36 protein-coding genes and 1 tRNA gene are annotated in these 44050 nt (G+C 53.1%); 20 read left to right on the top strand and 17 right to left on the bottom strand.

The features are described from left to right. Nucleotides 1-1633 (bottom strand): hypothetical protein (locus ACTOVJ_RS07355; protein ID WP_449504674.1); only part of this gene is annotated, 1633 nt, incomplete at its 3' end. 580 nt (nucleotides 1634-2213) lie between these two features. Here ACTOVJ_RS07355 and ACTOVJ_RS07350 point away from each other — a divergent pair. Continuing rightward, nucleotides 2214-2780, top strand: coding sequence for a ClbS/DfsB family four-helix bundle protein (locus tag ACTOVJ_RS07350; RefSeq protein ID WP_449504215.1), 567 nt, complete (start codon nucleotides 2214-2216; stop codon nucleotides 2778-2780). Between the two features lie 393 nt (nucleotides 2781-3173). Here the strand turns inward: ACTOVJ_RS07350 and ACTOVJ_RS07345 are convergent, their stop codons facing one another. Next, entirely contained in the window at nucleotides 3174-4130 is a 957-nt protein-coding gene (locus tag ACTOVJ_RS07345; RefSeq protein WP_449502420.1) for a carbohydrate kinase family protein, read from the bottom strand. Next, entirely contained in the window at nucleotides 4127-5137 is a 1011-nt protein-coding gene (locus ACTOVJ_RS07340) for a LacI family DNA-binding transcriptional regulator (RefSeq protein ID WP_449502421.1), read from the bottom strand. The genes ACTOVJ_RS07345 and ACTOVJ_RS07340 overlap by 4 nt, the downstream gene beginning before the upstream one ends. 152 nt (nucleotides 5138-5289) lie before the next feature. On the opposite strand from ACTOVJ_RS07340, the gene ACTOVJ_RS07335 reads away from it, so the two are divergent. From ACTOVJ_RS07335 to ACTOVJ_RS07305, 7 genes are all read left to right on the top strand, one after another. Beyond that, nucleotides 5290-8304, top strand: a complete 3015-nt coding sequence (locus tag ACTOVJ_RS07335) for an alpha-mannosidase (RefSeq protein WP_449502422.1) — start codon at nucleotides 5290-5292, stop codon at nucleotides 8302-8304. Beyond that, nucleotides 8301-9473, top strand: coding sequence for a glycoside hydrolase 5 family protein (locus ACTOVJ_RS07330; protein WP_449504216.1), 1173 nt, complete (start codon nucleotides 8301-8303; stop codon nucleotides 9471-9473). The genes ACTOVJ_RS07335 and ACTOVJ_RS07330 overlap by 4 nt, the downstream gene beginning before the upstream one ends. Before the next feature lie 24 nt (nucleotides 9474-9497). Continuing rightward, complete coding sequence (locus tag ACTOVJ_RS07325; RefSeq protein ID WP_449504217.1) at nucleotides 9498-10787, top strand: ABC transporter substrate-binding protein; 1290 nt, start codon at nucleotides 9498-9500, stop codon at nucleotides 10785-10787. 28 nt (nucleotides 10788-10815) lie between these two features. After that, on the top strand, nucleotides 10816-11856 hold the full coding sequence (locus tag ACTOVJ_RS07320; RefSeq protein ID WP_449502425.1) for a carbohydrate ABC transporter permease: 1041 nt from the start codon (nucleotides 10816-10818) through the stop codon (nucleotides 11854-11856). Further along, complete coding sequence (locus tag ACTOVJ_RS07315) at nucleotides 11853-12794, top strand: carbohydrate ABC transporter permease (protein WP_449502426.1); 942 nt, start codon at nucleotides 11853-11855, stop codon at nucleotides 12792-12794. Before ACTOVJ_RS07320 ends, ACTOVJ_RS07315 begins: the two co-directional genes overlap by 4 nt. Beyond that, nucleotides 12791-14386: a family 20 glycosylhydrolase gene (locus tag ACTOVJ_RS07310; RefSeq protein ID WP_449504218.1), complete on the top strand. Its 1596-nt coding sequence runs from the start codon at nucleotides 12791-12793 to the stop codon at nucleotides 14384-14386. The genes ACTOVJ_RS07315 and ACTOVJ_RS07310 overlap by 4 nt, the downstream gene beginning before the upstream one ends. 89 nt (nucleotides 14387-14475) lie before the next feature. Then, complete coding sequence (locus ACTOVJ_RS07305; RefSeq protein WP_449504219.1) at nucleotides 14476-17079, top strand: hypothetical protein; 2604 nt, start codon at nucleotides 14476-14478, stop codon at nucleotides 17077-17079. Here the strand turns inward: ACTOVJ_RS07305 and ACTOVJ_RS07300 are convergent, their stop codons facing one another. After that, the gene (locus ACTOVJ_RS07300) at nucleotides 17080-17727 is read right to left on the bottom strand and encodes an ArsR/SmtB family transcription factor (RefSeq protein ID WP_449502429.1); all 648 of its coding nucleotides are present in this window, start codon (nucleotides 17725-17727) and stop codon (nucleotides 17080-17082) included. It lies immediately after the preceding gene. Next, on the bottom strand, nucleotides 17724-19043 hold the full coding sequence (locus ACTOVJ_RS07295; protein ID WP_449504220.1) for an MFS transporter: 1320 nt from the start codon (nucleotides 19041-19043) through the stop codon (nucleotides 17724-17726). The genes ACTOVJ_RS07300 and ACTOVJ_RS07295 overlap by 4 nt, the downstream gene beginning before the upstream one ends. Before the next feature lie 661 nt (nucleotides 19044-19704). On the opposite strand from ACTOVJ_RS07295, the gene ACTOVJ_RS07290 reads away from it, so the two are divergent. The 4 genes from ACTOVJ_RS07290 to ACTOVJ_RS07275 all read left to right on the top strand — a co-directional run bounded on the left by ACTOVJ_RS07290 (nucleotide 19705) and on the right by ACTOVJ_RS07275 (nucleotide 23013). Continuing rightward, nucleotides 19705-20640 (top strand): LuxR C-terminal-related transcriptional regulator, encoded by a 936-nt coding sequence (locus ACTOVJ_RS07290; RefSeq protein WP_449502431.1) that lies wholly within the window; start codon nucleotides 19705-19707, stop codon nucleotides 20638-20640. 379 nt (nucleotides 20641-21019) lie between these two features. Next, on the top strand, nucleotides 21020-21850 hold the full coding sequence (locus tag ACTOVJ_RS07285) for a thioester domain-containing protein (RefSeq protein ID WP_449504673.1): 831 nt from the start codon (nucleotides 21020-21022) through the stop codon (nucleotides 21848-21850). Between the two features lie 96 nt (nucleotides 21851-21946). After that, the gene (locus ACTOVJ_RS07280; protein WP_449504672.1) at nucleotides 21947-22528 is read left to right on the top strand and encodes a hypothetical protein; all 582 of its coding nucleotides are present in this window, start codon (nucleotides 21947-21949) and stop codon (nucleotides 22526-22528) included. A gap of 320 nt (nucleotides 22529-22848) precedes the next feature. Beyond that, a complete protein-coding gene (locus tag ACTOVJ_RS07275) occupies nucleotides 22849-23013 on the top strand; it encodes an LPXTG cell wall anchor domain-containing protein (protein ID WP_449504671.1) in 165 nt (54 codons plus the stop codon). Between the two features lie 230 nt (nucleotides 23014-23243). On the opposite strand, the gene ACTOVJ_RS07270 is transcribed toward ACTOVJ_RS07275, so the two are convergent. The 4 genes from ACTOVJ_RS07270 to ACTOVJ_RS07255 form a co-directional block, all read right to left on the bottom strand. Then, entirely contained in the window at nucleotides 23244-24128 is an 885-nt protein-coding gene (locus ACTOVJ_RS07270) for a class C sortase (RefSeq protein WP_449504670.1), read from the bottom strand. Continuing rightward, nucleotides 24125-24994, bottom strand: a complete 870-nt coding sequence (locus ACTOVJ_RS07265) for a class C sortase (protein ID WP_449503345.1) — start codon at nucleotides 24992-24994, stop codon at nucleotides 24125-24127. Before ACTOVJ_RS07265 ends, ACTOVJ_RS07270 begins: the two co-directional genes overlap by 4 nt. Nucleotides 24995-25076: 82 nt before the next feature. Then, nucleotides 25077-26882, bottom strand: a complete 1806-nt coding sequence (locus ACTOVJ_RS07260; RefSeq protein ID WP_449504669.1) for a SpaH/EbpB family LPXTG-anchored major pilin — start codon at nucleotides 26880-26882, stop codon at nucleotides 25077-25079. 63 nt (nucleotides 26883-26945) lie between these two features. After that, nucleotides 26946-30074 carry a DUF7507 domain-containing protein gene (locus ACTOVJ_RS07255; RefSeq protein ID WP_449504668.1) on the bottom strand — a complete coding sequence of 1043 codons (3129 nt, stop codon included), beginning with the start codon at nucleotides 30072-30074 and terminating at the stop codon, nucleotides 26946-26948. Between the two features lie 357 nt (nucleotides 30075-30431). Between ACTOVJ_RS07255 and ACTOVJ_RS07250 the strand changes: the two genes are divergently transcribed. The 3 genes from ACTOVJ_RS07250 (at nucleotide 30432) to ACTOVJ_RS07240 (ending at nucleotide 34419) form a co-directional block, all read left to right on the top strand. Next, on the top strand, nucleotides 30432-31148 hold the full coding sequence (locus ACTOVJ_RS07250) for a GntR family transcriptional regulator (RefSeq protein ID WP_449504222.1): 717 nt from the start codon (nucleotides 30432-30434) through the stop codon (nucleotides 31146-31148). A gap of 1218 nt (nucleotides 31149-32366) precedes the next feature. Next, a complete protein-coding gene (locus ACTOVJ_RS07245; RefSeq protein ID WP_449502439.1) occupies nucleotides 32367-32630 on the top strand; it encodes a hypothetical protein in 264 nt (87 codons plus the stop codon). 277 nt (nucleotides 32631-32907) lie between these two features. Then, nucleotides 32908-34419 carry a relaxase/mobilization nuclease domain-containing protein gene (locus ACTOVJ_RS07240; protein WP_449504223.1) on the top strand — a complete coding sequence of 504 codons (1512 nt, stop codon included), beginning with the start codon at nucleotides 32908-32910 and terminating at the stop codon, nucleotides 34417-34419. On the opposite strand, the gene ACTOVJ_RS07235 is transcribed toward ACTOVJ_RS07240, so the two are convergent. Continuing rightward, nucleotides 34416-34691, bottom strand: a complete 276-nt coding sequence (locus ACTOVJ_RS07235) for a hypothetical protein (protein ID WP_449504667.1) — start codon at nucleotides 34689-34691, stop codon at nucleotides 34416-34418. The genes ACTOVJ_RS07240 and ACTOVJ_RS07235 overlap by 4 nt on opposite strands. A 398-nt stretch (nucleotides 34692-35089) precedes the next feature. Here ACTOVJ_RS07235 and ACTOVJ_RS07230 point away from each other — a divergent pair, with 398 nt between their 5' ends. Continuing rightward, nucleotides 35090-36583 carry an ATP-binding protein gene (locus tag ACTOVJ_RS07230; protein WP_449502443.1) on the top strand — a complete coding sequence of 498 codons (1494 nt, stop codon included), beginning with the start codon at nucleotides 35090-35092 and terminating at the stop codon, nucleotides 36581-36583. A gap of 248 nt (nucleotides 36584-36831) precedes the next feature. On the opposite strand, the gene ACTOVJ_RS07225 is transcribed toward ACTOVJ_RS07230, so the two are convergent. Then, the gene (locus ACTOVJ_RS07225; protein ID WP_449504224.1) at nucleotides 36832-37242 is read right to left on the bottom strand and encodes a hypothetical protein; all 411 of its coding nucleotides are present in this window, start codon (nucleotides 37240-37242) and stop codon (nucleotides 36832-36834) included. On the opposite strand from ACTOVJ_RS07225, the gene ACTOVJ_RS07220 reads away from it, so the two are divergent. Next, nucleotides 37199-37555 (top strand): helix-turn-helix transcriptional regulator, encoded by a 357-nt coding sequence (locus ACTOVJ_RS07220; RefSeq protein WP_449504675.1) that lies wholly within the window; start codon nucleotides 37199-37201, stop codon nucleotides 37553-37555. The genes ACTOVJ_RS07225 and ACTOVJ_RS07220 overlap by 44 nt on opposite strands. Here ACTOVJ_RS07220 and ACTOVJ_RS07215 read toward each other — a convergent pair. The 6 genes from ACTOVJ_RS07215 to rpsN form a co-directional block, all read right to left on the bottom strand. Then, a tRNA-Met gene (locus tag ACTOVJ_RS07215) sits at nucleotides 37515-37588 on the bottom strand. The genes ACTOVJ_RS07220 and ACTOVJ_RS07215 overlap by 41 nt on opposite strands. Nucleotides 37589-37730: 142 nt before the next feature. Next, nucleotides 37731-39065, bottom strand: a complete 1335-nt coding sequence (gene brnQ, locus ACTOVJ_RS07210; protein ID WP_449502445.1) for a branched-chain amino acid transport system II carrier protein — start codon at nucleotides 39063-39065, stop codon at nucleotides 37731-37733. Nucleotides 39066-39360: 295 nt separating this feature from the next. Beyond that, complete coding sequence (gene rpmG / locus ACTOVJ_RS07205) at nucleotides 39361-39528, bottom strand: 50S ribosomal protein L33 (protein ID WP_278012416.1); 168 nt, start codon at nucleotides 39526-39528, stop codon at nucleotides 39361-39363. 41 nt (nucleotides 39529-39569) lie between these two features. Beyond that, the gene (gene rpmB, locus ACTOVJ_RS07200; protein WP_449504225.1) at nucleotides 39570-39806 is read right to left on the bottom strand and encodes a 50S ribosomal protein L28; all 237 of its coding nucleotides are present in this window, start codon (nucleotides 39804-39806) and stop codon (nucleotides 39570-39572) included. Continuing rightward, nucleotides 39806-40024 (bottom strand): type B 50S ribosomal protein L36, encoded by a 219-nt coding sequence (ykgO, locus tag ACTOVJ_RS07195; RefSeq protein WP_449504666.1) that lies wholly within the window; start codon nucleotides 40022-40024, stop codon nucleotides 39806-39808. The genes rpmB and ykgO overlap by 1 nt, the downstream gene beginning before the upstream one ends. A gap of 30 nt (nucleotides 40025-40054) precedes the next feature. Further along, entirely contained in the window at nucleotides 40055-40360 is a 306-nt protein-coding gene (gene rpsN / locus ACTOVJ_RS07190) for a 30S ribosomal protein S14 (protein WP_449502447.1), read from the bottom strand. 91 nt (nucleotides 40361-40451) lie between these two features. On the opposite strand from rpsN, the gene ACTOVJ_RS07185 reads away from it, so the two are divergent. The 3 genes from ACTOVJ_RS07185 (at nucleotide 40452) to ACTOVJ_RS07175 (ending at nucleotide 43944) form a co-directional block, all read left to right on the top strand. After that, entirely contained in the window at nucleotides 40452-41624 is a 1173-nt protein-coding gene (locus ACTOVJ_RS07185; protein ID WP_449504226.1) for a GTP-binding protein, read from the top strand. Between the two features lie 353 nt (nucleotides 41625-41977). Then, the gene (locus ACTOVJ_RS07180; protein WP_449504227.1) at nucleotides 41978-43693 is read left to right on the top strand and encodes an FAD-dependent oxidoreductase; all 1716 of its coding nucleotides are present in this window, start codon (nucleotides 41978-41980) and stop codon (nucleotides 43691-43693) included. Beyond that, complete coding sequence (locus tag ACTOVJ_RS07175) at nucleotides 43690-43944, top strand: metal-sensitive transcriptional regulator (RefSeq protein WP_449502450.1); 255 nt, start codon at nucleotides 43690-43692, stop codon at nucleotides 43942-43944. Before ACTOVJ_RS07180 ends, ACTOVJ_RS07175 begins: the two co-directional genes overlap by 4 nt. Nucleotides 43945-44050: the final 106 nt, after the last annotated feature.

Below are 44050 nucleotides of genomic sequence, written 5' to 3'. Positions count from 1 at the left end.
GCGGAGTCTTACCGTGATCACCCTTATCCTTATCAGCCGACGTCTGCGACTGACCCTGAACACCAACAGTATCCGCATTCACAGGAGTAATCGGATTCTCGGTAACGGTAGGCGTGTATGTCGCACTCACAGTATTCCCACCCGGGGTCGTGAGCTCAACAGTCACAGGAGTCGCTGTCCCAGCAAAAAGCGGCTCAGGAGTAAAGGTCACAACACCCGTCTTATCAACAGTGTACGTACCTTGACCAGGAACCTTCACAGCACCATCTTTATCCGCACCCTTCAACACAATCGTTGAACCAGTCGGAGCATTCGGGAACATCTCCTGCGGAGTCTTACCGTGATCACCCTTATCCTTATCAGCCGACGTCTGCGACTGACCCTGAACACCAACAGTATCCGCATTCACAGGAGTAATGAAGACGACGTGTGCCACAGCAGAGCTACTATTGTTCGCTGGGTTTGTGTCGTACTGCGTGGTGAGGATCTTGACGTTATTCGTCAAATCGTAAGGAGTATTTTTGCCGCTCTTTGCAACTTTTGCAGTGAAAGTAAAGGTATCTGTTGAGCCCTTCGGCATCACAGGCTTTGGAGTTACCTCGCGATTACCTTTTACAACAGTCACAGTAGAATGATCTTGGCTTAACTGAAGTTCGTAGCCATCCTTCAAAATTTTCTTGAAGTAGATGGAGTTGCCATCACGCAAAGCCTCTTCAACATCTGCCGGCTTCTTGACAACTTTCACTGTTGCCGCATCGACGCCCGCAGGGAACTCGTCAACGAGGTAGTATCCGTAGGAGCCGTTTGTGGTGACATGCGGGCTGTCCTTGAGGGATTTCACGCTAACATTCCACGTTACGGTATCGCCTTCGATAACGTTGACCGGTGTAACCGTCTTTTCAACGCTCAGATCTGCGGGTGAAACGCCCACACCAAACCACGTACCGGATGGTGTAGAGCCAGAGCGCACAGCAGTTTCGCTAGGATCAGCAACAATACCGCGCAGAGTCAATTCAACGGTGATATCTTGAACCCAGCCGCGAATTTCGCCGTTTGCTTGTCCACCGAATCCGTAGTTTTGCCCGCCTTTCAGGAAGCCATCAGCATATGTGCCATTGGGTCCTTTATCGGGGACAAAGAAACGTTTGTCATCAAGCTGGTAATCGCCGGGGGTGAGCCCGCTCTTGTAGAAGTTTGCGTAAGGGCTATCGATCCATTTTGGCACGACGCGCGCAGCTTGAGCGTTATCTTTGGCCACCTCTTTGCCATCAATAGCGCTAATGCGGACATCTTCCCAGGTGTATGTTTGCCAAAGCGCTGGCCAGTTATCTGGGTGATTATTTCCTGATGCTGCTTTTGATCCTGGCCCAACATTCAATTTGTAAATCGGGTTGAGTACAGGGCGGTCGAAGTGAATTGTCAGTGTACGCTTTTGATCGCTTGTGACAACAGTACCGGTACCTTTACTACCGGTAAACATGTTTGAATAAATTTCCCCTGCACGCGTTGGCTCGAGATTCAAGCGAGCACGGAAAGAGTTTCCTTGTGATGTAAGCTCACCCTTGTCACTCAAGGTGTAGGTGACCTTCTCGGTGCCCGTTGGTCCAGGGAAAGGTTTTGTCGCAGTTCCCATTTCCTTTGTTCCAGCCCAATCTGTCCAAAAGACGGCGCTGGATTCGCCAAATTGTTTTTCAGCAGCCTGCGCTACCCCCCCCGGGGAGCAGCCCCATGCTGGACAGGAGTAGTGCTCCAGCAAGGGTAGTGGCGCCAAAAGTTCGGCGCTGTATTCGTGGTTTCATACTTTTCTCCTTGTGTATGCGGCAAAATGCAGAAGGTTCCTACATTTTGGTATTCGATACACTCTGGAGTTTACTCCTTTTTGGAATGGAACAAAACAGGTAATAAAAACTTGAATTAAATTACAGTCACCGACGCCGAGGAGTAGCCTTTTTACTTTGTAAAGTTTGGGAGTAAGTTGCGCCCTGAATGGGGTGTTGTTTGTTGACAACGCACCATTTTCCCCTCTTCCTGGCGGTAGCGAGACCAACGTAGCAACGCCACCATGTGGGAATTCCCTAGTTCGAGTATAGGCGAACTCAAGCGGTTGGTATGTGCAGCACCTGCCCTCGCCCACTGACCGCCACGTTAATACCATTTTTCGCTACCAGTGAACCTCCTCTACTCATTTCGCGCCTCCCGTGTTCCAATGAGGTATGGCTCGATCAAAAACGAAAACGGAACTGTTGGAAGCAGCCACTTCCCGATGGGAGGTGCTGCAGGCCTTGATTGACTCCATGCGTCCAGAGATAGAAAACGCCAGTTTGTTTTTCGGCACTGACTTCAACCGTCCTGAGCCACACTGGGGACGGGACAAGAATCTGCGCGATGTCCTTGCCCACCTATACGCGTGGCAAAAAATGTCGATCGACTTCGTTGACGCCAACAAAAACGGGATCGCCCGGTCATTCCTCCCCGCACCTCACACGTGGCGAACCACACCAGCCCTGAACACACAAATCTGGGAGAACTATCAAAACGTACCGCTGGACGATGTACAGGAGATGCTGACCTCGAGTCATTCCCAGATAATCACGCTCATCGAGAGCTTCACCGATGAGGCACTGTTCACCAAGAAATACTTCCCCTGGACAGGAACCACCTCGTTGGGTTCCTACCTAGTGTCAGCGGCACCTAGCCACTATGACTGGGCCATTAAGAAACTGCGCGCACACAAGAAAGCCAACAGATCAAGCCCGGAACAAATACTTCCTTCACTTTAAATTTTCCGATATAGGCGATGCCCATAGAGAAGATGGTAGGCGAGGTCTGGACAAGGATGAGGTATCAGAGCAGCACCTTTTCAACTAGCTCGCGAAGTTGGCCTCATCCGAATCCATCTGTTGAGACAACTGACACAGAGAGCATTCACGCAGCTTGATCACATTCTCGCCCGAAGAACTCCGCTTCTACAACGCAATCCACAGTTTGCCTCGGTCACTCGAAAAGAGGAGGTCGGACCACCTATTGACCACCCATTAGTGGCCGACCAACTTCTCTTCCTCGATTTAACCTCACTGAGAGCAACACTGAACTCAGAGACAAACGCCCGGCTAATACAGCCGTCTATGACAGTGAGTAAAGGAATAGAGGATTCCATCTCACAGCTGCACTATTCAGTTCAGTTCATCGAGCCTCGGTGGATTAGCACCTGCACGCGAGCACGTGATCGCGGCGACACGAGCCGCAAACTCAGCGATTTCTTGTAGCTCGTCCTTATTCAAAGCGCGCAACACCTCACGGTTACGCCCGCCCGTGAGCCCGCGCGATTCAAGCTGGTAAATCAGTGCTCCCATAAATGAGTCACCCGCCCCGACCGTGTCAATCACCTTGACCTTCTGAGCAGGAACGCGCACAACATCGCCCGCATGGTTCACCGCAATCACGCCTTCCCCTCCACGAGTGACAGCAACTAAGGACGGCCCCGAGGCTGCAAATTCCTTTGCGTACGCGATCGCTGCATCTTCGTCGGGAACTTCGGTCTCGAAAAGGAACCCGAGATCTTCGTCGGAACATTTCACTACGTCGGCCATCTCAATGATCTGGCGCACGCGAGCTCTGGTTGATTCCATGTCGTCGATGAGAGCGGGGCGAATATTGGGATCGTAGGAAATTGTGGCGCCCGTATCTGCCAGATTTTCTGCCTGCGTATCCTCCTGCCCCTTCTTCGCTTGCCTCAGAATTTGGGCAACTTGTCCCGCCCCCGGCTCCATAAACGCCCCGATTGAACCGGTGTGAACGTGATGAACGCGTGTGAGATCGACGGGGGTTCCGCTGAGATCCCACGATAAATCGAAGGTGTAAGTCGAGGATCCGTCCTCGTCAATCATGGCCGACGCCGTCGCGGTCCGTTCAGATTCGGCGCGCTTAACAATCACGTGGTCAGCTCCAAGCCAGTCGAGAAGCACCTGGCCGCGTTCGTCCTGACCAAAACTCGTCAACAAACACGCAGGAATCCCTAAGCGTGAAATGCCAATCGCGACGTTTGCCGGACTCCCGCCAGGCAGCTCTGTGATTTGACCTGCGCGGTTGATGACATCGATCAAGGCTTCGCCAATAATAAGCAGACTCATAACATAATTCCTTCCGTTGAGTCGCGGATAATAATCGAGGGCGCCTCCTGAGTCAGAGATCGTGGCGCTTCCCCGTGAATCACTTCAAGTAACAGCGTGGCTGCCTGGCGTCCGATTTCTGCTGGTTCACGATTCGTCACTGTGATCGATGGACGAACAATTCGACACAAAGGGGAATCCTCACACGAGCAAATCAGCACGTCACGGCCGATATCTTTCCCTGCAGCACGCAGGGCGTTGAAACCACCCACAGCAAGAACCTCATTGTCAAAGATCAGACCGTCAGGAATCGCCAAACCTTCTGCTAAACGTTCAATTGCTTCACGGCCAGATTCCTCAGTAGCTTCTTCCCCGGCAACCACCACGACATCGATTCCATGTGCCTCGCAAAATTCTTCGATCGCAGCGCTTCGCTCTTGGGTATGCAGGAGGGAGGGCATCCCAGAGACGTAGCCAATCGATCGTGCTCCACGCTCAACAAGATGCGCGGCCAGAGTATTAATCATTGCCGACTCGTCACCCACAACGCACGCCGTGCCCTCGATTTCGTTTCCGACAACAACGGCCGGCAGGCCGAGTTTGTCGAGCTCCGCCAGACGTGGATCACCGACGCGCGGATCAACAAGCACAACACCGTCGACGCGTCCTTGAGCGTACCAATTGCGATACGTTGAGAGTTCAGCTTCAGAATCAGGACCCGTGTGGAAAACGAGATCGTATTTCTTGGCAGTCAGTGCCTGCTCAAGCCCGATGATGAAATTAAAAAAGAAGCGTTCGGAGTTATACGAATCTGATTTGCGGGCGATATAAAGCCCGACGGCGTCGGCGGAGCCAAGAGACAGCGACTGAGCTCTCGCATTGGGAACCCATCCGATTCTTTTTGCGGTCGACAAAATACGCTTGCGCGTTTCCGACGATACGCCCGGCCTATCGTTGAGGGCGAACGACACGGCGGTCGTCGAGACACCGGATTCGCGTGCAATGTCGCGGATCGTTGGTCGGTTCATTGTTGCTCTTTTCATGAATTCCCGCTCAGCCCCGTCGCCAACCAGGAAGAAACTTGCTTGCAAAATTCATTCTACTAAAACTTGCACTTAATCGGTTTAGTTATTACTGTGAATTTTACGAGAACAACGAAGCTCTCTGAAGGAAGGCTGACATGGACGTCGGATTGACCCTCACTCGCGTACACCGCACCTTGCACGAACGTATTATGCGTGCCCAGTACACTCCCGTGTCTCAACTTTCGCTTGCCACGTGGCGAGTCCCTGATGAAATTGTCAACGGCGTGTCAGTGATCGGTGAGCCTGTGACAGAGCCAAGTGGGCCGTTCACTCCGATCACTGTAGGTGATACCTGGGGAATGCCGTGGCAGACAGTATGGTTCGATGTCAGCGGAACTACCCCGTCGGCATCGCAAATCCCTCATGGCGACACTGTCGAAGCTGTTCTCGACCTCGGCTGGGATGACCACTCGGCCGGATTCCAAGCTGAAGGTCTCGTCAAGGACGCGCAGGGCAATTCGGTGAAAGCGATCAACCCGCGCAACCAGTGGATCCCGCTTCCACAAACACCCAATACCGATTTCCATTTCCGCATCGAAGCAGCAGCAAACCCACTCTTGCTCGAGGTGCTCCCCTGGCAAGAAACGCACGACGGCGACAAACTCACTGCTTCGCGAACTGAGCACTACCGCATTGCGAAGGCCGACGTCGTCATTCGCCACACTCAGGTAGTCGACCTCGTAACCGACATTTCAGTCATCTATGAAATGCTCGAAGCAAAGGGAGAAGCCGCTTTCACAAACGGCGACTACGAAGCCCTCATGGCACTCAATGATGCTCTCGATCAGCTCGATCTTGGTAATATTCCTGGCACTGCTGCCGCCGCGCGTAAGGTTCTGGCACCGATCATGGCTCGTCCTGCTTTACCCGGGGCACATCATCTGTCGGCAGTCGGGCACGCACACATTGACTCCGCATGGCTATGGCCGATTCGCGAAACGAAGCGCAAGGTTAACCGCACAATTGCCAATGTTGTCCGGCTGATTGAGGATGGCACTGGTTTGGTCTTTGCGCTTCCAGCGGCACAGCACGTCGCGTGGTTACGCGACGAGGATCCTGAGCTTTTTGAACGCGTACAAAAGTGCGTCCGTGAAGGATCGATCGTTCCCGTTGGCTCGATGTGGGTGGAGCCCGACGCAGTGCTCCCCGGCGGCGAAGCAATGGCACGCCAACTAGTGGAAGGCACCGCAGAATTCGAAGATGCTTTCGGCATTCGCTGCAAGGAAATCTGGCTTCCCGATTCCTTTGGTTATTCTGCCGCACTCCCACAGCTTGCCCGCGAGGCGGGTATCGAGCGGTTCTTGACACAGAAGATCTCGTGGAACCAGACCAACGTTTTCCCCTATCACACTCTTCAGTGGGAAGGCATCGACGGGTCACGTATTTACACACACTTCCCTCCTGCTGACACCTACGGCTCAGAAGTCACCGGCGCGCAAATTCGCCACGCTGAACAGAACTTTAAGAACAAGGGCGAGGCTAATAGCTCACTCCTCCCCTTTGGCTATGGCGACGGAGGCGGCGGCCCAACTCGCGAAATGATGGAACGCCTCTCACGGATGGAGGATCTCGCTGGATATCCGCAGGTCGTGAGCGAATCACCACATGCATTCTTTGATCGGGCACAAGCTGAGCTACCTGAACCACCCGTGTGGGTCGGAGAACTTTATCTCGAACTTCATCGTGGAACATTCACGTCACAAATCGCAACCAAGCAAGGCAATCGTCGGAGCGAGGCACTCCTGCGCGAGACAGAGCTGTGGTGCACAATCGCCGCACTTGCTGGAGCTGAGTACCCCTACGCTGAGCTCCGCACTGCATGGCGCAAGGTGCTCTTGTGTCAGTTCCACGATATTCTGCCTGGCACATCGATCGCATGGGTCTACCGCGAAGTTGCCACAATTTACGCCGAGGTCAAGGAGACATGCGAACGCCTCATCGGCGAGGCATTTGATTTCCTCGGCAAAGGACACGAGGGACGTCAGGCGTGGGCAAATGCCACATCGTTTAGTGTCCATGGAGTTGATGCCCTCGGTGCCACTGAAGTTTCCGGCGGAGTCGGCAGCATAAGCGTCTCGGACAAGCGCATTTCCAACGGCGCACTCTCCATTGATTTCAACGATTCGGGCGCAGCCACACAGATCACCGACTCCGCCGGTCATACCTACATTCCCTCAGGGACAAGCGCAGGTGAATTCTGCGTCTTCCAGGACTTCCCCAATACGTGGGATGCCTGGGACATTGACCCGTTCTATAAAGGTTCCCAGAAGAATCTCGAGCTGGTTTTCGATGGAATTCACACTACCGACGCGCAGGCGACGGCTCGTGCACATACGTCTTTCGGGAACTCACAGATGAGCATCGAATGGCGTCTCAGCGCAGGTCAACCCTACGTTGACGTTCATGTGGAAGTGGACTGGCACGAGCGTGAAAAGCTACTCAAGCTCGCCTTCCCGCTTGATGTCCATACAGATCACGCCCAGTTTGAAACACAAATGGGGCACATTACTCGTCCGACCACAACAAACACTTCCTGGGAGAGTGCGAAGTTCGAGGTGAACGCCCACCGTTGGCTTCGTGTGGCAAATTCGGGCACATGCGTGTCGATCGCGAATGATTCCACCTATGGCTGGGACATCACACGTCACGCCACCGGCCAGCGTGGCACGTACTCACTCGTGCGCGCCACGCTGGTGAAATCCGCTGTGTACCCCGATCCTGCACAGGATCAGGGACACTTCGAGTGGAACTTCCGTCTGCGCCCCGGTGCTAGCGTCCTCGACGCCGTCGCCGATGGTCAAGCGATCAATATTCCATTGCGAAAAGCACCTGTCATTGCTGCTCCCTTTACGTGCACAGGTGCGGTTGTGGAGTCAGTCTCGATGGTGCCCGATCAGTCCGGTGATGTCGCGATCCGTCTCTACGAAGCTGAAGGTGCGCCCGGACAGGCACGTATCACATGGCCGGACGCCGAGGTGAAAGCAACCGACCTCCTCTATCGTGACAGTGATAACGCTGCGACAGTTTCGAGTGTCGATGGGGTTCACACCGTTGAACTCTCGCCTTTCCAGATTGTCACATTGCGCGTGAAGGTGGGAGGGACAAAGTGAAGTTCGGCGTCAACTACACTCCCAGGCGCGGCTGGTTCCACTCCTGGCTTGAGTTCGATGCCAGCGCCGTCGCTGAGGATCTCGATGCAATTGCGTCGCTTGGAATTGATCACATTCGGATTTTCCCTCTGTGGCCGATTCTTCAACCTAATCGCACTCTCATCCGCGAGCGCGCGATCGAGGATGTTGCAACGGTTGTTCGTCTGGCACACGAACGCGGGATGGAAACACTGGTGGACGTCCTCAACGGTCACCTTTCGTCCTTTGATTACCTGCCGTCGTGGGTGAGTGCATGGCATCAACGCAATGTATTTGCTGACCCAGACGCTATCTCAGGTGAGCGTGAATTAGTTCGCACCCTCGCAATCCGCCTGTCCCATGAGCCGGGCGCAATGGGCTTGAGCTTAGGAAACGAATTCATCCAGTTCGCTGCCTCCCGCCATCCTTTTCAGCATCAGATCACGACTGCCCAAGCTCACGCATGGCTGTCCGATTTGCTGACCACGGCGAAGGAGAATTGGCCCTGCGGTACACACGTCCACACTCATGACGACGATCTCTGGTTTGATCCCACACAACCATTCGATCCGGCGTCGGCGGTGACGCTCGGCGATCAAACCACCGTCCACTCGTGGGTATTTGGACGCGTCGGCCCGCGGTTCGGCACAGGTGCTCCCGAACTCGACTGGTTCTCTCGTTACTTAACAGAACTCGCTGCTGGTTGGTCCACCGATGTCGAACGACCCGTGTGGTTACAAGAGATCGGATCTCCATCCAATTATGTTCCCACGCAGGAAGCGGCACGCTTCCTCACCGCCAATGTTGATCGTCTCATGGGCGCTCACGGTGGCGGAATCTCCCCTCATCTTCGTGCGATCACCTGGTGGTGTTCACACGATGTCTCCCGCTCACTGGCTGACTTCCCTGAGCTGGAGTACACCCTCGGTCTGTTCGATTCCGATGGCAATCTGAAGCCAATCGGAGCTGCCTATAAATCGGCAATCGAACAGTGGGGTTCCACAGTGCCGGAAGAAGTTGTGCGCCCCACTTTCGAACTCGAGGTTGCGCCGACCCAGCGCGATCTCACGGATGCTCGCGGCGAGTTTTTTGACTCGTGGATGGCGTCCGCACTCAATGGCGATGTTCCGCGCATCGTAATCACACAGTAGAAAACAATCTTCGAAGGAGAAGATATGAAGTACACCAAGATGGCTGCCGTCTTCGCTGCGGCAACTCTGTCTCTCGCAGCCTGCACGGGCGGAACTGCCAACACGTCGTCGAGCGAGAAGCCCGCCGCTGAGGGCAAGATCGCCGGAGAAGTAACATTCCAGACCTGGTCACTCAAGAACGACAAGTTCACCCCGTACTTCGAGAAGATCGTCAAGGACTTCGAGAAGCAGTACCCGGATGTCAAGGTCAAGTGGATCGATCAGCCAGCTGACGGCTATGAGGACAAAGTCCTTCAGCAGGCAGAATCCGGCGAACTTCCCGACGTTGTGAATCTCCCGCCGGAGTACGCTTACTCGCTAGCCAAAGCCGGCCAGCTCATGGATCTGAAGAAGGAATCAAAGGTCATCGGCGACTACGTTGACGGCGGCGTCAGCGCATACACCTATGATGGGCTGGAAGGCTCGTTTGCATTCCCGTGGTACCTGGGCACCGAGCTCAACTACTGGAACACCGAGCTGCTGAAGAAGGGTGGCGTAGACACCCCACCAGCGACATTCGAAGAGAACTGGAAGGTCGCCGGTCAGCTTGCTGAAAAGGGCATCCAGACCATCGCCGATCTCCCCTCACCTAAGGGTTTGCAGATCATGGTGTCCAACGCCGGTGGTCACCTCGACATCCTCAAGGATGGCAAGTTCGTCTTCAATACCCCAGAAGCAGTGAAGATCGTTGAGACCTACGCTGATCTGTACAAGAAGGGCGCAATCACCCCTGAAGCACTTCAGAACGCTGGCACCGCAAACGCTAACGTGAACAACTTCAACAAGGGAACAGTTGCCTGGACTACCGCTGGCCCGAACTACATCGACAAGGATGTGGCAGTCAACGCCCCGACCCTCCTGCCGAAGGTCAAGGTCACCCCTGGTTTCGACAACCCGCCGTTGTTCGTTCAGGGCATCTCGGTTTCCTCGAAGGCAAAGAGCCCAGCTGCTGCTCTGAAGTTTGCTGAGTTCGTCTCCAACACCGAAAACCAGATCGAGTTCGTCAAGCTCGCTGTCGGCTTCTTCCCAGGCACCAAGGCAGCAAACGCTGATCCGTCGAATTTCGCTGAGGCCGCTCAAAACCCGGAGCAGAAAGTTGCAACCGAGCTCGCCGCGAAGCAGATGGACAAGGCCAAGATGACTGGCGATCCTCGTTACACCGAAGAGATGGAAACCTTCGCAAAGCAGCAGATTGCTCTTGCTGTCAAGGGTGAGATCTCTGCGAAGGACGCCCTCGACAAGGCTGTCCAGCACGCACAAGATGCACTGAAGTAAGAAAAGACGCGTTGAAGGGGACGAGCAGATGAGAAGACAAAATTGGTACACACCCTACCTTCTGGTTTTACCAGGAGTGATCTGGGTATTCGTATTCGCCCTGTGGCCTTTCTTGAACACGGTCGCACTCGCCTTCACAGATGCTCGTCCCCTTCAACCGGCCAACTACGTTGGGATGGAGAACTTCCTCAAGCTCTTCTCCGACGAGCGCTTTACCTACGCACTCACCACATCACTGGTCTACGTAGTGGTCTGCGTACCACTACTGACCTTGCTGCCACTGCTACTAGCATTGCTTGTTCATCGTAAGATCCCCGGTATCGGTTTCTTCCGCACTACTTTCTACTTCCCCGTGATCGCCTCAGCCGTGGTTGTGGCTATCGTATGGGAGTTCCTCTTCTCCGGCTCAGGCACCATCAATGAGGCAATGAAATTCTTTGGTCTCGCTGACCGGCCCATTGAGTTCCTTTCTGATCGTTGGTTACTCATTTCGTGTGCCATTGGCCTGACAGTATGGAAAGGTCTGGGCTACTACATGGTGGTCTACTTGGCCGCACTGGGCAGTGTCGGTCGTGAGCTCCATGAAGCAGCTGCTCTCGACGGCGCAGGTCGCTGGCGTCGATTCTGGTCCGTCACTGTTCCAGGCGTACGCGGACCGATGATGTTGGTTTCCGTTCTGATTTGCGTAGCCGCGATGCGTGTCTTTACTGAGCTCTACATTCTCTCAAACGGATCTGGCGGCCCAGGCGGACAAGCGATGTCGATGGTGATGCTCATTCAATCCATGGGCAAAGGCCTGAACGGACAGATCGGCTACGCCTCCGCTATTTCCCTGGTGCTCTTCGCACTCACTCTCATTCCGCTTGCAATCGTCGGCTACACCTCAAACCGCGATCTCATCAAAGATGCACGCACAGCACGCCGTGCGAACAAGCAGGTCAAGAAGAATGCACTTCACGCCCGCCCAGCATCAGAAACTGCACTTCCCGCATCGATGCAACACCTTGCCGTTGCCACTTCGACGTCGGCCCCACGCACCACCGGTAAGCACAAGGAGACCACCAAATGAGCACCGAAATTTCGCAGGCTCCAGAAGCTGTCACAGCAGTCCACGCTGAAACCGCTCAGGTAAAAATTCGCAAGGAACGCCCGTGGCGTGGACACGGCTCGTCGGACATTATGAAGCCGACACTTCCCGGGCTTATCGGGAAATACGCCGCTCTCATCTTTATCTTCGTGATCATGGTGTTCCCGTTCGTGTGGCAGTTGTCGACGTCGTTCAAGGGCGCTACCGAGAATATCTACGATTTCCCCCCAACCTTGTTCCCCGATGCTCCCACCCTGGATAACTACCGCACGGTATTTAACACCATCCCCGTATTTTCCTACGCATGGCATTCATTACTCGTCGGCGTTGGAACAGTAGTCTCGAACGTCATTTTCGCAACACTTGGTGGTTACGCGATGGGATGCTTGAAGTTTCGTGGCAAGTCGATCGTCTTCATTATTTTCTTCTCAACTTTGCTTCTCCCCGGCGAGGTGACGCTGACGTCGCAGTACCTGACCGTCAAGAGCCTGGGGCTGGCCAATACACTGTGGGGCGTGTTCCTGCCCGGTGCGATTTCGGCGATCAATGTGCTCCTCATGGCTGCTGCCTGCCGAATGATTCCTAACGATATCCTCGACGCAGCCACAATGGACGGCGCTACCACCTTCCAGCGCCTTCGCCATATCGTGTGGCCCAACATCCGCGGAATGGTGTCCGTGGTTGCGCTCTTTGCTTTCATTGGCGCATGGGACGACTTCCTGTGGCCGTTAGTGGTACTCTCCGATCCAGCCAACTACACCTTGACTGTGGGTATGCAGTATCTCAATTCAAACTTTGGTGCTAACCCACGCGCGATTGCTGCAGGTACCATGATCGCCCTCGTTCCGATCATTATTCTCTTTGCAGCTCTGCAGAAACAGTTCTTCAAAGGTGTCGAAGAAGGTGGCGTGAAAGCATGAGTATCCCTCCCGCCGGTTCGATCCCCTGGGTCTCCCTTCCCTATCCGAAGTTCGAGCCGGCGGGAGGAGTCTGTCTGCTACGCGCAGATATCGCCTCTGTTGGCACTGCCGACGTCGACGAGGCACGTGAGCCAGGCGTTTACGTCACGTCCAGCACAACCAAAACTCATCGCGAAGTTTCTCGATTGCGCGATGAACTGCGTGCCTGTGGCGTGCGAGTCGTTGACACTGCAGCAGAGTCAGAAGTGACGATCCTACTTGACCTGGTCTCGCCTGATCTGAGTATGGAACAGGATAACCGTGAATCTGTCCGGATCGAAGTGAATCTGAATCAGATTCGGATCTCCGGTTTGACTCCCACCGCACTATTCCGCGGCACACGCCTTGTCCTGCACAATGTTCATGCGCAAGGAGCATTGCCGTGCGGCGTCGCTACTACTCAGCCTCAAGTGCTCGTGCGCGGTTTACACGTGGACGCTGCCCGGAAGTTCTATTCAAGCCAATGGATCGAAAAACGTCTGTATGAGATGTCCTGGGTAGGGCTCAACACTTTCGAATGGCATTTTTCAGAGAACGAAGGCTTCAGAATAGAATCCGAGACATTTAGCCAAGTCGTTTCTGCAGAATATATCTCTCGCGAGGAGGTAGTTCGTCTCCTCGACCTTGCTGATGACCTCCACATTGACATCATCCCTTCCTTGGATATGCCCGGGCACCTACGCCAGGTTCTCGCTCACTTCCCCAATCTTCAGCTTCCACCGGCACAACTCACCCCGCAAAGCGAACCCCTCGCAATTCCTGATACTGGACACGCTCTTGATATCTCACATCCTGAAGCTGTGGAATTTGCGATGAGCCTCATCGACGATTTCGCACCTTTATTCGCCCGTTGTCACAGGTGGAACTTAGGCGGCGACGAATTTGTTGACTTTGCTCGTATCAACAACTACCCCTGTCTTGCCGACGCTGCCCGAGAACGTTTCGGAGAAAACGCAAACGGCTTTGACCTACTCACAGATTTCATTAACCAGATCGCTGCCCACCTGATCGAGCTCGGATTCGAACCGCTGGTGTGGAACGATGGACAGCTTCGTGGGCACGTTGTAAAACTTGATCCACGTGTGACTCTGACATGGTGGACGAATTGGCACAAGGATATGGCTCCGTTACGTACAGCGATCGACGGCGGCTATCGCATCATCAATTTCAACGATTCACTTTTCTACTATGTGCTCGGTGAAAATGCCGGCTATCTCCATCCGACAGCTCAAAAAATCTGGGACGCAAACTGGCATCCTGGTCTCTTCCCCCATCTTCCGCCAGCCGCAGTGAGCGAAGAGATGGCTTTCGAATACTCCGAACCAACCCGCCAAGAACTTCTGACCTACCCCAAGGAACTGCTCGGCTCGATGTACTCGATCTGGTCCGACAAGGCTGATGCTGAAACCGCGAACGACGTTGCACAGCTTGCTTTACCTGGGATCCAGGCGATGGCTGAACGAGCATGGAACGGCGGAAGCACGCTCTCGCTCGATGAATTCACAGCTTTCACCCATCAGATCGGCACACCGCTGCCGCCGCCTCGTCATTGACGTGTCCCAGCGCCTGGCATCCTATTGACACAAACTTTGGTGTTGCACAGAATAATGCGGTCCACACCCAACCCCTTTATCCTTAAAGGGTGAATTTCTTTGCGCCAGTAAACTCCCTCTTGTCTCTCCCCCGACAGTGGTGGCGTTCTTGTGCACTTGCAGTCTTTTCAGTTGTGCTCTTGCTTATGCTGGCAATCTCTCCAGCTTTGGCGCAGCCCCCAACTCCCCCCACCCCATCGACACCGCACAGCACGTCGCCGTCGGCGAACACGCCACCGTCGGCAAACCAATCATCGGCGAGTACACATCAACATGTCCTTGTTCTCCTTACGAGCGGGCTAAGCTGGCAGTACATCAATTCCACCGACACGCCACACCTCGCCCAGTGGGCCGATGCCGGCACAATGTTCAATATGATTCCCCCCGATGTGCACGAGTGGGGATGCCCAGAAGATGTGAGTCTGGCACTGAGCACCGGCACACTGCTCAGCAAAACCTCAATCAACCACGACGCCGGTTGCGCCATTCAACGAATGTTCGACGGTGCTCCCCTGCCCCTATGGCAAGATGCAGATTTCGACGCGATCATCGGCACCCTCGGATCCGCACATAAAATTGGCGCACTTTCACAGGTTCTCCAGGAGCACCATATTGATTCGCGCGCTATTGGAGCACAGGCTGGCGCCCTCTTGGTCACCCCGAACGGGTTAGCTCCCGAAGGTTTCGCATCCGAGCGAGTCAGCAATAAAGTCCTCAGCTCACGCATTGCCGATGCAACGCGGACATTTTCACTCACTGTCGCTGACATCACAGGTGCAAATTTCTCCGCCGACCCAGAACGCTCCCGTATCTCGCCACTCAAGCTCCCCACACTAACAAAAACTGATCTTCAACCGCCCACTGACTTCCCAATTCTCATACCTACCGACTACTACCGTGACATCAGCGCACGCAAGAGTGCCGAACGTGCGGAAGCTGTGATATCGAAAGTGCCCACCGGCACAAAAGTATATTTCCTCTCGTTACAGACATTAGCGGCAACCGAAGTGTTTCAGCCCGGATTCGTTTCCTTCGGCCCCGGCACACCCCAGTCCGACGCCGGTGCGCTCGGCGGACGCGGTCTCGGCTGGTCACCACAGGTTCGCCAGCACGGCAACGTTCACTATTCGTCGATTGTGCCCTCGATCCTCGCTGATTTCGGAATCGATGCACTCGCAGCAAAACCGACACCAAAATCCGCAAGCTCATCAACAGATACGACGACGTCGGCGCAAACAACGCAAACCGATGCACACTCCCCCACATTGGATGATCTGATCCGCGTTGGAAAAAGTGTTGACCCACTGACATCGTTGCGAGCAAGCGCAATGACCACGCTTGCCACGAATACACGTGGCGAGGTGCGCGCAGATGAGCTCGCAAGTTCGGCGCGCAAAGCCTCGGTCATCGTGCCTGTCAGAGGCGCTTTCGTTTCTGCGCTCACACAGTACACGATCACGTATATTCTGATTGCCACAGCATTCCTCGTGGCAATCGTTCGGCCAAAACTTTCAGAAAAACATGGCCTTCGCCGTATTGTCTGTTTTATTCAAACCGCTCTTGACCTACGTGGTGTCCGCATTCTCCTGGCACTCGCGGGTCTGTGGATCAGCGCGATCCCAGCGGCATCGCTGATCACCACATGGGTCTGGCCGTGGTGGATGAGCGGTTCTCCTCGACATGCATTGTTCGTGGGGACATATCTCGCGGCAAGCGTCCTGGCTGGCTTTGCCTTGGTGAGCGTCCGTTGGTACTCGGGAGGGCCACTGGTCATCATCGGAGCAGTGACAGCCGCCGTCATCTTAGCTGATGTCGCGACTGGTTCACGCAACATTGCTGACTCGCCCATTGGTTTCAATACCTTGGTGGGAGCAAGGTTCTACGGTTTAGGCAATGAAGCATTTTCGTTTGAATCCACTGGGCTCCTTCTTGCACTCGGTGGGTTCCTCTGTTGGGCGTCATCGACACGTCGGGGAATGCGCCGCTCCGTTGCTCCGTCGTGGGCACTCACGCTGTGCGCATTGATCGGAACTGTCGGAATCATGATCGGAGTGTGGCCCACACTCGGCGCCGACTTCGGTGGCGCAATCGCGCTCATGCCTGCGCTCGTTATCCTCCTACTGCTTGCCTCGGGGAAAACAATACGTCTTCGCATTGTCGCTTTTCTCAGCGTCGGTGGACTGGCACTGTCGATGGGAATCGCGCTACTCGACTGGCTTCGTCCCACTGAACGCCATACTCATCTGGGCAACTTCGTTCAAGCGATAATCGACGGGGATGCGTGGGACATTGTGTGGCGAAAACTCAGCGTCAATCTTCAACTCCTGGTGAGCTTGAGCCACCGTTGGATTGTCCTCGCAGGTGTCATCTTCCTTTTTGCGGTGGTCTGGCCTTGGCTCACAGCGCACTATGCGAAAAAGCTTGATACCGCATTACTCTCCACTCCCGACGGCACCGCCTTGAGCCGTCGTTCAACACTGGCAGTTCTCATTCGCCAGCCACTGGGATATACGCTGACCTCGGTGCTAGCCTGCACGGTGATTGCATTTGCGGTCAATGATTCAGGAATCGTGTTGCCCGGTTCCACATTCCAAGTACTTATGCCCGCTCTGGCAGCGACGATTTTCCTTTCCTTTTCTACCCGCACCCGGTGATCACGATGCTGATGTGTCGGTTTCCTTTGCCCCACCACTTTCAGGGCTACCGACGTCGGTGGGAACGTTGTGAGCCAGATCAGCATCGGCAACAGGGAGAAACCCAAAACGGAAATCATATTGCAAAAAGCCAGTGGCCGACCCCTCGTCGTCGCCGCCGACGTGGTGGCTTCTGTTCCGATCAGAAATTGCTAAATACTTGGAATATAACTGGGCGAGGTCACGCGAAAAACTTTCAGCCTCGTCTCGGGAAAAAACGTAGAGGGTGTCACCGTTCATTCGCACAGTCGGTTGCGAACGCCGGGTGAGTTCAGCCGAAAAATTTTCCGATCGCTCACGGATCACTGTCTCAAGGTGCGCGAGGGCAGCGGCCAGAGCAGGCGCGGTTTCAGGATCGTCAACTTCCCATCCACCTGAAACAGCTCGCCACCAGGTTTCACGGCCATCGCCTTCGCTGGTGGCAGACTCGATTACTCCTGCGTCGTGCAAAATTTTCAAATGGTAGGACATCTTATTCGGCGCAAGTTCTAGGGCGTTGGCAAGATCTGACGTGCGCGCTTTCCCACGGAGATTCAATTCGTAAAGTGCGTTGAGCCGGATCGAATTCGCGAGAGCTTTGGCAACGTTCGGTGTGGCCTTATTAGTCATAGTTCTACGGTATCCCACTGGCTCGGTTTCGGCAGGGAGCGTACCCGTGGCATCGCAATCCATGAAAGCGCAGGAATAAGGGTGAGGAAAATGAATAGCGTAATCGTAGGCCGATATCCCACATGATCAAGCATCCAACCAGAAATCGTTGGCGAAAGGGCAAGCGGCAATGACGTGATGACACCGAGGAGTGACATTAGGCGGCCTTGGATATCTCGTGGTGCTGCGGAGAAAATGATTGTCGAGTGTCCTTCGATGAAAATCAATGCGAAGAGAAATATTCCCATGCCAGCAATCAGCACGCCGTAGTCGAACACAAAAATTGTCGGAACCAAAAAACATGCAGCAACAGGAACACCGAATGTGAGAGTTCGCCCTGTCGCGACACGGGTGGAATAGCGGCCGGCGAAGGCTGATCCCACGAGAGCAAACACGGCGATCGACATGGTGTACACAGCGATCGACTCAGGAGAACGACCGTGAAGCACGAGGGCGTATGTGTAAGTGAATTGCACTCCCATGAATCCAATATTGAGGACAGAAAACGGCACGATGATCTGCAGGATCAGATTGTGAGCACAGATCCACATCCATGCCTGTCGAATGTCAACGATAAACGTGGTGAGGGCAGCGGTCAGAACCTTCTGGCGTTGCACGTCGGCAGTGATGTCAGGCGACGTACGAGCCTCACGCACGGGAGGATCATACTTCATGAGCGACCCGCACAAACCAAGCAAAAGATACCCCGCCACCGATACAGCGAATGGCACCCATACACCAAGCGAATAGAACGCTGCGCCAACGGGAGGCGCTGAAAGTTCGATGCTCGCATCCCTGCCGCGGTTGGCTGCCTGAGCTTTGATGAAGTTTTCGCCACGCACAATCGAGCGGAGAACGGCGTCGGTAGCGAAACCAAAAAGACCCACGTTCACTGCCCCGAGCGAAGTCAAAGCAATCAGGATCGGAAAAGTGAGGTGATCGGTAGCAAAAAGAACAGTGATTGTTCCCCAGATCATGGTGCCCATGGCAGCAAAAAGATAGATGATTTTCCGTCGGTCAAAGCGATCGACGATCACACCACCAGGTACCATGCAGATCACGCCGATCGCTTGAGAAGTGGTTGCGATCAAACCAGCTTGTGTTGCCGATCCGGTCAGTGCGACGACGGCGAGCGGCAAAGCGAATGTTCGGATGCCTCCTGCAAATTTCGCAGAGGTATCCCCTGCAAACCAGGCACGATAGCCAGGGGTAGACCACAAACTCAGTGGTCTGGTTGTGGTTGCACTGTCTTGGGAACGCTCAGTTGTTGATGACATGAGGCCAGCATATTAATTCAAATTAATTTGCGCAATTTATTTTGAAATAATTTCCGTTGCGCCCCCACTCACTCTCGATCCGGGCACGAGACTTCATCGTCTCCCCTTATTTTTATGGAAGATCGGCACAGTGTTCTCATGTCTCAACACCGCCCTCTCCTCACCCACTATGACTTCTATTCACTCGTCGGCTCAGAATATCTGCAAATACATGCTGCGGATCATCATCCGCTTTCTATCACTTACCCCGATTTTTCAAAAAAATTCACTGGGTGAGTTACCAAATCTGCGGCGCGTGATGGTCTCGCAATTTTTATGAGTAACCCTCATTATTCAAAGTATTTGTGCATCAATATCTTCAGCAACATCGACGCCCGTCTTTATTTAACATTTCAAATAGAAAATCTGTTCATTGTTTCAGAAAAAGCTATACCGCGATCGATGAACTGTTACTCTATCTACAGAGTACACTGAGGTAAAATTTCTCAAAGAATCCGTCACACATAGGCCACTCATCATCTAAAATCACCCTTGACCACTACTATCATAGCATGATAGATCTAGAGAAACATCCACGCTCGAGCAGTGCACTAATCTAGCTGCCGCTCATGCATCCACGCTACGGTGTGTCAAAACCACCACAAACATTCATGGAGACGTCATGCGCGATTTCACATCAGACGGAGGCCGACTGCTTCATTCTCTTGGAGCGTCAAAACCAGCCGAAGAAGCATATCTTAACCTCCTTCTTAAACAGAAACTGGACATCCCTCAGTCGATTCTCAACGAGCTTGTCCACTTGAATCTCGTAACAGTCGGCAAAGCAGGCCCAGTCGCACAGCCGGCGTCACCAATTTTGCAAGAAGCACTAGAGACAAAATTTGCTGAAGTAAAAAATCTGAAAGACTCACTCAACGCTTTCGAAGCGATAGAGTCTCGGGAGCCGCAGAACACTCACCACGTCACCGTCTGTTTCCATGAAATGAATCTGTGGTACAACAACATCATCCACAACGCGCAGTCCCATATTCGGTATTGGGATAGCGATCCACATATCAACCGAGAATTTATTGCCCCACAATTTGCGTCGGTATTTAAGCGTGGAGTCTTCGTTGAATCAGTGTACGAATCCGAATCATTCGACGACCCAGAATTTACAGATGCGATTCTTGAGTGCGTTCAGGCTGGTGAGCACGCCTCAGTCGCCCATAAGCTCCCTTTCCGAATGCTGATCGCCGACGATCGCGAGATCATGATTATGTGGAGGAACGAAGCAGACCTTCCAATCGCAATGCTCTCTGACTACACACACTTAATCAGCTTCCTCTTGCGCAGTTTCGATCATGTGCGGGAGCGAAGCATTCCATTTGGCCATCACCACACAAGTGGTGACGCGATTGTCTCCGACGAAGCGAAAGAAATCCTGAACCTCATGGCAATGGGACTCACCGACGATGCCATCGCACGGCGCCTTGGGGTCAGCACCCGTACCGTGGGCAGGCGAATTGGCTCGCTGATGACAGCGCTCAATATCAACACACGGTTCCAACTCGGCATCAAGGCACAGCAAATCTTCCTTGGCAATCAGGGAAAGTAACGCGACCTGGCAAGGTATATGGCATATACGCAGAGTTCAATACTGTCATATACACGCCCTGCCAGTTTTCGACAAATGTTAAGACGGGCGAATAAATACATCCAGAAAAATTTTTTACCCACACACAGGTTCCCTAGAAACAAGCCGAAAAGTCATGTTGCCATCACAGATCAGCAACAAGAATTATATACATCTATGCACATAAACAATCGATGAAATGTTGAAATTTAATCAACATGAGGACCAAGTACAACCAGGGACAACCTTGATCTCAGATGGGCCGCTAAATTGCTTGTTAGAATTCAGTTCGTTCGGTAGCACGCACATAAAAAGTTCACCGACCAGCAAATTCATCCACACAGACTGAAGGGATATCTACATGGATATTTCAAAAATCAAACGAGGAGCGTTAGCCTCTGGCTTAGCCGGCGCACTCCTCGCAACCGCCTTCGGCGGAGTCGCACAGGCACAGGAGCAAGAACATAGCCAACAACTTCCGCGCATGGCATATACACTTCGAAGCGAAGCATATAAAAACTCCAGCGACGGTGTAGTGTCTCCGTATATATTCACAATCCCTAAAACAGCTCAAGCCAAGACCTATATTTTACAAGGCTCTCCTGAGCCAATGTACCGCGAAATTCCCAAAAATGGCCGACCTGAAGTAATCGACGAAGAGAAAAAGCAAGAAGATCCAAGCAAAAACGCCTCACTCTTCGAAACTTCGAAAATTTCTGCTTCTGATGTAAAAGAACAGTTTTCTCATCTAACTTATTGTTTCGACAAAACACAATCTTTTCCGAACAACGCTGGGCGGAATAAAATTTCACTAGAAACAGACGAGATAGCATTTACTACCCCACAAACAAACACTACCAATAAGCAAAACCAGTACTACGAACCTCAATCGGTTCAAAAAGAACTCAAAGATAAGCACGCTGTTACACAAGTGATTTGGAATGGCTTCCCAACCGACACCAGCAATCTTCGGGAAACACTGACGCTTTCCATTGATGAATTTCATGAAGCCACGCAACAGGCAGTTTGGAAGTATACGGACAAAAACACGTGGTCATTGGAAAGGGCTCGACAAAATCTTGGCACTCAGGAAGGTCTTCGATCCTATGTGGCGTATTTGGTGCTAGCCGGAGAAAAACCCAGAAGTAACGAAGCCGAAGCTCAGACACTTTTAACAAGGCGCCCAAATTAGCTGACGCCCCAAAAACCGATGCAGATCTTTACGTCATAAAGTCTCAAGACACGGCACGCAAAAAGCAGGATCTACTCAAAGCAGTTTTCACAACAGTTGAGGATCCTGATAAGCCCTTCTCTCCACCGACCGATAAAACCCCTGACGCCCCTGGATGTAACTGTCCCAAAGGTGACCCAGGCCCAGCAGGACCACAAGGCCCAGCAGGTCCACAAGGCACACCCGGCAAAGACGGACAACCCGGCACACAAGGCCCCAAAGGTGACCCAGGCCCAGCAGGTCCCCAAGGCCCACAAGGCACACCCGGTCAAGACGGTAAAGACGGACAACCCGGACCACAAGGTCCCAAAGGCGACCCAGGCCCAGCAGGACCACAAGGCACACCCGGTCAAGACGGTCAAGACGGACAACCCGGACCACAAGGCCCACAAGGCACACCCGGCAAAGACGGCAAAGACGGTAAAGACGGACAACCCGGTCAAGACGGCAAAGACGGACAACCCGGCACACAAGGCCCCAAAGGCGACCCAGGCCCAGCAGGACCACAAGGCCCAGCAGGTCCACAAGGCACACCCGGCCAAGACGGTAAAGACGGTAAAGACGGCAAGAATGGCAAGGACGGCGTCGGTATCCTCGATATCAAAATCGACAGCCAAGGAAATCTCACTATCACACTGACCGACGGTCGTAAGCTCAATCTTGGCGCGATCCTTGGGCCTCGCGGTCCGAAAGGTGACAAGGGCGACAAAGGCGACAAGGGCGACCCAGGCCAACCAGGTCCCAAGGGCGACAAAGGCGACAAGGGCGACACCGGCCAACCAGGCCCCAAGGGCGACAAAGGCGACAAGGGCGACACCGGCAAACCCGGCCCGAAAGGCCCCAAGGGCGACAAAGGCGACAAGGGCGACACCGGCGAAACCGGCAAACCCGGCCCGAAAGGCGACAAAGGCGAAACCGGCAAACCCGGTAAACTTACACCTCCCATCGATAAACCGAAGATGAACGATCCACATGCTGAAGTCACACCAAAGACCACTCCGCCTGCACAGGAGCCGTCTTCCAGGCTTCCAAAGACAGGAGCAACGGTCGGACTTATGGTTCTCATCTCTTCACTGATGGTTGGCACTGGCCTTGTGGCTCACCGAGCGCGCAAGTCCAACTGATCTCAATGAAGTAGGTAGCAAAGAAGGGGGTTGGGTGTTGGTCGTCTTTTAGGCGAACACCCAACCCCCTGTGTCATATGTGAACGGCGTCAATCCCGTTAGCATAATCCGTCTATACGAGAGCATCATCATGGCAAAACTATTGTCAGCTCTACAAAGACTTTCCATGGAAACAAACCCTCTCAGAGCACATTAATTGCGAGAGTGCCTCTCGGATTCACTGATCGCTCTTATACAATATCGCGCATTTTTGTACGCTGACGTTCTCTGCGTACCATCACCGCAAGGACGAACAACGATACCACTGCTCCCCCGATAAGAACCCACATCCAGTTTTGAATAACGAAGCTGGAAGAGTAGTCCTTTGCTGCCTCAGCCACAGCTCCTTCAAAAGGTACGCGCTCTCCACGCACTAAGAGTCGATGCGTGTTTACCGAATAGGGGGTACACGTGAAAAGGGTGAGATAATCATGTCCAGCTTCTGCCTTCAAGTCAGAAATCTCATCGGGAAGCACCACTTTGATTTGATTCACTTTGTAGGCCAAGGTCTCCCCCAACACATCCACAAACATGAGATCTCCACGTCGGACGTCTTTTAAGTTGTCGAACAACGTCGCGCTGGTCAGACCAGTGTGACTCGTCAACACTGAATGAGTACTTTCGCCGCCGACAGGCAACGATGTGCCATATAAATGTCCTGCGCCCGAACCAATCACATCCGGCTGCGTATCGTGACGCACCGGCAAATCGATTCCGACTTGCGGCACACGCACACGTGCCATGATGTCACCCGTTGCTGAAAGCTGCGAGCGATACTCTTCATATGCTTTCGACGCTGGATTGGCGACATCACTAAGATACGGATCTAGAATTGGCACGCCCGGCAACTTCTTGTTGTACTCACGAGCAACGTCAAGTGCGCTCTTCTTCTTCGAGTCATCGAGCTGGGCCACCTGAATGCCATACTTCGCAGCGAACTCGCGCTGACGCATATTGTTGTAGTTGGTGGACACCACTGGATACAGCATCACAAGAATCCCCAAAAGAACTACAGAAATTGCAATCCACCGTGGGTTAATACTCTTGGGAGCTGTATTTTCTCGCACGTGCTTCATCGCTCTGTCTGCTCTTTCTTTCGCAATCCCGACTTCACCCAAGTCACTACTATCACCGCAGCAAAAAAGACTCCGCACCCAGCGATTGCCAATCGTGGCCACATCCACGTCTGGACTCGGAAAGTCGCAATGTCGGCTATTCTGCCCTGAAGTTCCTGCGCCCCGACGTCGGGAGCACGTTCACCTGTCACCAACAGTCGGTACTGGTTCAGATACCCGCCCTCCGGAGTGATACAGGTGACGAGAGTAACCAAATCCCGACCTTTCTCTGGCTGGATCTTGGACAGGTCGTTTGGAAAAACTAGCTGCGTATCAACAACTCTGTAGCGCAGGCGCTCGCCATAAACAGTGATGAGAAACTGGTCTCCTTGTTTCAACTGTTCCAAATCCGAAAAATAGGTATGTCCAGGCCACGAATGATGCCCCGCCAACACCGCATGTGTCCCACTGCCGCCGACCGGCAGGTGGGAACCATAAAAATGCCCGACGCCGGAGAGAAGTGCAGCATCGTCTGTCCCGTGAACAACGGGTAACATCACGCCGATGCGAGGGATCGTCACTGTGGCCATCACTTTCGAGTCAGCCAAAAGGTTATCGTACCTACTGTATTCCGTTCCGCTATCAGGGGTTTCTTTTCCCCATGGGTCAGCGAGTAGACCAGGATTGAGGGTTTTGTTATATGCTCTTGCCGCAGCTAACGCGACGACGTTCTGCCGATCCTCGGATTTCGACATCACAGAAACGTACTTGCGCGCCGACTGTACTGTTTTCGCGTCATTCGCAATTTGAAGAAGAACCGGATAGGCCGATATAGCGGCACCGACGAGTACCAAAGCGAGTGCCACAAAGCGTTGCCACATCCGCATACTATTCCTCCGTCAAGAAAATGCGAGGGCGGGGTCGGGAGCCCTACGGGCAACCCGGCCCCGCCCTTGCTCACTTAAGTTATCAGGCATCCTTGCGACGGTTTGAGTACACGTAGTACCCCACACCGCCTCCAACAAGGAGAATGCCGAAGACCGATATCACAGCCACGCCCATGCCACCGGTCAGCGGGAGTCGGTTGCCGAGGTTATCTGGCATGTTCACGATCTGAATGTTGCCGCCCTTGTTATCCTTCGGATCTTTATCGCGGTTTGCTTTTGCAAACGCTTCAGAAAGATTCTCTGTCATACCGGGAACCGTAAGATCAAATTCGACTGGCTCGGCAAGAAGCTGGAACCCCTCAGGCGCTTTGGTCTCGACCAAGCAATACGAGTGGTACTTCAGTGTGTCATTGACGGTTTCACCGTTGTACCAGTTTGAAAGCTGAAGACCTTTAATCGAAGTGTAACCATCCGCGGTAGATGCATCACTAGTTGCGATAGCTTTCGCAGTTTTGAAATCGACATTCTTGCAAGTAAAACCATGGCCATCGTTATTGTTTACTGCACGGTAAACAGCGAACTTTGCGCCTGGTAGTGGCTTTCCTTCGTCACTGACTTTCTCAATAAGAATATCGCCAAATCGTGAGAGAACCTTGTTTGACGGAATCTCCCGATATTGCGATGTCCCTTCGGGAGTGGGTTGATTCTCACCTTGTTGTAATGACGGAAGTCCCCCGGGCGTTGGAGGCTGGTATCCTCTATCCGTCCAAAAACGTCCATTTGGCACAAAACTTGCCTCATTAAGGACATTGCCGTCTTTTGGCATCTTCTCGATTACGACGCGAATTTCGGTGCGAACTTTCGCACCACTATTCTTCGCAAGTTTGTCGAGACCCTCTTGGGTAAAGCTGAAACTCAATGGATTACTGGCAGTAGCTTCAGCACCAAAAACTTTATAGTCTTTGTCAGCTTCAAGATTCTGAACAGATTTGTCATCACGAACAATAGACAGCTGGGACGACTTATACTTCGTTTCTTTAGGGAGCTGATCCTTAATTAGGTAGTACGTCAGATCCTTGTGATCAACATGCTGATCTTGATTTTGGTCAAAAGCCCAGATCGTCGACTCAAGCTGGTACGTGGCTTCCTGACCAATCTTGTATGTATCCTGACCTTCTTTGCCAACATTGCCGTCAAAGACTTTCTTGGAGATTTCGTCATACTGGTTCTTTGGATATACATGAACATCGTACATCCAAGAATGACGAGCATCCGGATCAGTCATCGGAAGGGTCACAAGGAACGGCGCAATACCAGTAATCTGGGTGTTCTGATAGTGCTTGCCGTTATTGTCCTGAATATTCGACGAACCAGCCAAATCTTCAGTGACAAGATAGAGTCCAACGCCATTATCGACCGTGATGGTTGCGACACCGCTATGGTCGGTAACGCCGCTATGTGCTGAGCCGAGTGCATACTCCTTCGTTCCAACCGTTACTTTGTTCTTTGCATTCAAAGTAATAGCCTGATTTTGAAGGTCTTTAGCTGTCTTCCAGCCTTCGTTCGTTGCCAGATTGATGCCTTCCACACGGCGAATCTGAAATTTCACGTTCTCCAGCGGTGGAAGATCCTTAACTGCGTCGTAGCTCTTTCCTGTGCCGTACTTGGCATTGGTAGCCGGGACCCCCATGTATTTATGGATCGACAGCTGCGTCTTAGCGTCTGCCTTAATAAGTGCAGGGTTAGGGGCAGCCTGGTTCTCCCCACCAACTGTTGCCTGCGGGTTGGGAGTATCAGGCACGGCACTGGCCGTACCTGATACTCCCATTGAACCGAGCAAGGCGAGAATCGCGACTGCGGCACCAGCCTTGACCTTGGTTGACTTCATGTTGTGCTCCTAGCTGTGTGCTGTATTTATTTCACAATGTCTGAGATTCGCAGCTGCGAACCCCTAGTTCCGGATTCGAACCCGACGGGGTCCACAGCCGGAGGTTCTGTAATAGGCAAATAAACCGATGAATACGAGTATGAAACCTGCCACCGCGTTGTATCCGAGTCCGATGCCACCTGCACGTGGAAGATCGCTGTGGGTTTGGTCAACAACATCGATCGCAAACTTGTCACCATTTCGAACGCTCACGTTCGACGTCGTTGTGGAGAGGATTGTGACACCATCGGCGTCGAGTTTGAAACGAACTGGCTCCGCCATGAGGATGTAACCATTCGGGGCGGCAGTTTCAACAAGCCAGTATTTTCCAAACTTCATCTTCGTCGAGGTAAAGCTTCCGATCTTGCCTTGTATAGGCGCTAAGACATCGGCAATCGGAGATGCACCCTGGCTCGGGTCCTTGTCGAATATGGCGAATGAAGAACCATCGAGTTCGCATATTGGCTTATCGGTGTCACAGTCCTTACCGAATTTGTGAACTGTGAACACTGCTGTTGTCTCTGTCTTATCAGTGACTTCCGCTTGGATCCGATCGTGTTGCCTCGACCATGTCTGTGCAACGTTCGTCAGCGTTTTTGGCGCACCCACGTTGACCGTTGCATTAAACGTCACCACGAGTGATTCGCCAGGCTTAAGCGTGACGTGGTCATTATCCGACACCATCATCCCTTGTTCGCCTGCAGCGCCATGAGCAGCAGGCGGTTTGGCTTCGTCTGTCTGAAAAATGCGACGTCCGCCGCCAATGCCAACCTTATATCTCTTAATCGCAGAGCCGTCTACATAGCGAACACCTAGCGGAAGTTGATCCTGTAGCACGACATTAGTTTGGTCGGTGTTTCCGCCGTTTTTCACGGTGATCGTGTAGGCAACAGTTTCTCCCTCACGGAGAGATTTACCTGCACTACTGGCATCCGAAGTCTTCGTGATTTCAAGTTTCCGAGAATCGACAGTCCAGTGTGCCCGACTGGTCACTACACGGTGGGAGTTAATACCTTCGCCTCTCGCAGTGGCGATATTGGTCGTGGGCTTAATCAACTCGGACGTACACGTGTATCTCCAAGTCTCTGCCGAAATTACTGTGTGTCCGTCTTGCATCACATCAGCTGCCTGCAAAATCTTGTCTTTGTTGGTATCACCAATATTGACGTTTGGATCGTCCGGGGATACAACAGGTTGAATATGAGGACACTTGTCATCACTCAAAGAAACTTCGCGAAGATCCTCATTCCCAGGATTGGTAACCTCGTAGCTGTATTTCACTGTCTGTGGACTCATCATCAGAGTTTTTGCATCTGCAGTTTTCTTGACGCCTATTTCAGGTCCGAACACATGAATACATGTAGGATCGCTCTGTTTCAAAGTATCGGGATCATCAGAAGCAATTTTGTTGTCTGCGCCAGCAAACACAACATTTGCGCTATTGCATACTTGTTTATTCTCAGTAGGAAGAACTTTGGCCTTGAATTCGATGATTGCAGATTCACCAGGTTTGACGATTCCTTCTTTGATTACTTCGCCATTCTTTCCTGGTGATTTAACAGCTTTTTGATCTGCATACGGGAACTTGCCATTTTTGTCAGAGACAAAGGTTCCATTGAGCGTAGTAGAATTCTGAACATATTCGAGTTCTTTGGGTAGCTCGTCGTGGACGAGCACATGTGTAGCATTGAGAGAGCCGAGGTTCGTTACGGTTAGTCTGTACGTTATCTCATCTCCGACAAGCGCAGGTGTCAGCGGAGCAATAATTTCCTTATCAAAGGAGAGCTCCGGTTTCGGCATGGCACAGGATCCTAAATCTCCATACCAGAATTGAGATGGCTCCGCCTTCACCCTCGTCGCAGAACCGGAGTCGGTGTCAATCTCGTAGAGCAAACCTCGGTTATTGTCATCGCGAGCGCTTCCCCAAAGTCGTCCGTCAGTAGTAAATGCGATGCCACTGAAAGTATTGGCGCCCATGTAACCGTCTTCACCAACGGGAGTCGCACGAATGAAATCATTTTCGTGGGCTTTTTCTAGATCATTCCATGGAATCGTATATAAAAATGCATGTCCGTTCTCTGAACCAATCAACCACATCGTCCCGTTGCCGTCGAAAGCAAGATCACCCGAACTGAGATTCCCTCGCACAACACCGTTACCAAAGGTTCGTGTCCTGTTCCAAGTCGACGCCACTCCTTTGGGAACAAAGCCTTTATCAGGGTGCTTAGGGTCGAACATCTCAATGCGCCCGGTGGATGTCACAACCCAAAGAGTCCCATTAGGCGCAGCCCCTAATCGGACAGCACCAGTTTGATATTCTGCAAGTTTTTCAGAATATCCACCCTCTCGCAGCTTGAGGATATCAACACCCCAGAGGCCTTCAGTTTGCCAATAAGCCGGATCTTCATTGCGTGTATCTCGGGGGATGTAGAAGATTTTATCCGGATTAAACGTATCTACTGCCGCAGCCGCTGATCCATTTGTCTGAAAGCGTTTGCCATATTTGTCCGTTGTCAAGTGACGGATCACGTGTACACGTGTTGCTTTGCCAGTATCCTGATCGACAGTGCCAACATTGCCCGAATAGCCGAACTGCTGGTCATAGTCAGATGAGTACCAAAGCGTGTCACAGGTATATCCCCCAGGACGATGAGAACCAACAATCACTTTCGATGTGGACGATGAACTGATGTCATTTTTTGGATCCCAGAGGAACTGCCCATCGACGCTAGTAAGCGGGCTTGTCTTCAATGTGACCACATTTGTCTGTGTCTGAGTAACTTCAGTGATACAGGTCCATGTCGCCGTTGCACCCACAGGAATATAGGATTTCTTTTTGAAGCTCAAATGATCGTCGTAAGATTTCATCCCGCTCGGCGCATGTGGCTTTATATCAGAACACTTTGTGTCCGCGATGCGCCTAAACAATTGCGGAACGCCTGTATTATTCGTGGCTGTATACGTGTAAACGACTTTTCCACCACCGTAATTCAGCCTCCTTTTATCGGGTGACGAAGTAATCGTTACCACACCACCCGGTGCCGCTTCTGCTGATTTTGCTGGGGTCAGGCTCACCATACCAATGAGAACAAGAACCATAGCAACAGTTACGGCAAGCACCTTTTTCACCTGATTGAATGACATCGAAGCCATGGAGTGCTTCATTTCTTCCCTTCGCTACACCACGCAACTGAGCGCACATTCTCTAGCTTTTAACTCCGGCACCAAGAACACGATAAGAAAGCACTCTACACACCGTTTTCTCCAAAGAATCATACATTACACATGAAACTCCAAGCATTTTTTAAGCGACATTCAGAAAAACTAATATTGTTTAAATCCATAAACACCGAGCTAACCGACACTCACGTCCACACACGTTTTGAGACACTATTTAAATCTTGAGGTAATTTTCGCGACTACCCTGTTCTCATACTTGTATAGACAAGTAATTTTTCACGTGACAGAATTATTGTCATTCCGCAGCAATACAGATCAGAGGGAGGAAACATGACAAAGCACAAGCTCAAACACCAAAAAATTGCCCTCTACCTCGAACATCTCATCCGACGCGGGAGGCTCAGCACTGGCGACCCCTTGCCGAGTGAAAATGAGCTTGCGAAAAAGTTCAAAGTTTCACGCGGCACAGTCCGTAAAGCCATTTCCAATCTTCAAAATAAAAAGCTCATTCGTACCGATCAAGGTCGCGGCTCGTTCGTCGCAGTCCACACACAAAGCCCCGATGACGTCCGCGGTTGGATCGAATCCTTATCGACACAAGGCGCTGAGATGACGGTGAACGTTGTGAGCATTTCGCTTACTGAAAACACAGAACTCCCCACTCATTCACACGGAAGCTCCACTTTTATCGAAATCATCAGAACATGGAGCCTCCCTTCCGGCACGATCGTCTCAATGGAAACGTCTCTCGTTCCAGCTCGCGGAAAACTCGTTAATCTCCCATCTCAAGGACTCCTCGACGGATCCCTGACAAAAACTCTTAGCGACGCTGGTTTCTCTCGAAACAATGGCGAAGAATGGCTCGACGTCGTCGCACTGAGCACTGAAAACGCTACACGCCTGGAACGTTCACCAGGCCATGCCTTTATGCGAGTCACTCGCACGGCTTACGACACAAACGACAACCTCGTCGAACATGCCATCAGCCTGCTCGACCCAGACCACTTCAGATTTCATCATGCATTCTCATCCCAGGAGGAACGATAACCGGCCACCGACACGTCGGCAGCCTCACGACGACGAGGCACTCTTCTCCGTTTCCGTAATTTCGAGTGCGCAATCTTCGCCATCTATACAGCACTTCAACCACTCCCGTCACTACCGTGGCAATGCTGGCATGGCCGGCACTGACGGCAATGCTGGCAGGTGTGATCTCTGTAGGGTTCTTTCAGTCATGCTAGTTAGCCAGATACTCGCTCCGAGCACAAATAACTGCATGATGAAATTCTTACCTATTCCACAGTCCTGGGAAGCCCCGATCTCGCAGTGGGAAACACGTCTGAAAGCGTTTGGAAAAAGCCCTCAGACTCTACGTACCCATCACGTCATTATTCGTATGTTCGCTCGTGAAATTGGTTGCGCTCCGCAGGACGTGACCGAGGAAACGATCATGACATGGGCTGGAAGTAAGGACTGGGAGCCTGAAACACGCCACTCGAAATTCACGACGCTACGCCAATTCTTCAAATGGTATTCGCACTTTCACGCGCATACACGAGTGTCTCTACTATATGCATGAGCAAATGAGATGGAACAATTCTGACTTTATTCGCGCAGTGATCGATAACGCCTTGGCGAACATGTAGGCGCTATCCTCATAGCGATACGCCGGTCAAAGGTATTTTCATTTTCGACACCAAAAAGTTTTGGCTTCCTCCATCCGAAGGGATCAGAGGAGGCCAAAATTTTTACTGCGCTCTCGCACGCCCGCGCGTCAGTCTTGATCCGAACGCCACCGCCACGAACCCGAAAGCCGGAACCGAAAAACTTTCTACACCCTCACACTCACCCAAGGAACCGACGGGAAATATGTGGTGAGTTCATACGTGGTAACAACAGGGGGTAAGAGGCATGAACCTACACATATCTTGCCAACAAAATGCACTGGTTCTTCATCACCCACACGTATATTCTTGACAATATCTGATACGTATTCGGAAGCAGGTGCTCGTGCGTGTTCTGATCCATCGCCACGCGTTTAAACATGAACTCACTGCTGAACAGATCATGACAGCCTACTCAACTGGCATAGACACCGCAATTATTCGAAGTCGAGACAAGGACACCGAACCACACAGGTTTACCTCCACGGCTTCGATAACGAGGGACGGCCGATTGAATTTGTCTGCACGCAAATGGAACAAAATACTGTCTTAATCTTTCACGCAAACTACCTCACCGAAGGATTCCGAAAGGAGTACAGAAATGGAATATACCGCAGCCAATGGTGAACGCTTCACCGACGACGACATCCTACGTTGGGCTAGCGACGCAGAAAACGGCTTCCCCGAATCGACAATTGAATGGGTCGAAGGACGAGCCTGGGAGCCAAAAGAACAACCACTTCTCGCCAAAAGTATCCGCGTACCGCAGGCGGTATGGAATCTCATCTCACAAAAAGCCTCCACGGAAGGCATCACCGAATCGCAGTGGGTACGAAACGCGCTCACACGGGCAGCACTAACCTAACCAGCATATCCTCCGCTCTGTCGCTCGAACAGTGGACGTTTTTGTTCCATTGTTCGAGCGACACGTACGCCGGTGCGCATGTTTTTGTTTCGATTGTTTGACGAAACAGTGTCTGCGGCACGCGTACTCACGCTTATTTTTGTTCGACGCTGGCGATCATTTCACGCTAGTTGTCGTGGTGTTCTTCCATTCATTCCCTTCCACGGGCGCTGGCGCGGATTGTTGCTTGTCGTTTTCCTTACGACGTTGACGCACGGGTGCGGGTTCTTTCGACATTGTGCATCCAGATTTTTACGGAGCGCGCATCCTCACGAGCGATGAACAGTTCGACGTTGCCGAGATGCTTGACCTTGATATGGCCGAAAATTCTGTGAACGTGTGGGGCAATCAGACCACGTGGGACTACGAGAAAGAAGAAATGGTCACGCGTGGACGCGGAGCTGCACACATGTGGCACTGCTCGCTCACCCTTCATCCTGACGAGCAACCCCTGTCCGATGAAGCGTGGGCGCGTGTCGCACAAGACTTTATGAACGAAATGGAATTCACTCACGCCTCGGGACGCTCCCCTGCCCGATGGGTCGCCGTGCGTCACGGGACGAACAAAGGCGGCGGGGACCACATTCATATTGTGGCGAACATTGTTCGTGAAGACGGCACGAAAGTGAATACGTGGAACGACTACAGGCGCGCACAACACGCGTGCAACATCCTTGAACACAAATACGGGCTCGCTGTTGTTGAGTCGCGTGAGCATCAACGCGGCTCGATCGGGGAGTCCCCCGCTGAGCAGCGTGCGGCGCAACACGCTGGCCAGCCGATGACTGATAAGGGAATGTTGGAAGTGCGCATGCGCGCCGCACTCACGGTTGCGACGTCGGAAGCGGAGTATGTGCGTGAGCTTCGTGCGCAAGGTGTTCTCGTCCGGCCGCGCTACGCCAGTGGCGGGCGCGACACGGTCACTGGCTATTCGGTCGCGCTCAAAGATAGTGATGGGCAGGCGGGCAAGTGGTATGGCGGTGGATGGGTTGCGCGTGATCTGCGTCTGCCGTGGTTGCGCATGCAGTGGGCTGAGACTCCAACCGCACGCATGGAAGCACTCGATGAGTGGAAGAATCTTCACTCCACACGCCCCAGGCCCGAGGCGCACCCGGAGACAGTGTGGCGTGACTTGGCTGCAGCGACCGATATGACGTTGGCGAAAATGCGTGCCGTTCGACTCGGTGATGATGAAGGATTGTCGGCTGTCGCGGCAGAAGCAGCGAATATGTTCTCCACTCTTGCCCTCGCACACGGTAAAGACGGCTGGAGGTTTGCGCGTGCTGCACGTTCACTTGGCCGGACAGCTCAATACAAATTGCGTCCCAGCCGCCGTCGGTTGTCGCCTTCGTCGGCTCATGTTCGTGCGGGGCGTGCACTCATGTCCATGCCGTATCGTGGTGGTGGCCAGTGGGCAAGCGCGCAAGCGTTCGACGCGAGCGTACGTATCGGGACCGCTTTCGTTGACTTGTTGACGATTAACCAGCAGATCGTGACAGCGAAACGAGCGAAGAAAGACATCGAAACCGCACTCGCATCATTGCGTGCACCACTGCCGGTGGAGGCACAAAACGCGATCAACGCATTGAACGCGACGTCGACGACGTCAGCTTCCCGCCCGCAACCTCCGACCGAGTCCATGACAGAATTCGACCGTGCCCGCAGTTTCCTGTCCGTTTTCGGACCTATCACGAGCCCGCCGCCGACAACCAACACGGAACAAGCACCACACACGCAGACGTTTCCCTAACGGTTCGCCATTGCGTCAAACTGGTCATCAGGCAGTGCTTTAATGTATGCAATTCGCGCTTTGATGGATGCCTCAAGGTTTACCAGTGAAAGAGCCGGTGAGGGCTCTTCATATTCGCCACTGTTGGCTACTTCGGTCAGCAGGGCAACGGCATCGTAATTTCCTTCAGCGATCATACGTTCGAAGAAAATTCTGTACCGGCCAATGTAGGACTCGCCTTCAAAAATAGGGTCAGGATGGCACTCGGATTGGGCGCATTGAACCTGGGGCACGAAACAAGATCACAGTCAAGGAAGCAACCCTATTAACACGATTACCAATCATAATCCCGACTTTCGAGCATGACAGCAACGAAAACCCCAACCTAAAACAACGATTTCTGACAATTAACTCGTGCGGGTGGTTTGGTTTTGCGTGTGGGGCGTCGGATCGGTGGCCGACATCGACACTCAACCTGTGCTTACCCCCCTCCTAGGTTCACTTCCTCGGTATAAAGGTTATATCTAACGCAAATTGAGTCTTCACATTTCCCGACTAAGTGGCGTAGATTAGCTAATCTTGATATTAGGAATATGGCGAAGTTATCATCAAACCTAGGAACTCAACCCACACCCCCTTCCTAGGTTCACTTCCTAGGTTCTCAGGTTCACTTCCTAGGTAGGAAAGCTCAATGATTTCAGATAACGATTCCCTGGCAAGCGCAATCTCCCTCATGGAGAAAGCAGGAACCGATCTTGCTACTTATGAGATTAAGGAAGCCGGTGGCGGTTTCCCTAAAAGTGTCGTTGACACGCTATGCGCATTCGCAAATACTGCCGGTGGAACCGTAATTCTGGGTATATCTGAGAAAAACTTCAAGCCAGTAGACAACATTGACGTTCGTTCGCTCCAGTCGGAACTCGCGCAGGCTGCTCGCAATCGCATTGAGCCTCCACTGCCTATCGATATTCAAGTTCTCGAATTCGAAGGCAAACTTATCGTTGTCGCAAACGTTTCCCCGCTTCCAACTAAAGAAAAGCCGTGTTTTGTTAAAAAGCACGGCCGTATACATGGCTCCTTTGTACGCACCGGAGATGGCGATCATAAGATGACTATTTATGAAATCGACCGTTTCCTTGAAAACCAGCACCATTCAGCTCGTTTTGACTGCATACCAGTTTTAGACGCAACCTTTGACGATCTCGACTCTGATCTTGTCTCTGCTTGGCTAAATAATGTTCGCAACATGAGTTTTGGGCGGCAAGCTCTACTCGATGACGAAACTTTGCTCGCCAATAGGCGCATCATTGCCTACGACAACGATGGAAAAATCCGTCCCACAATTGCAGGACTCCTTGCGCTTGGCATTTTCCCGCAGAAATTCTTTCCCCGCCTCAACGTCACTTTTACTGTCTTTCCCTCGATCACGAAAGGCGGATCAGGAAACGTGCGGTACACGGATGGAATGAGTATCGATGGTTCTATCCCAACGATGATCACCACAGTGATACAAGCAGCGAAGAGAAACATGAAACATGGAGCAATTATTACCTCAGGCTTGAGAGAAAATGTTCCTGACTATCCTTTAATCGCTATTCGCGAGGCGATTGCGAACGCGCTTATGCACCGTGACCTCTCTCCTGATTCCCACGGTATGCCTGTACGAGTCGAGTTATATCCTGATCGGTTGTTGATAAACAACCCTGGGGGTCTTTATGGATCACTCACTGTAGATAAGCTCGGCAAAAATGGAGCTACTCTTTCACGTAACCAGTTTTTGGCAAGAATTCTTGAAGACGTCTCTATCGTCGACGATTCTGGGGTCTCCGGCCACGTGGTAGAAAATCGTGGGACGGGTATTCCCACAATTGAAAAGTCGCTCTCAGATGCTTTACTTGCCCCTCCCAGCTTCTCAAGTTCGTTAATCGAGTTTGAAACTGTTTTCTTCCACCGCTCGATGACACAGGAGGAAGGATTTTCTTATTCTCGAGACAATACACGCAATGCGATCATCGCTTTTATTAGTGAAAAGGGAAGCGTATCGACTTCAGAACTATCACAAGCTTCAGGATTGTCAGCAAAGACTGTCCGCGACTATCTCACAGAACTTCTCGAATCGGGAGTTGTGGAAGGTATCGGGCATCAATTTAGTCCGAAGAGGCGCTACCGGCTGACCAACAGGTAGCTGATCTGCTCAGCGCACTCGCCCTTCCACTGTTCCATATTCTCAAGGAAATCCTGTTCCGCTCGTTTTTAGCGGGTACGGGTGCGGGCGGTTTTCTTCGCACGCGGACGGCGCACTTTGCTGGTTTTCCCGACCTTCTTGATCCCTTCGCTTGCTGGTTCAGGGAAAGACACATCTTTGAGTTCCTCAGCCTTGGCAGCTTCCGGCCCGAGAACGTCACGACGGTGTTGAAGAGCCTTTTCTTTCGCCTACACATCGAGCACCATCTTTTGATTAAACGTCGCGGGCAACACCTGCGTCTCCGGCATCCCTGCGTTCGCTTCTTTTTCTTTTTTGGTGTGGACACGCAGCTCGTCGGCTTCCAGGTGTGCCTGATTCGCGTCCGCTTCCATCGTCGCCTCATCATCCGCTGTGACCTGGTTGATGTAGTGTCCGGTGGGTTTGGCTTGGCCAGCACGGAAGTCTTTACTCCACTGGCTCACCCATGCCGGGACCGGGCCACGCTTGGACGTGGCTGCTTCCTCACGCACCTGGCGCGGCTCAACCTTCTCGTTTTCTAGTGTCGGGGCAGCGACACGAATCTGCTCATCACTGGCCGCGATCACCTCCCGAGGTGTGGCAATCTCGACCGGGCCGATCCGGTTTTCGATCTCCCGCATCGACCGACATGCTTGTCGGGGGGGGGAGCAAGTTCGCTTTTGGTTATTCCGCCGCGGCCTCACACAGGCAGATCTAGCACGAGCGCTGGGACTTTCCATACCAACTACTTCGCGAAAGCTCTCAGGCAAGACGGCGTGGAGTGTCACAGACCTGACGCGTGCTGCTGTCTTGTTGCGAGTAGGTATCACAGACCTGCTTCAACGCGAGGCTATGGAAATTGAGCAAAAGAAAATGGCCTCAGACTCTTTCGAGTCCAAGACCATTTCATTCGTGGCGGGGGCCGGATTTGAACCGACGACCTCCGGGTTATGAGCCCGACGAGCTACCGAGCTGCTCTACCCCGCGTCGACTCGATCTATCTTAGGCACCTTCCACCACAACCGCAAGACACATGAACGTGCGTTGCCCCACATTCACATCATTGTTGTGACCTCACCGAGAGTAAGAGCGCCAGAGAACCGTAGTTCCCCAGCGCCCACACTCATCGTCATATCGCTGCGGACAGATCGTCAGCAAGTTGCACCGGCTCGTCGCGCAGAACCTGCGGGGCGTTGAGGAAATCCACGACAAGCCCTACGCCGAGCGCCAGGAGTGCTGGCACAAGCCACGCCACTTGGTATGAACCGAGCGGGAAATATCCCAGGAACGTCCCCAATCCGGAAAAGGCATCGAGACCCGTGGAATGCAGCGCCTGCGGAATTGCCAAAAGGGCACTCACCCAGGCTGGCAGATAGTATGCCCACGTCAGCTTTCGCCCGATTACCATCTCCAGCAATGCCACCAACACCAGGCAGATCGCCACCGGATAGAGCAGCTGGTTGAGCGGAGCAACTACAACCAAAATCTTCGCCAAGCCCAAGTTCGCCAGAGCGAAAGCGACGAGCACGTGAATAACAAGCCACACACGGGTCGACACCTGCGGAATCATGCGATGGAAGTACTGCGTAGAGGCACCGAGCAATCCGAGCACCGTGGTCAGGCACGCGAGGGAAACGATCAGGCCAAACACGAGCTGACCGTGAGAACCAAAGAGATGCTTTGCCACATTGGACAGCACAGCTGCCCCATTATCACCAGCGCCAACTATCCCCACTCGAACAAGACCCAGATACACCAATGCCAACATCGAGGCGGCAACCCCCGCAGCGGCAGCCATACCGCGCCGCAAAGCTGCACCGTGTCGCCCGTCGGCTTCCATCGCTGAATAAATCACGCCACCAAAAACAATCGCAGCGATTGCATCCATCGTGAAGTATCCCTGGATGACACCGGTAGCAACAGGGGCGGCAGCAAATTCCGCAGTGGTCGCATGTCCAGCCGGATCCGTTTGGAACGCTCCAATGATCAACACAATAAGAAGAAGCATCAGCACCGGCGTCAACCCAAGTCCGATGCGCCTAACTAGCGCACTCGGACGCAATGCCGCCACAAAAGCAGCTGTGAAGAATCCAGCGAGAAAAAGCGCCTGAGCAAGAGCAATATTCGAACTTGCACCCAACACCGGAACCACAGACATCTCAAAGCTCACGGCGGCAACGCGCGGGATCCCGTAGAGCATTCCGCAAGAAAGGAACACCAACAGGATCAGCAGCGGCCCAAGATGACGACCAATGCGTCCTCCAATATGGGGTTCATCGCCACGTTTAGTGGAGTACGCAATCATTGACGCTGCTGGCAATGCCACGCCGGTAATCAGGAAGCCGAGGGCAGCCGTCCAGGCTGCCTCACCGGCATTAACTCCAATCATTGTGGGAAGGATCAAGTTGCCCGCCCCGAAGAACATGGCAAACAGTGCAAGGCCAGAAACCAGCAGAGTGCGCATCAATATCTTTCTTTCAATTATGTATAGAGATCTCCCCAAGAAGAGCAATGTCTGCGAACCACCACACAGCGGACACATACGCCAAACATACGTCTGTAACGATCACATCTTCACAGGGTTGCCACACATTATGTAGAAAAACGTGTAATTATTCGCGCTGGCCCACATAGTGAACACGAAAAAACGACGTCGGCACGCACCGCGCACCGACGTCGTCTGTCAGAAATCCTCAAAAAGTCCTCTCGGCTCGCCGACTCCTACCGGGAACCATCGGTAACGTTATGCCTGGTCACCGTCAGCGTGACTCTTTAAACTCCACATGCTTTCCCACCTTCGGATCGTACTTTTTGAGCACAAGGCGATCGGGAGTGTTACGTCGATTCTTCTTGGTCACGTAGGTGTATCCAGTTCCCGCCGTTGAGACCATCTTGATGATCGGGCGGACGTCTGCTGCCTTTGCCATATCGGCACCTCACATTCTGATATGCGATTCAATGATCGCGTCTACAACTTCTCTCCGCGGCGCAGCATATCGGCAACCACGGCGTCGATCCCTTTCGAATCAATGGTTTTCAGTCCCTTGGTTGACACCGTCAAGGTGATCGTGCGGCGCAACGACGGGACGTAAAAACGCTTCTTCTGGAGGTTAGGGTTGAACCTGCGGTTGGTACGGCGGTGCGAATGCGACACACTCTTCCCAAAATCAGGTTTGCGCCCCGTCACCTGACAGTAGGTGGCCATTAGCCCTGCCTTCCCTTGAACTTCGGGTTCAACTTGTTGATTACGTAGGTCTTGCCACGACGGCGAACGACCTTCGAACCGGGCTGATTCTTTAAACTCTTCAACGATGCGCGAACCTTCATCGCATCCTCCTTCACTTCTCCGGCGAATCCGGCCGTGTGCCGGTGATTGAGCAGCTCAACCTCATTGAAGTTGATTCTTGCTCTCGCCTCTACCACCCTCAACGGGTTTGTGGTGAACTTATTCCCTCACCACGACGACTTGCGCACACCGGGCAGTTCGCCGTCGAGCGCCATTTTGCGGAAACGCACACGCGAAAGGCCAAATTTCCCTAAATAACCGCGCGGGCGCCCGTCAACAACGTCACGGTTGCGCAAGCGAGTCGGTGAGGCATCGCGTGGGAGCGCATGCAAGGCTGCCATCGCTTGAGCCCGCTCTTCATCCGTGAGATGAACGTTCACACTGCGCTTTTTCAGTTCAGCACGGCGCCACGCGTAGCGCGCAACAATCTCGCGCCGACGCTGATCAGCCACGATCTTCGACCGTTTGGCCATTCGAAACTTCCTTTCACTTGAGAATTGATCTCATGTATCTTTCTCTGGAATAATAGATAATCATTCTCAACAAAGCAAGCGAGGAGAAACCGTGCCCCACCCCGTGATCGCAATTTCGAGCGCAGACCCGATGTTGACCGATATCACCGCTCTCTCGATCGATGCCCCAGCCACCGACGTCGTCGGCCTGTCAATCAACGGCACACGTGCCACTTTCCACGAAACTCGCCTCACCCCCACCGACCCTTCATCGGAAACTGACCTCATAGACGGAATCGAAACCCACGAAATCCCCGGCGATTGCCTCACATGTGGGTTACGCGAATTAATCCTTGACTGTATCTGTCGGCGCATTCGCGCAGGTATCGAGCGCACAATTCTTTTCCTTCCAGCAGGACTTGAGCTCCCCCACCTGGCACCTTCGCTCGCATATGCGCTTGAATCACTCTCACTCACCCCTGACAGCGCTGACGCTGATATTGACGCTGACGCTGACGAGGTGAGCGGAACCGATACTGATAATCCCCTGGCACGTTTGGCCGGAGTTGCGCATTTGATTGACGTCGACCATGCAACCGACCACCTCCTCACCCACAAAACAGCGTCCGAGGCGGGAATTGCGATTGTTGACGATGATCCGCGGTGCGTTGCTGAGATCCACATGATGAACGTCGGATACGCCGATCTCGTCCTCGTTTCAGGCGACATGGACGGCGCTGGTGGCGAACTCGTTGAACATCTGCGCCCGCACGATACGTTGCTCGCCAATGCAATGGATAGTGCCTGGATCGAACTGGCTGAATCACTCACACACGATCCTGTCAGCGCTGTTGAGCGCGTCCACCCTGTCACCACGCAAGCATGGGGAGGGCCACAGTGCTACGGAACATGGACTCTCGAGTTGAGCTCGGAGCGACCTTTCCATCCTGAGCGATTTACGGAATTTGCTGAAGAACTCGCTGCGGAGGGCGCCTGCGGGCGCGGATGTTTCTGGCTTATTTCACGTCCCAACACCGTATGCTCATGGGAAACTGCGGGCGGACAGATTGCCGTCGGCGAAGCTGGGGTATGGGCAGATTTCCCTGAAGGAATCGACGAGACTGGTCAGGAAATCACTCAGCCGCGTTGTCATATTATCGTGACCGGCACTGGCGGCGACGAGGTAGCACAACGGGTGAGTAATGCTTTCCATTCAATCCTGTGTGAACCGCACGAGATGGCGTGGGTCGGCGCAGACGGGCTTGAGGAGTGGCTCGGCGAGTAACCCCGCCACCATCACCAACTAACGACAGCGACGGCGATATTCTTGCCAGTCACATACCCCCTGGGGTATGCTCGACTTGTTGACACGCGCCTCCGTTCGAGGCAAGAACTGCAAACGAAAGGCACTCCTCATGTGCATGCCCGCTCCATGCAATAACTGCGGAAAAATCACTTGGTCTGGCTGTGGCCAGCACGTCGCTGCTGTCAAAGCGCAAGTACCAGCTCAGCAGTGGTGTACCTGCTCTGACTCTGAACGCAAGCCGGCGTTCTGACTCACCTTTCACCTCGAACCTACCGGCGCTGGCGCGTGCGTGCGCCAGCGCCAAACCTTTTTACCTAGATGAGGAATGATTAATGCGCACAGTCATTATCGGAGGTGTCGCCGGCGGAATGTCCGCGGCCACTCGGCTCCGTCGCCAAGATGAAAATATGGAGATTGTGGTTCTTGAAGCGACAAACTATGTGTCGTTTGCGAACTGCGGCCTTCCCTATCATGTGGGAGGAGTGATCGTGCAGCGCGATTCGCTTCTTCTCCAAACCCCGCAATCGCTTGCCACCCGATTCCGAATCGATGTCCGCGTCTCCACACGCGCTACAGCCATCGATCGCACGCAAAAAACTGTCCGTTTCACTTCGCCCGCTGGTGAGGATGAACTGACTTACGACTACCTTATTCTTGCTCCCGGAGCGTCCCCGATCATTCCACCAATCCCGGGCATCGAGCGCGCACTCCCGCTACGCAACATTGAGGATACTGATGCGCTCATCGCTGCTTGCGACACTCGTAGCGACGATACACCAACAGCGGTCGTCATCGGTGGCGGATTCGTGGGCTTGGAAGTTGCAGAGAATCTCACACATCGAGGTTTCTCAGTTACTGTGCTCGATCGAGCTGACCATATTTTGCCCAACCTTGACCCTGAAATGGCACAGCCCGTAGCTGAGCATCTTCGCTCACATGGCATCACCGTGGTGACCGGCACAGAGGTGACGGAGGTGACCGCCGAGTCAGTCGTCGCCTCGGGGGTAGCATATCCCGCCGACGTCGTCATCGCATCACTCGGCGTACGCCCACATTCTGCTCTTGCTGCCGACGCCGGTCTGGAGGTAGCTGCCAACGGTGGTATCGTAGTCGATTGGCACCAACGTACCAGCGATCCCGCAATTTTCGCTGTCGGAGACGCTGCACTCAAGCGCGATGCTGTATCCAATGAGCAGGTTCTTGTTCCCTTGGCCCAGAGTGCCAACCGTCACGGCCGTCTAGTGGCCGACGTCATCACCGGCCATGACACCGCGAGCCAACCAGTACTCGGTACCGCCATCATCGGCCTCTTTGGAATGGCTGCCGCATCAACAGGATGGAACGAGACTCGTGCAAGGAATGCTGGGCGAGCAATCCGCGTCCTCCATCTCCACCCTGTGAACCACGCTGGCTACTATCCCGGTTCACAACAGATCCACCTCAAACTCATGATCGACGCTCACACTGATGCGATCCTCGGAGCGCAGGCCGTCGGGATGGAGGGCGTGGACAAGCGCATCGACATCATCGCTACTGCAATGCGTGCTGGCGTGAGCGCATCAGAATTGGCAGATCTTGAACTCGCTTATGCTCCGCAGTTCGGTTCGGCAAAAGATCCAATTAACATGGCTGGCTTCGTTGCTGAAAATATTGCCAACGGTGAGTCGACAGTGCAGTGGCACGAGCTTAACGCCTACCGTGCACGCGGTTGGACGCTCGTGGATGTACGATCGGCAGGAGAGTTTGCCACTGGCGCAATTCCCGGAGCAGTCAACATTCCTGTCGACGAGTTACGGGAGCGCACTAGCGAGTTACGTGAGTTACTCGCGTCGGCCTCCGGTCCCGACGCCGGTCGTGTCCTGGTGCATTGCCAAGTGGGGCTACGCGGCCATATCGCCACATCGTTGCTGACCGGGCTCGGGTTCGATGTGGCCAATCTCGACGGTGGATACCTCACGTGGAAAGCAGGGACGGCCGCCGTCAACACAGCGCATCAGGACGCGTCACGTCAGGCTCGCCTTCCTCATCACGAGGAGGCAATCGGATGAAACTCGATCCCTCAAACATCACTTCGTCGATTACTCGACTCAAGCGAGCACGCGGCCAACTCGATGCTGTTATCGCAATGCTTGAAAATGGCGATGAGTGCGAGAAAGCGCTCACCCAGCTCGCAGCTGTCTCCAAAGCAGTCGATCGTGCTGGGTATCTCGTGATTTCTACAGGCTTGAAACAATGCATTGCATCAGGCAATGAGGTGGATGAGGAGAAGTTATCCAAGCTCTTCCTATCATTGGCGTAAAGCTCCAATAAGCATCACTCTGTGACAGAGAATGAAATACGAGGGGTTTTGAGCGGGGGAAAAAACCCGGCCAACCCCCCGAGCAAAATTAGAAAAAATTTTTTTT

This window comes from Arcanobacterium sp. (ex Cirak et al. 2026) (assembly GCF_053585065.1).
Note: the sequence above shows the minus strand (reverse complement) of the source record. Positions and strands in the feature narration are given on the sequence as shown.

Bases quoted from the DNA above. Each gene is read 5' to 3' on its own strand.
- ACTOVJ_RS07350 (WP_449504215.1), top strand. From the start codon at position 2,214: ATGGCTCGATCAAAAACGAAAACGGAACTGTTGGAAGCAGCCACTTCC.
- ACTOVJ_RS07345 (WP_449502420.1), bottom strand. From the start codon at position 4,130: ATGAGTCTGCTTATTATTGGCGAAGCCTTGATCGATGTCATCAACCGC.
- ACTOVJ_RS07340 (WP_449502421.1), bottom strand. From the start codon at position 5,137: ATGAACCGACCAACGATCCGCGACATTGCACGCGAATCCGGTGTCTCG.
- ACTOVJ_RS07335 (WP_449502422.1), top strand. From the start codon at position 5,290: ATGGACGTCGGATTGACCCTCACTCGCGTACACCGCACCTTGCACGAA.
- ACTOVJ_RS07325 (WP_449504217.1), top strand. From the start codon at position 9,498: ATGAAGTACACCAAGATGGCTGCCGTCTTCGCTGCGGCAACTCTGTCT.
- ACTOVJ_RS07320 (WP_449502425.1), top strand. From the start codon at position 10,816: ATGAGAAGACAAAATTGGTACACACCCTACCTTCTGGTTTTACCAGGA.
- ACTOVJ_RS07315 (WP_449502426.1), top strand. From the start codon at position 11,853: ATGAGCACCGAAATTTCGCAGGCTCCAGAAGCTGTCACAGCAGTCCAC.
- ACTOVJ_RS07310 (WP_449504218.1), top strand. From the start codon at position 12,791: ATGAGTATCCCTCCCGCCGGTTCGATCCCCTGGGTCTCCCTTCCCTAT.
- ACTOVJ_RS07300 (WP_449502429.1), bottom strand. From the start codon at position 17,727: ATGACTAATAAGGCCACACCGAACGTTGCCAAAGCTCTCGCGAATTCG.
- ACTOVJ_RS07295 (WP_449504220.1), bottom strand. From the start codon at position 19,043: ATGTCATCAACAACTGAGCGTTCCCAAGACAGTGCAACCACAACCAGA.
- ACTOVJ_RS07290 (WP_449502431.1), top strand. From the start codon at position 19,705: ATGCGCGATTTCACATCAGACGGAGGCCGACTGCTTCATTCTCTTGGA.
- ACTOVJ_RS07285 (WP_449504673.1), top strand. From the start codon at position 21,020: ATGGATATTTCAAAAATCAAACGAGGAGCGTTAGCCTCTGGCTTAGCC.
- ACTOVJ_RS07275 (WP_449504671.1), top strand. From the start codon at position 22,849: ATGAACGATCCACATGCTGAAGTCACACCAAAGACCACTCCGCCTGCA.
- ACTOVJ_RS07270 (WP_449504670.1), bottom strand. From the start codon at position 24,128: ATGAAGCACGTGCGAGAAAATACAGCTCCCAAGAGTATTAACCCACGG.
- ACTOVJ_RS07265 (WP_449503345.1), bottom strand. From the start codon at position 24,994: ATGCGGATGTGGCAACGCTTTGTGGCACTCGCTTTGGTACTCGTCGGT.
- ACTOVJ_RS07260 (WP_449504669.1), bottom strand. From the start codon at position 26,882: ATGAAGTCAACCAAGGTCAAGGCTGGTGCCGCAGTCGCGATTCTCGCC.
- ACTOVJ_RS07255 (WP_449504668.1), bottom strand. From the start codon at position 30,074: ATGGCTTCGATGTCATTCAATCAGGTGAAAAAGGTGCTTGCCGTAACT.
- ACTOVJ_RS07250 (WP_449504222.1), top strand. From the start codon at position 30,432: ATGACAAAGCACAAGCTCAAACACCAAAAAATTGCCCTCTACCTCGAA.
- ACTOVJ_RS07245 (WP_449502439.1), top strand. From the start codon at position 32,367: ATGGAATATACCGCAGCCAATGGTGAACGCTTCACCGACGACGACATC.
- ACTOVJ_RS07230 (WP_449502443.1), top strand. From the start codon at position 35,090: ATGATTTCAGATAACGATTCCCTGGCAAGCGCAATCTCCCTCATGGAG.
- ACTOVJ_RS07225 (WP_449504224.1), bottom strand. From the start codon at position 37,242: ATGCGGGAGATCGAAAACCGGATCGGCCCGGTCGAGATTGCCACACCT.
- brnQ (WP_449502445.1), bottom strand. From the start codon at position 39,065: ATGCGCACTCTGCTGGTTTCTGGCCTTGCACTGTTTGCCATGTTCTTC.
- rpmG (WP_278012416.1), bottom strand. From the start codon at position 39,528: ATGGCAAAGGCAGCAGACGTCCGCCCGATCATCAAGATGGTCTCAACG.
- rpmB (WP_449504225.1), bottom strand. From the start codon at position 39,806: ATGGCCACCTACTGTCAGGTGACGGGGCGCAAACCTGATTTTGGGAAG.
- rpsN (WP_449502447.1), bottom strand. From the start codon at position 40,360: ATGGCCAAACGGTCGAAGATCGTGGCTGATCAGCGTCGGCGCGAGATT.
- ACTOVJ_RS07180 (WP_449504227.1), top strand. From the start codon at position 41,978: ATGCGCACAGTCATTATCGGAGGTGTCGCCGGCGGAATGTCCGCGGCC.
- ACTOVJ_RS07175 (WP_449502450.1), top strand. From the start codon at position 43,690: ATGAAACTCGATCCCTCAAACATCACTTCGTCGATTACTCGACTCAAG.